The sequence below is a fragment of the Pseudoalteromonas sp. SR44-8 genome (genome assembly GCF_014163635.1).
Taxonomy (GTDB): Bacteria; Pseudomonadota; Gammaproteobacteria; order Enterobacterales; family Alteromonadaceae; genus Pseudoalteromonas; species Pseudoalteromonas rhizosphaerae.
This window is the reverse complement of sequence record NZ_JACJDS010000003.1, coordinates 115343-173013: the sequence shown is the minus strand read 5'-3', so window position 1 is coordinate 173013 and position 57671 is coordinate 115343. Positions and strand designations below refer to the sequence as shown.

Annotated in this window: 48 protein-coding genes (2 of these 48 running past the window's edge); 38 read left to right on the top strand and 10 right to left on the bottom strand. The window is 40.0% G+C overall.

Features of this window, described 5'->3' with window-relative positions:
- The 26 genes from tssM to H5183_RS02280 form a co-directional block, all read left to right on the top strand.
- Positions 1–2570, top strand: the 3' portion of a protein-coding gene (tssM, locus tag H5183_RS02405) for a type VI secretion system membrane subunit TssM (protein ID WP_182730836.1). The gene continues 1147 nt to the left of window position 1, outside the view; 2570 of the gene's 3717 nt are visible here — the last part of the coding sequence; its start codon lies beyond the left edge, outside the window; its stop codon occupies positions 2568–2570.
- Positions 2571–2578: 8 nt separating this feature from the next.
- Positions 2579–3571: a type VI secretion system-associated protein TagF gene (gene tagF, locus H5183_RS02400; RefSeq protein WP_182730835.1), complete on the top strand. Its 993-nt coding sequence runs from the start codon at positions 2579–2581 to the stop codon at positions 3569–3571.
- Positions 3568–5127 carry a TssA family type VI secretion system protein gene (locus tag H5183_RS02395; protein ID WP_182730834.1) on the top strand — a complete coding sequence of 520 codons (1560 nt, stop codon included), beginning with the start codon at positions 3568–3570 and terminating at the stop codon, positions 5125–5127. Before tagF ends, H5183_RS02395 begins: the two co-directional genes overlap by 4 nt.
- Positions 5128–5191: 64 nt before the next feature.
- Positions 5192–5713, top strand: a complete 522-nt coding sequence (gene tssB, locus H5183_RS02390; protein ID WP_145242489.1) for a type VI secretion system contractile sheath small subunit — start codon at positions 5192–5194, stop codon at positions 5711–5713.
- A 10-nt stretch (positions 5714–5723) separates the two neighbouring features.
- Complete coding sequence (gene tssC / locus H5183_RS02385; protein WP_145242487.1) at positions 5724–7250, top strand: type VI secretion system contractile sheath large subunit; 1527 nt, start codon at positions 5724–5726, stop codon at positions 7248–7250.
- A 243-nt stretch (positions 7251–7493) separates the two neighbouring features.
- Positions 7494–7979 (top strand): Hcp family type VI secretion system effector, encoded by a 486-nt coding sequence (locus H5183_RS02380; RefSeq protein WP_007584479.1) that lies wholly within the window; start codon positions 7494–7496, stop codon positions 7977–7979.
- Between the two features lie 54 nt (positions 7980–8033).
- Positions 8034–8441, top strand: coding sequence for a type VI secretion system baseplate subunit TssE (gene tssE, locus H5183_RS02375; protein WP_145242485.1), 408 nt, complete (start codon positions 8034–8036; stop codon positions 8439–8441).
- Positions 8442–8465: 24 nt separating this feature from the next.
- Positions 8466–10184 (top strand): type VI secretion system baseplate subunit TssF, encoded by a 1719-nt coding sequence (tssF, locus tag H5183_RS02370; protein ID WP_182730833.1) that lies wholly within the window; start codon positions 8466–8468, stop codon positions 10182–10184.
- Positions 10181–11164 (top strand): type VI secretion system baseplate subunit TssG, encoded by a 984-nt coding sequence (tssG, locus tag H5183_RS02365; protein WP_220491355.1) that lies wholly within the window; start codon positions 10181–10183, stop codon positions 11162–11164. The genes tssF and tssG overlap by 4 nt, the downstream gene beginning before the upstream one ends.
- Positions 11165–11191: 27 nt before the next feature.
- Positions 11192–13930: a type VI secretion system ATPase TssH gene (tssH, locus tag H5183_RS02360; RefSeq protein WP_182730832.1), complete on the top strand. Its 2739-nt coding sequence runs from the start codon at positions 11192–11194 to the stop codon at positions 13928–13930.
- A gap of 34 nt (positions 13931–13964) precedes the next feature.
- Complete coding sequence (locus tag H5183_RS02355) at positions 13965–15986, top strand: type VI secretion system Vgr family protein (RefSeq protein ID WP_182730844.1); 2022 nt, start codon at positions 13965–13967, stop codon at positions 15984–15986.
- A gap of 17 nt (positions 15987–16003) precedes the next feature.
- Positions 16004–16420 (top strand): hypothetical protein, encoded by a 417-nt coding sequence (locus H5183_RS02350; protein WP_182719402.1) that lies wholly within the window; start codon positions 16004–16006, stop codon positions 16418–16420.
- 4 nt (positions 16421–16424) lie between these two features.
- Positions 16425–17594 (top strand): hypothetical protein, encoded by a 1170-nt coding sequence (locus H5183_RS02345; protein ID WP_145242475.1) that lies wholly within the window; start codon positions 16425–16427, stop codon positions 17592–17594.
- Positions 17584–18618 (top strand): DUF2169 domain-containing protein, encoded by a 1035-nt coding sequence (locus H5183_RS02340; protein WP_182730831.1) that lies wholly within the window; start codon positions 17584–17586, stop codon positions 18616–18618. Before H5183_RS02345 ends, H5183_RS02340 begins: the two co-directional genes overlap by 11 nt.
- A 1-nt stretch (position 18619) precedes the next feature.
- Positions 18620–19525 (top strand): hypothetical protein, encoded by a 906-nt coding sequence (locus H5183_RS02335; protein WP_182730830.1) that lies wholly within the window; start codon positions 18620–18622, stop codon positions 19523–19525.
- Positions 19525–20601 carry a DUF4150 domain-containing protein gene (locus tag H5183_RS02330; RefSeq protein WP_182730829.1) on the top strand — a complete coding sequence of 359 codons (1077 nt, stop codon included), beginning with the start codon at positions 19525–19527 and terminating at the stop codon, positions 20599–20601. Before H5183_RS02335 ends, H5183_RS02330 begins: the two co-directional genes overlap by 1 nt.
- The gene (locus H5183_RS02325; RefSeq protein WP_182730828.1) at positions 20602–23796 is read left to right on the top strand and encodes a hypothetical protein; all 3195 of its coding nucleotides are present in this window, start codon (positions 20602–20604) and stop codon (positions 23794–23796) included.
- A gap of 8 nt (positions 23797–23804) precedes the next feature.
- The gene (locus tag H5183_RS02320; RefSeq protein WP_182730827.1) at positions 23805–24788 is read left to right on the top strand and encodes a hypothetical protein; all 984 of its coding nucleotides are present in this window, start codon (positions 23805–23807) and stop codon (positions 24786–24788) included.
- Positions 24789–24957: 169 nt separating this feature from the next.
- A complete protein-coding gene (locus H5183_RS02315; RefSeq protein WP_182730826.1) occupies positions 24958–25242 on the top strand; it encodes a hypothetical protein in 285 nt (94 codons plus the stop codon).
- A gap of 85 nt (positions 25243–25327) precedes the next feature.
- Complete coding sequence (locus tag H5183_RS02310) at positions 25328–26524, top strand: hypothetical protein (RefSeq protein WP_182730825.1); 1197 nt, start codon at positions 25328–25330, stop codon at positions 26522–26524.
- A 336-nt stretch (positions 26525–26860) separates the two neighbouring features.
- Positions 26861–27013 carry a hypothetical protein gene (locus tag H5183_RS02305; RefSeq protein WP_182730824.1) on the top strand — a complete coding sequence of 51 codons (153 nt, stop codon included), beginning with the start codon at positions 26861–26863 and terminating at the stop codon, positions 27011–27013.
- A gap of 4 nt (positions 27014–27017) precedes the next feature.
- Complete coding sequence (locus H5183_RS02300) at positions 27018–27941, top strand: hypothetical protein (RefSeq protein ID WP_182730823.1); 924 nt, start codon at positions 27018–27020, stop codon at positions 27939–27941.
- A gap of 112 nt (positions 27942–28053) precedes the next feature.
- Positions 28054–29037: a hypothetical protein gene (locus tag H5183_RS02295; protein ID WP_182730822.1), complete on the top strand. Its 984-nt coding sequence runs from the start codon at positions 28054–28056 to the stop codon at positions 29035–29037.
- A 352-nt stretch (positions 29038–29389) separates the two neighbouring features.
- Positions 29390–29806: a hypothetical protein gene (locus tag H5183_RS02290; RefSeq protein ID WP_182730821.1), complete on the top strand. Its 417-nt coding sequence runs from the start codon at positions 29390–29392 to the stop codon at positions 29804–29806.
- Entirely contained in the window at positions 29799–30230 is a 432-nt protein-coding gene (locus H5183_RS02285) for a hypothetical protein (protein ID WP_182730820.1), read from the top strand. The genes H5183_RS02290 and H5183_RS02285 overlap by 8 nt, the downstream gene beginning before the upstream one ends.
- A 236-nt stretch (positions 30231–30466) precedes the next feature.
- On the top strand, positions 30467–30865 hold the full coding sequence (locus tag H5183_RS02280) for a hypothetical protein (RefSeq protein WP_182730819.1): 399 nt from the start codon (positions 30467–30469) through the stop codon (positions 30863–30865).
- 219 nt (positions 30866–31084) lie between these two features.
- On the opposite strand, the gene H5183_RS02275 is transcribed toward H5183_RS02280, so the two are convergent.
- Positions 31085–32479, bottom strand: coding sequence for a PLP-dependent aminotransferase family protein (locus tag H5183_RS02275; protein ID WP_182730818.1), 1395 nt, complete (start codon positions 32477–32479; stop codon positions 31085–31087).
- Between the two features lie 88 nt (positions 32480–32567).
- Here H5183_RS02275 and H5183_RS02270 point away from each other — a divergent pair, with 88 nt between their 5' ends.
- Together H5183_RS02270 and H5183_RS02265 are read left to right on the top strand one after the other, a co-directional pair.
- Positions 32568–33194 (top strand): LysE family translocator, encoded by a 627-nt coding sequence (locus H5183_RS02270; protein ID WP_145234560.1) that lies wholly within the window; start codon positions 32568–32570, stop codon positions 33192–33194.
- A gap of 9 nt (positions 33195–33203) precedes the next feature.
- On the top strand, positions 33204–33638 hold the full coding sequence (locus H5183_RS02265) for a GNAT family N-acetyltransferase (protein ID WP_182730817.1): 435 nt from the start codon (positions 33204–33206) through the stop codon (positions 33636–33638).
- Between the two features lie 341 nt (positions 33639–33979).
- Here H5183_RS02265 and H5183_RS02260 read toward each other — a convergent pair whose 3' ends face one another.
- Positions 33980–35833, bottom strand: a complete 1854-nt coding sequence (locus H5183_RS02260; RefSeq protein WP_145234556.1) for a S8 family serine peptidase — start codon at positions 35831–35833, stop codon at positions 33980–33982.
- Between the two features lie 237 nt (positions 35834–36070).
- The gene (gene soxR / locus H5183_RS02255; protein WP_145234554.1) at positions 36071–36538 is read right to left on the bottom strand and encodes a redox-sensitive transcriptional activator SoxR; all 468 of its coding nucleotides are present in this window, start codon (positions 36536–36538) and stop codon (positions 36071–36073) included.
- Positions 36539–36635: 97 nt separating this feature from the next.
- On the opposite strand from soxR, the gene H5183_RS02250 reads away from it, so the two are divergent.
- From H5183_RS02250 to H5183_RS02240, 3 genes are read left to right on the top strand one after another with little or no spacing between them, the layout of a single operon-like run.
- Complete coding sequence (locus tag H5183_RS02250) at positions 36636–37100, top strand: flavodoxin family protein (protein WP_182730816.1); 465 nt, start codon at positions 36636–36638, stop codon at positions 37098–37100.
- Positions 37101–37132: 32 nt separating this feature from the next.
- Entirely contained in the window at positions 37133–37657 is a 525-nt protein-coding gene (locus H5183_RS02245) for a DsrE family protein (protein ID WP_182730815.1), read from the top strand.
- 1 nt (position 37658) lies between these two features.
- Positions 37659–38279, top strand: coding sequence for a GDSL-type esterase/lipase family protein (locus H5183_RS02240; RefSeq protein WP_145234548.1), 621 nt, complete (start codon positions 37659–37661; stop codon positions 38277–38279).
- On the opposite strand, the gene H5183_RS02235 is transcribed toward H5183_RS02240, so the two are convergent.
- Together H5183_RS02235 and H5183_RS02230 are read right to left on the bottom strand one after the other, a co-directional pair.
- On the bottom strand, positions 38262–38936 hold the full coding sequence (locus H5183_RS02235; protein ID WP_182730814.1) for a LytTR family DNA-binding domain-containing protein: 675 nt from the start codon (positions 38934–38936) through the stop codon (positions 38262–38264). The genes H5183_RS02240 and H5183_RS02235 overlap by 18 nt on opposite strands.
- Positions 38930–40441, bottom strand: coding sequence for a sensor histidine kinase (locus H5183_RS02230; RefSeq protein ID WP_182730813.1), 1512 nt, complete (start codon positions 40439–40441; stop codon positions 38930–38932). Before H5183_RS02230 ends, H5183_RS02235 begins: the two co-directional genes overlap by 7 nt.
- 216 nt (positions 40442–40657) lie before the next feature.
- On the opposite strand from H5183_RS02230, the gene H5183_RS02225 reads away from it, so the two are divergent.
- The 3 genes from H5183_RS02225 (at position 40658) to H5183_RS02215 (ending at position 46061) form a co-directional block, all read left to right on the top strand.
- A complete protein-coding gene (locus tag H5183_RS02225; protein ID WP_182730812.1) occupies positions 40658–41530 on the top strand; it encodes an ABC transporter ATP-binding protein in 873 nt (290 codons plus the stop codon).
- Complete coding sequence (locus H5183_RS02220; RefSeq protein WP_182730811.1) at positions 41521–44679, top strand: M1 family aminopeptidase; 3159 nt, start codon at positions 41521–41523, stop codon at positions 44677–44679. The genes H5183_RS02225 and H5183_RS02220 overlap by 10 nt, the downstream gene beginning before the upstream one ends.
- Before the next feature lie 176 nt (positions 44680–44855).
- On the top strand, positions 44856–46061 hold the full coding sequence (locus H5183_RS02215; protein WP_220493471.1) for a sugar efflux transporter: 1206 nt from the start codon (positions 44856–44858) through the stop codon (positions 46059–46061).
- 57 nt (positions 46062–46118) lie between these two features.
- Here the strand turns inward: H5183_RS02215 and H5183_RS02210 are convergent, their stop codons facing one another.
- Positions 46119–48386 (bottom strand): TonB-dependent receptor, encoded by a 2268-nt coding sequence (locus H5183_RS02210; RefSeq protein ID WP_182730810.1) that lies wholly within the window; start codon positions 48384–48386, stop codon positions 46119–46121.
- A 256-nt stretch (positions 48387–48642) separates the two neighbouring features.
- Here H5183_RS02210 and H5183_RS02205 point away from each other — a divergent pair, with 256 nt between their 5' ends.
- The 3 genes from H5183_RS02205 (at position 48643) to H5183_RS02195 (ending at position 52497) form a co-directional block, all read left to right on the top strand.
- Positions 48643–49650 (top strand): LacI family DNA-binding transcriptional regulator, encoded by a 1008-nt coding sequence (locus tag H5183_RS02205; protein ID WP_182730809.1) that lies wholly within the window; start codon positions 48643–48645, stop codon positions 49648–49650.
- A gap of 103 nt (positions 49651–49753) precedes the next feature.
- Complete coding sequence (locus H5183_RS02200; protein ID WP_182730808.1) at positions 49754–51004, top strand: sugar MFS transporter; 1251 nt, start codon at positions 49754–49756, stop codon at positions 51002–51004.
- On the top strand, positions 51001–52497 hold the full coding sequence (locus tag H5183_RS02195) for a trehalase family glycosidase (protein ID WP_182730807.1): 1497 nt from the start codon (positions 51001–51003) through the stop codon (positions 52495–52497). Before H5183_RS02200 ends, H5183_RS02195 begins: the two co-directional genes overlap by 4 nt.
- A 371-nt stretch (positions 52498–52868) precedes the next feature.
- Here the strand turns inward: H5183_RS02195 and H5183_RS02190 are convergent, their stop codons facing one another.
- Positions 52869–53672, bottom strand: a complete 804-nt coding sequence (locus H5183_RS02190; RefSeq protein WP_145234534.1) for a hypothetical protein — start codon at positions 53670–53672, stop codon at positions 52869–52871.
- Between the two features lie 1134 nt (positions 53673–54806).
- On the opposite strand from H5183_RS02190, the gene H5183_RS02185 reads away from it, so the two are divergent.
- Positions 54807–55499: a response regulator transcription factor gene (locus H5183_RS02185; RefSeq protein WP_145234532.1), complete on the top strand. Its 693-nt coding sequence runs from the start codon at positions 54807–54809 to the stop codon at positions 55497–55499.
- 584 nt (positions 55500–56083) lie between these two features.
- Here H5183_RS02185 and H5183_RS02175 read toward each other — a convergent pair.
- The 3 genes in view from H5183_RS02175 to H5183_RS02165 are tightly spaced (each overlapping or abutting the next) and all read right to left on the bottom strand, a layout consistent with a single transcriptional unit that may run on beyond the window.
- Positions 56084–56857 carry a CsgG/HfaB family protein gene (locus H5183_RS02175; protein ID WP_145234530.1) on the bottom strand — a complete coding sequence of 258 codons (774 nt, stop codon included), beginning with the start codon at positions 56855–56857 and terminating at the stop codon, positions 56084–56086.
- Positions 56858–57298, bottom strand: coding sequence for a curli assembly protein CsgF (locus H5183_RS02170; RefSeq protein WP_145234528.1), 441 nt, complete (start codon positions 57296–57298; stop codon positions 56858–56860).
- Positions 57288–57671 carry the 3' portion of a curli production assembly/transport protein CsgE gene (locus H5183_RS02165; RefSeq protein WP_145234525.1) on the bottom strand. The gene runs 18 nt beyond the window's last position, so the window shows 384 of its 402 coding nt (coding positions 19–402); its start codon lies beyond the right edge, outside the window — the gene reads right to left on this strand; the stop codon is at positions 57288–57290. Before H5183_RS02165 ends, H5183_RS02170 begins: the two co-directional genes overlap by 11 nt.

The window sequence follows — 57671 nt, the reverse complement described above, 5'->3', positions numbered from 1 at the left end:
CAATTGAGCGAATCACCAACGGTGTACGCGATCAATTTGGCGCGGTTGTGGTTGAACAAAAACAAGAAACAATCACCCAAAGCTATTTTATTAATCGCGTTTTTAATGATGTTGTTTTTAAACTACAAGATTTAACTCGGGGTAATCGTAAAAAGCGCCTAGTTGGGCGTTGGTTAAAAGGTTTAACTGTAACCACGGGGCTTGCCTCAATAGCGGCGATTACAGCGTTATTGATTACCTCATACACCAGTAATCAGTTATTGCTTAACCAAGGCGAAGCACGCGTGAAAGCGGTGGTTGAAGTTAATGTAAATAAGGCGAAGGCGGATCAAAAGCTAGCTGCAACACTTGCATTATTTGAGCATTATCAGGAGCTTGTAAGTTATGAAAAAAGCTTACCTTGGTATTTTATTTTTGGTATTTACGAAGGTGACGAAACAACTCAAAGTGTCGCGAATGTATTATTTAACCAGTTAAACCAATTGATCACACTTCCTGCTGAAAAACAGGTGTTAGCACAATTAAAACAGTATGAAAGTCGTTGGAACTCTGATGAGCCGGAGTCACGCGTAGGTATTCGACAACCTTATTACGAAGCACTTAAATTACATTTAATGCTAAGCACACACCCCGAACATAAAAATGATGAATTTGCTAAACAGCAGCTACTTAGTTTTATTAGTAATCACTTTAATATTGATTTAACAGCGCAACAAGATACACCCATTTATAGTCAATTAACTGCGTTGTTAGATGTGTATTTAGCTAATTTAGGTACTGATCTAGAGCATCCTGGGAAGATTAATTTTTGGCAAGCAAATGAAACCGCAATTTATACTGCGCGCGAAAGTTTAAATACTCAACCTGAGGCTGAGCCTCTGTATAAGCAAGTGATAACAAGCTTTGCTGAGCGCAAAAAAGCATTACAGCTTAATCAGTTTATGTCGGCTAATAACCGTGATGTATTAAAAAGTAGCTATGCAATTCCTTATGTATATACCAATGCTGGTTGGCAAGAATATGTCTATCCTGAAATTAAACGTATTTCACGGTTAGTGTTCTCAGGCGATTGGGTTATGGGCACCAGTAATGACGAAGGGCAAAATGCTGTAGATGAAGCACAAGCTGAGTCCTTAGCCAAAGCAATGCGTGCTTATTACTTTAAGGATTACGGTAATACTTGGTTCGAATTCTTAAATAGTATTCAAGTCCCAGCGTTTAGAGACTTAAACGATGCAAGTATTGATTTTGCTCGCCTTTCATCAAACGATGGCCCATTGATAGATTTAATGATGCTGGTGAACAATAACATAATGGTTGCTGACGAACCTTCAGCCGTTACCGCGAATAATGACAAAATTGCGACCTTAGTTGCCGGTGCTGCCGACGTTGCGCAGAAAAAAGCAGCAAAAGGAAAGCTAGCTAAACAAGCTATTAACAGCCCTGATTTTTCACAAATGAGTACGGTTAGAGCGCCAGAGTTAGAATCTCGCTTTGCTGATTTACGCCGTTTTACACAAAACGATGATAATAAGCGCAGTTCTGATTACATGGGCCAGTACATTAGTTCATTAAGCAGCATCCACTCAGACATAAAAGCGATGGCGGCGAGTAATGAAGATGATGGCCAAGCTATGATTTTTGTCCAAGATTTACTCTCAGGTAATAATCAAACCAATGCTTTGCAGTCTTCATGGATCATCATTGAAAGCCAAACACGTGCTTTAGACCCACAAACAAAAGAAACGTTGGATACTCTTTTCAAAGCGCCTTTACAAGCGGGTATAGCCACAATTATGGCCAAAGCACGAAGCCAGTTAAATGAAGAGTGGGAAAACCAAGTTTATACAATGTACAGCAACAGCATCGCAGGAAAGTACCCATTTAATCTAAATGGACCTGATGCCGCGATTGCTGATGTGTCGGAGTTTTTAAACACTGAGTCGGGCATATTATGGAACTTTACTAACACTCAACTGAAACCTTTTATGAAAGTACGTCGTGGCGTATGGGAAGAAAAACAGTGGAATGGTGTTGGTATTGGCTTTAGTAAAGAATTACTCGATGGTTTAACAAAAGCAAATAAAGTAACACGTTCACTATTTACTAGTGGCGCAGATTCTGCGGGCTTTAATTTTCAGATGATGCCAGTACCACAAAGAGGCATTCGTGAAACTTATTTAGGCTTTTCAGAGCAAGGTTATCGCTATCGTAATGAGCCGGAGGAGTGGCGTAACTTTTCTTGGCCTGGTCGTGGTGCTGCAGAAAAAGCGATTCTTTATGGTTTAGATAATAAAGGCAATCGAATTTCGATTGAGCAAGATGGTCCGTGGGCGCTACTTAAAGTGCTTAATAATGCTAATGTAAAATGGATAAAAGGCACTGAGTTCTTAGCTACATGGGAACTAACCGATAAGTCAGAACAGCAATTAACAGTACAGTTTTCCTTAAAATCAGGGCGTAATAGCGGTATTTTCTCAAAATATATGCTGACTTCGTTTGCTTTACCGAACTCGTTGTTTTCGAAATCGCCGCAATATGCGCAGTCGAATAATAATTCGGTACAGTAGGGGCGGTTATGTTTAATTTATTTTCTAAAAAGAAATCGCCGTTACTAGTAAAACAGTTTTCTTACGGTTATATGGGGAAAACACCAGTACGACCCGATTTTGTGAAGTTAAATATTTCATCGCGTGAATCAGTGGCATTTGATCATTGGTTACAAGAAGGATTTGCTCACCTTAATCGTGGTCGAAAGGCGAATAATGTTGCTGTACTTAATGGTGTTAAATCGTTGTTTTTTGTATCTGGGAACAGTGAAGACAGTAGTTTGCTTGGTATTTTACAACCAAGTAAAGATAGTAGTGGCCGTTTTTACCCTTTTAGCTCTTTTATACATAGCGGATTAGACACTTATAAACGCCATCCAGCATTTTTGTTTTTATATGCTAGTCATGTGATTGAGCACTTAATTGGTGTGAATGATCGCATTAAAGAAGCGCCATCAATTGATGCGATGGCGGAACAAGCTCATGCTTATAACAAGGTTGCTGATGCGTTGAAGCAGCAACCAAATTTAAATCAAGAGCTAGATAAACTGCGCATGATACCGATGAGTGTGTTGTGGCAGCATCTCCAGATGAATGATGTGCATAAGCGTGCTGTATTAATTGAAGAACTATCTGCAGTATTGAAGTCGATTGCAAATAGAGGCTGTCTACGCAGTCAATTTGGTATTCGTTTACCAATGCCACAGTTTAGTCATGAGAGCGCCTTGGTCGCTGGGTTTTGGCTGCATTTAATAGCATCTGTGGTTGCTGATCACAACTGGCAACCGTGGTTCTTTTATCAACTAGGGTGTGAAGATCATGCGCCTAGTTTAACGGTGTTTTGTCGTCCTGTATCGGCATCCTATTTTAGCTCGATTTGGTTAAATGAAGACAAATCAACACAAATTATTGATTTGACGAATTTACCACTGAGCAAAGTGCCAAGTGACTACAGTATTAATTTTGCCGATATGGATAACGTAAGTGTATACGATGCACTAAGACGATGGTGTAAAGCATGAGTTTAAAGCAACCACATACTCACAATAGCTGGCAACTATGGCTGGATGAACTTGCTGCACCATTGCAAGGTTTACCGTGTGGCGAAGATTTAAAATACGAAGAAACATTTAAAAGTCTCAAAGCATCTTCATCGGGTGTTGGTGAGGTTGATTTTAAAGTGATGTTTATTCAAGCAACTGACTTATTACAGAATAAGAGTAAAGATTTACGTATTGTTAGTTACTTATGCTTAGCTGCAACCAGTGAATTTGGGGTGCAGGGGTTAATTAGTTCAATCAAATTGTTTAATAAGATATTGGCTGATTTTAGCAACGACGTACACCCACTTAAAGAGCGCATGCGCAGTGCTGTAAATACCTGGTTTTTACAGCAACAAGAACGTCTAAAAGGGATTTCGCAAAGTCATTCGGCAACCGCAGAACAATGGGCCGAACTAGATGCGGTATTAACCGATTACAACCAACACTCAGTACCATTATTAGATAGTGAATCAGGTCCTTTATCTACTTTAAACGAGTGGACTGACGAGCAAATGAAACGCAACCCAGTTGCAAAGGCAGTCGAGCCGTCAGTTGTTAGTAAAGACGATACTGAACAAGCACCAAGCGACGGTACACCGGCAATACATTCAACATCATCAGTGCACAGCTCTGTAAGTCAAGTTGCAAGTATTACGGTTGGTGATCTCAGCAGTGACACGGCTTATTTATCAGCTATTCGTGAATTACTGAATTTTGATAAAGAACAAAATAACATCGAGCGGGTGATTAAATTATCACGTGCTGCACGTTGGTCTGGGTTGAAAATACCGGCTAATGAAAATGGTCAAACACGCTTACCAGCACCAAGAGCTGCGGCTTTTGCACCGATTGAAAATGCACTTGCCAGTGAACAACCAGAGCAGGCACTCATGCTTGCTGAAGGCTTATTTATGGAAGGTGCGATGCAATTTAATCTCAACTTACAAATGTTGGTATTAAGTGCGTTAAAACAATTAAATAAAGGCAAGCTAAGTCACTGGCTTGAGCAGCAATTGATTAATTTAACTAGTCAGTTTCCGCTTTTAACTCATTTACAGTACGACGATGGCACAGGGTTATGCAGCCCAGCCAATAAAGAAACGTTACTTGAAATTAGCAATGCACAAACACCAGCAAGCAATAATTCGCAAGGCAATATTTTTGATGAACATTATAGCTTATTGGCTGATGAAGTAGTGCAAGGACAACTCAGTGCTGCGCTTAGCAAGGTTGAGCAATTAAGTACCCCTACCGGGTTTGACCAATCACAAAGCCAATTATTAAAAGCCAAGTTGTTACTTAAAGCGGAGCATTATGAACACGCTTTGGCAATTTTAACCGAATTACTTGAGCAAATTGAAACTTTTCAATTAGCGAAGTGGCAACAACATTTTTGCATGGAAGTATGGCGTTTTGCCAAGCAATGTTACGCCAATCTGTCGTTGGCAGAAAGTGATGAAATGAGTTTAGCTGCTAAGCAAATTAGTCAGCGAATGATGGTAACCAATCCGGCTCAAGCAATAGCTTGGATTTAGTTACAAGAGCCTGACTAATGGGTCGAGGTTAATTGGAATTGATACAAACTGCAAAGGAAGAAACATGACAGATACATTTCAAAAAGAGATCCCAAGAGCTCGGATCAATATCTCTTTAGAGCTTGATACGGATGGCGCATCGCAAAAAAGCGAATTGCCACTAAAAATGCTGGTAATTGGTGATTACTCTAATGGTTTAAATACCCAAGACCTTGCTGAGCGTGAACGCGTAACAATCAATAAAAATAATATTGAGCAAGTGTTAAAAGATATGGCACCAAAGGCAAACTTTCAAGTTGCTAATAAGATCAAAGGCGATGGCGAGATCAACGTGAATTTACAGTTTGATTCGTTTAAATCGTTTGATCCAGAATCAGTTGCTTCACAGGTACCTGAGTTAAATAAAATGATGGCAATGCGTAACTTACTGCGTGACTTGAAATCGAATCTTTTGGATAACTCATCATTACGTAAAGAACTAGAGCGGGTATTACAAAACCAGCCAGAACTTGATGAGTTAAAAGCTAAGCTGGATGAAATTGCCCCGCTTGCTTCTGAAGACGAAAAACACCCAGTTACTGAATAAGGACGTTACCATGTCAATGCAAGAACAATTAAACGTTGCAGCTCATTCAATTGAGCAAGCTCCGGTATCAACCTACGAAAGCCTTTGTAACTTGGTCGATATTGCCCCAGTTGCAGATGAGATCAAATTAGACACTTTTCGTGATGCCAGCAACCTTGCTGAAACCCGTGCGAATGAGCGTTTAACAGCGGCAATCAATGTATTTTTAGATATGGCTGGCAGCAGCGGCCAAGAAGTTACGCGTATCGATAAGTTGTTGTTAGATGACTATATTGCGAAAGTTGATACGATTATCTCACAGCAGTTAGACCAGATTTTACATAATCCAAACTTCCAAAAAATGGAATCAGCTTGGCGTTCATTGCGTTATTTAATTAATCGCACGCCAAACAATGCCAACATCAAAATCGAAATGCTCGACGTTGATAAAGAAACCCTGCGTGATGACTTTGAAGAAGCACCTGATACCACGCAATCAGCATTGTACAAGCATGTTTATACCTCAGATTACGACACCCCAGGTGGCGAACCGGTATCGACTATGGTATCGAACTTTGAGTTTGATTGTTCAGCGCCAGATGTTTCATTACTACAAGAAATTTCACGCGTATCAGCTGCGGCGCACTGCCCATTTATGGGCAGCGTAGGACCTAAGTTTTTCTTGAAAGACTCACTTGATGAAGTATCTAAAATTCAAGATATTGGTTCGTACATGGAGCGTGCTGAATTTTTACGTTGGAAAAACTTCCGTGAATCAGAAGATTCACGCTATATCGGCCTAGCGTTCCCACGTTTCTTATTGCGCTTACCGTATGGTGAAACTAATCCACTGCGTAACTTTAACTACCAAGAAGATGTAAACAGTGAACACCATGAGCGCTATTTATGGGGTAACGCAACGTTTGCTTTTGCCGCCAATATTATTCGCAGTTTCCATGATAATGGTTGGGCAGTTAACATTCGTGGCCCACAGTCGGGCGGTAAAGTTGAGAATTTACCACTTCATTCATTCGAAGCAGGTAAAGGCTCAGAAACTAAGATCCCAACAGAAGTATTGATCTCAGAGACTAAAGAGCTTGAATTTGCTAACCAAGGGTTTATTCCACTTAGTTATTATAAAAATTCAGACTTTGCGTGTTTTTTCTCAGCTAATAGTGCGCAAAAGCCACAAGTGCTTGAAACGCCAGAAGCAACCTCAAACGCACGTATTAACTCGCGTTTACCGTATATCTTCTTAGTATCGCGCATTGCGCATTACTTAAAAGTGTTGCAGCGTGAAAACATAGGTTCGAGTAAACCTCGCCATGAATTAGAGCAGCAGCTTAACGATTGGTTAGGTGCGTTAGTTACTAAAATGAATAACCCTGATGAGTCGTTAATTGCAACGCATCCATTAAAAGATGCCAAAGTGACTGTTGCTGAAATTCCGGGTAACCCAGGTTATTACCGTGTTAGTACGTACATAGTGCCACATTTCCAAGTGGAAGGTATTGATGTGCGCTTAGCACTAGTAGGGCAGATGCCTGGCGAAAAATGAACTGCCAAGCCGCCGATGAAACGCATTTAACGCAGGCTTTTAAAGTGTAAATACGTCAATTTGGTGAGTAGCTGGTTGGTGTAAAAAACGTTATGAAAAAGATTGCCCCAAGTTGGTTGCATCCAACTTGGGACATGTTCCCCAGTGGCATGAAGCAGAGGGCTTTTTGGGGGGCATAAACATGGTTGTTTATGCCAATGCCAACTAACAGGAAACACTTCATTCTAAAAGGAGAATAATGAAATGGCAATTCCAGCGTATATGTGGTTAAAGGATGACCAAGGTAATGACATCAAAGGTTCTGTAACTGTTGCAGAGCGTGAAGGTTCAATTGAGATCCTACACTTTGATCATGAACTTCGCATTCCTACAGATAACGACACGGGTGAACTTACAGGTACACGTAAGCATGAACCGTTTGTAATTACTAAAGCGGTAGATGCAGCTACACCGTATCTGTATAAAGCGTGCTCGAACGGTCAAACACTTAAGCAACTTGAGCTTAAATGGTACCGTATCGATGACACAGGGACTGAGCGTGAGTATTTCTGCCACAAGTTGGAAGATGTAAAAATTACGTCAATCTCACCAACAATGCACAACGTAAAAGACTTAGACAAGGAGCGTTATCCGCACCTTGAAACAGTATGTTTACGTTATAAGCGCATTACTTGGACATACCTTGATGGCAACATCGAGTTCTCTGACTCTTGGACTGAAGGTCGATAAGTCGGAATTTTTAAAGGATATGCGCAAGCATATCCTTTTATCAGAGGTAAGTTCATGGCGTTATTCGATTTTTTAACTCAACCTGTCATTCGTAATGGACATCAAGGTTTTCAGACTGATGAGCAAAATAGTGTCTGTAACCATCTTAATGAGCTGCTTAATGCTCGCCGTGGGGTGTTAAAGCATTTGGCTGATTATGGTTTGCCAGATGTTGAAGATATTTACGAAGGTTTGCCTTATTCGCAACATACTTTGGCGTTTGAGGTTAAAAAATTGATTGAGAAATATGAGCCAAGAGTGCGTTATGCCAATGTTATTCCAATGGAAATACGTGAAGAAAATTGCGTGATCCGACTGGATATTCAAGCATTTTTAACCAGTGGCCAATGTATTAAGTTAAACACGCGGTTTGAATCAGGCGGTAAGGCTGATGTAATGCAGCACGCTAAAAATGGTGATTAATATTTCAATGAAAAGGATATTTTAATGCAGCAATATTTTGATGCTCAAATGCGTTTATTAACGCAGGCCGGTAAACAGTTTGCACAACATTATCCTGAGCATGCGGGCATGTTAAATATTGATGCCTTAAAAGATCGCGACCCGCATATCGAGCGTTTACTCGAAGGTATGGCGTATTTAACTGCGCACACACAAAAACGCTTGGATGAATCAGTACCAGAAGTGTCAGAGCAAGTGCTGCGTCAATTATGTCCTATTCTGCTTAGTTATTACCCTTCAAGTACGGTAGTGAAATTTAGCCCTAAGCTGGCAATGCAAAAGACTCACATGATTGAAAAGGGTCTCACATTAAAAGCAGATACCGCTGTTGTTGATCATAAAAATATTACTTTTACCACCACGCATAATCTAACAGTAGCACCATTCGATGTTGAGCATGTGCGCTACCAAGAATCACATTTAGGTGCAGAGCTGCGCATTGGTTTACGTTTTGTATGCCAAGGTGAGCGTAAAAATTATGACTTATCAAACTTGCAGTTTTATTTACGCGGCGATACCCCGTTATGTAGCTCTTTATTTAAGCTGCTGCAAACGGCAGAGAAACATGCTGAACTTGATTTTGGCCCTGCGCATTTTGAGCATAATAAAAAGCTTAAAGTAAAAGGTTGCAGTGCCACTTATTTAAATATTGATGGGGCTCTTTTACCGAGTGCTGAGCAAAGCCATCCAGGCTATGCATTATTACTAGATTACTTTAATGCCAAAGACCGTTTTTACTTTTTAACTTTTACAGGTTTGCAAGACGTTGAGTTTGCAGATCATATAGACCGCTTTGAAATAGTTTTTCGTGGCTCAAGTAAATTACCACCCGGACACCAATTATCCCGTGAAAACCTACTGATAAACTGCGTGCCTGCAATTAATTTATTTTCCCAAGCGGCAGAGCCAATCAGAATCGAACCCAATCGTACCGACTATATGATCACTGCAGATCAAAATCGTACCGATCATATTTTCAGTTACACCGTCGATTCGGTAATGGGGCGCAACTCGCTCAGTGGTAAAACCTATGATTATACACCTCGTTATCAAAGTGTATTTGAAGATGAGAAAAAGCTATTTACCGTATTAACTAAGGATGTGGGTGCAGCTGCGCCAACTCATTACTTACAGTTGCCTTTCAATCTAAATGATGAAAAAGAAACACTATCTGTTGATTTAACTGCTTTTAATGCAGGCTGGCCTCGGCAATTACTGCAAGAAGGTGATTTAAATATTGGCGGGCGCGATATGCCAAGTATTGCCGAGGTTGAGAATGTTATTAGGCCTACTAATTATTTACCGTGCCCAGATCAACCAAAACATTGGCAGCTGATCAGCTTACTTAATGTTAAGTTTTCCCAAATAACCCAAGTAACCGAGCTTAAACGTTTATTAGTGCTATTTGATTGGTCGCAAAAAGCTGAGAATCGCTTGCGTATTGAGAGCATTCAAAAAATAACGGCTACTCCGATCAGCCAAATAAAGCGTGGAATTTTTATTAAAGGTGTAGATGTAATAATTGATATCGATGAGAGTAAGTTTGTGTGCGATGCCGATCTTTATCATTTTTGTAATATGTTGCACCAATTCTTTTTAATGTACGCACCAATTAATGAAAGTGTGCAGACTCGCGTTAATGCTATTCCTAGCTATAAAACCTGGTGTTGGGATATTGAGCCGGGCAAGAGTTATCAATTATGAGTGTGCATGAACCAGCCATAAAGCATCCCGTTTGGGCTAAATTGCCCAAACCGATTGAGCAATTAATTGCTAAGCCTTGGCAGTTTAATTTATTTAAAGCGATGAGCTTAATTGAAAAGCATTGGGCAACGCCTCACGAACTTGACAAAGGCATTAGTGAGCGGGTGATGTTTAAGCCCTATAAAGAGCTTGGCTTTCCAGCAACTGATGTACGTGCGTGTAGCTTAGATAACCAAGGACGCGGGCGACTCAGTTTATCAACGTCATTCTTGGGTTTGTATGGTGTTGATGCGCCGATGCCACATTACCTGTTAGAGCAAGCAGCAAGTGATGACGAAAGTGGTGACAGGGTTCGGCAATTTTTAGATATGTTTAATCATATTTTATATTGCCAACTTTTTCAGGCGTGGAAAAAGTCACAAATCAATGTTGCAGGACGTGGTGCAGATCAATTTGATCATTTAATAGAAGCCATTTTATCTACAAAAACAGATCAAAAAGTACAATGCGGCATTGCTAGCTTAAAACAAACCAGTGCAGCAGGCTTAACTCAACTACTTAAACATACACTTGCAGTGAAAGAGCTGCACGTTGACGATACCCGCGCTAATTGGCAAACAATTGATGCCCCAAGTACATTTGGTGATGATGCCCAGATGGTACTCGGTGGTTCTGCGGTATTAGGTAGCAAAGTATTAGTAAGTGGCAGTATTTTAACAATTGCCATCGGCCCTGTAGACAGTGAAACTGCCATTAGTTTGAACCCTTTGCATGAGCAAGGTAAAAAAATGGCGGCGTTATTAAGCACTCACTTACCAAATAATGTGCAGTGGTTATGCCAAATAAAAGTGGCTAACGAAGCTGTAGAGCAACAGGCAATCGGTGTGTCACCGTTAATACTTGGACACAACAGTTATTTAGGTAGTGCTGCGGCAAACACAACCGTACACAGCTATACCCATCTTCAATATCAACATTAGTAAGAAACCAGATTTAAGGACAAAACAATGGATGCAAAAGGCATTAAACAACTTATCGACAAGCTAAATGGCCATACCGCGACCGCGCTTGAGTCTGCTGCAGGGTTTGCTAGCAGTCGTAGTCATTTTGAAGTGCTGCCTGAACACTTACTAATTAAGTTGATGGAAGAGGGCAGTAGTGGCGATTTAGAACAAATATTTCACTTTTTTAATATTAATCAAGATGCGGTATGGCATGAGTTGCTTGACTTTTTAAATCGTCAACCTGCGGGTAACCAAAGTAAGCCGGTGTTTTCTCGTCGTTTATATGAATGGTTAGAACGCGCATGGTTGAGCGCTAATGTGCAGCATAAAAGTGATTGGATCAACGGTGCTGCATTGCTTGATGCACTCACGGAGCTATTACCTTATAGCCCTGTGCTTCAATTACCAGCGTTGCTAGATAAAATTGACTCACGCTTTTTAGCCGAAAACCTCGATAAAATTTGTCAAAACTCAAGCGAGCGTTTAAACCCACAGGCAAAAACAGCTCAGCAAACGCAAAATAATGGCCAAAGTGAAGGTGGCGGCGCGCTTGATGAATATTGTGAAGATTTAACCGAAAAAGCTAAGCAAGGAAAAATTGATCCTGTACTCGGGCGAAACGACGAGATACGCATGATGGTGGATGTGTTATGTCGTCGTCGTAAAAACAACCCGATTTTAGTGGGTGATCCGGGAGTCGGTAAAACCGCCGTAGTAGAAGGTTTTGCACAGCGTATTATTGATGGTCAAGTACCTGATGAATTAAAAGGTGTGCGTTTATTAGTCTTAGACATGGGCTTATTACAAGCTGGCGCAGGTGTTAAAGGCGAGTTTGAGCGCCGTTTAAAAACAGTAATTGACGAAGTTAAAAACTCAACCACGCCGATCATTATGTTTATTGATGAAGCACACACCTTAATTGGTGCGGGTGGCGATGCCGGTATGAGCGATGCGGCTAATTTATTAAAACCCGCTCTTGCCAGAGGTGAATTACGCACAGTGGCAGCAACCACCTGGAGTGAGTATAAAAAGTACTTTGAGCGTGATGCCGCATTAGAGCGTCGTTTTCAACTGATCAAAGTCGATGAGCCAACGGAGCAAGCTGCGCAACTTATGCTAGCGGGTTTAAAAGATAAATATCAGCAACATCATAATATCCAAATTACCGATGATGCCATTGAAGCGGCTGTTGTATTGTCAGCTCGTTATATCACAGGTCGTCAGTTACCAGATAAAGCAATTGACGTACTTGATACAGCAGCAGCTCGCGTCAGAATGTCGTTTGCAACTGATCCAGCTGCAATTGAATCTGAGCGAGAGCATATAAATTATTTACAAACTCGGATTGCCAGTATTGCCAGTGAAAGCGAGCAAGGTTTAGCTGTCGATATGGATAAGTTATTGTACTTACAGCAAGAGTTAAATACTGCACAAGCTAAACTTGCTGCATTAACCAGTGCCCGCGAGTCACAAATTGCTACTTTAAGCCAGATCAACGAATTTAAACAAGCAACCAATGCAAGCGAACAAGACAGTGCTGCACTACTTAGCTTGCGCCAAACTTTAAAAGAGCAAAACAGTCAAGATAATGGCTTATTTAGCGAAGTAGACGCTGATGCAGTGGCACAAATAATTTCTCAGTGGACCGGTGTACCTGTTGGTGCCATGGTTAAAGATCAGATCAGTAACCTCATTAATTTAGAAGCGGCAATTGGTCAAGAAGTGATCGGGCAGCAAGCGGGTATGGCAAAAATTGCGCAAGCATTACGTGTCAGCAAAGCGGGGATCAGTAATGAACAAGGGCCGTTAGGGGTATTTTTACTTGCCGGCCCCTCCGGTGTTGGTAAAACTGAAACAGCCCGCTGTTTAGCTAAGCAATTGTTTGGTGGCGAGAAGTTCTTAACCACTATCAATATGAGTGAATATCAAGAGTCGCATACAGTATCGCAGCTTAAAGGTTCACCTCCTGGTTATGTAGGTTACGGTGAAGGCGGTGTATTAACTGAAGCGGTAAGACAGCGCCCGTACTCAGTAATTTTGCTTGATGAAGTAGAAAAAGCGCATAAAGATGTGCTTAACATGTTTTATCAAGTATTTGAACGCGGCAATATGCGTGATGGTGAAGGCCGTGAAATTGACTTCAAAAACACCGTGATCATCATGACGTCTAACTTAGGTTCAGCAGAGCTAATTGATGCATGCACACCACCAACAGTGATCGATTTGAGTCCAGAGCAAGACGATGATGTAGAACAACCGACTGAGCAGCAGCAAGCCATTAATGACGCACTCAATCCAACGGATGCACCGATTAATGAAGATGGTAGCCCATGGCAAGTGCCGTCAATTGGTGCGTTAAGTGAATTAATTAAGCCACAGTTACTACAATTCTTCGCACCAGCTTTACTTGCACGCATGCAAGTAGTGCCTTATTTAGCGCTTGATCAAGATGCACTGCAAGCAATTGTTAGTTTAAAACTAGAAGCGATTGCTAAGCGTCTTGCTACAAATCATAAAATGCAACTGCGTGTTGATGCAAGTGTATTGAGTAAGTTAACTCAGCAATGCCAGCTTTCAGACAGCGGTGCTCGGATGGTAAATGCAGTCATTGAAAGACAAATTTTACCAGGAATTGCTAAATCTATTTTGGAATATATGGCGCAAGAAGATATGCCAGATATTTTAACGTTAACGGTTGATAAGCAAGACGAAATCACCGCAATATTTGCCGATAACGCCTAATTTAATAGATAAAAAAGGATTGAAAATGGGACTCATGGACATCTTTAGTGAACATAAAGCGAATACCAGTCATTTTAGCGTAAGTATACAAGGCTTACCTGATGGCATGGTGCAGGTAACTGACTTCACATCAATTAATGATAGCTTATGTGAAGACTATGAATTTAATATTCAAGTATTGAGTCAGGAACATTTAACTGCGCAAACGTTGCTAGGTAAAGATGCCAGTTTGAGTTTGGTGTGGTCTATGACAGATCGGACTATCTCAGGTTTACTAAGTCGTTTTGTAGCCCATGGTAAAAGTCACCAAGGTTATCATTACACGTTAGTGTTGAGTTCTTATTTAACTTTACTTAAGCATCAACATTCCAATCGTGTTTTTACGGCGATGGATCCCGCTGCCATTATTAAAAGTGTGTTTAGTAAAGCGGGCTTCCCAATGCAAAAATTTAGTATGCAAGCCAGCGGCCCTAGCCTCGATATGACAGTGCAATATAACGAAACTGATTATGAGTTTGTTACGCGTTTAATGCGTAAACATGGCTTTGTTTATAGTTTTGTTGAGCAAACTTACGCGGATTGCACTTTTAAAGTATGCAATAGCAGCAAAGATATTGCGGCTCTGTTTGATGAAGTAAACTTAAGTTATGTGCCACCATCTGGGCAAGTACGTACTAGCGAAACAATCTTCGCAATTAGTCGCCAAGCCCAACTTCAGCCGCAAAGTATTGCGTTAAACGATTATAACTACCGCGCACCAGGTAATTTACAGGTATCGGCGCAAAATAGCGCTTCGCAACCAGGATTTGGTGAAGACAGTCATTATGGTAATAACTATGCAACTTCTGGCGAGGGCAATACGCTTGCTAAAACGCGTCAGCAAGCGTTTGATTGTCAACGAGAGCAATTGATTATCGACAGTGATTGCAGGGCGCTTAGACCAGGAATGATTTTAACTATTTATGATCATCCAGATCATAATGGCCAATATTTGGTTGTGCGTGTTGATCATAAGGGTAGCCAGCAAGCAGGTGTGGAATATGGCGCTAACGTAAAAGGCTTAACTTATAAAAATCAGGCGTACTTGGTCCCATCGGATCAACAGTTTAAAGCACAGTTACTTCCAGAAAGACGTGTATTTGCAACTTTTAACGCACTAGTAGAGCAAGAAATTGATGATGATGGTAATTACGTAGTAAAACTGCCATTTAATCAAGATGGTGAAGGCCAACAAAGCCGCCCAACACGCTTAATGCAACCTTATGGTGGCAGTGGTCATGGCATGCACTTTCCGCTTACACAAGGTACTGAGGTATTAGTTTGTGGCGAAAATGGCGATTTAGACAGACCCATTATTTTAGGTGCGTTATACAACCAAAATGCACCTAACCCAGTTACCAGCCAAAATCCGACCGAGAATAAGCTCGTTACTAAAGCTGGCCACAGTTTAATAATGGATGATAAAAAAGGCGAAGAAAAAATTAGCCTTGCTAATAAAAATAATAAAAACCAACTATTACTTGATGCCACCAATGGCGCACATCAAGCAACGCTTAAGTCTGTAGATGGCGATGTAAAAATATCAGCGAAAGAAAATCTGCAATTTGTTGCTGAAAACGACGCCACCTTTACGGTTGCCAATGACTTTACTACGCGGGTAGAGAATAACTTGCAAATGCAAACCCGCGAAGGGGATATCACAGTAACATCGGCGGCAGATTTAACCCTCAAAGCCACCTCAAACACACGTATTGAAGCAACCGATGGCAGCTTAGAGCTTAAAGCGGATCAAGAGCTTAAATTACAAGGTGAACAAGATGTTAGCGCATATTCGGTTGACGGCAATTTAGAACTGCAAGCCCCCAATGGCGATATAGAAATTAGTAGTGGCGCAAATATTACCATTAAAGCGGATGGTCAAGGATCACTGCAATTGAGTCAAGGCGGTGCGAGTATTGAAATTGATGCCGGTGGTAACTTAACCATTGATGCGACAAGTATTACTTTATCGGCCAGTAATATCGCCGTGAAAGGCAGTGCAATTAGTAATAACTAGTTGAAAAGGAGTTTATTATGAGCGCTCAGATCCAAAGTATATTCAATCACGATCAACATTTAGCGTGTGTGAGTCGTGTCGACAGTTTTGGCCGTGTAAAAGCGGTATTAATTAATAATGTTGAACATCAAGTTATTGCGCAAGGCGCGCATGTCAGCATCGCAGAAGTAGGGGCTAATGTATTACTTGTACATAGCGCACAAGGCTTTATTGTGACGGCGCTCTTAGCGCAAGCGGATCAAGCACCTGCCGCGCAAATTAATAATTCGCAAGGGCATATCGTTATTGAAGCCCAGCAAAGTGTTAGCCTACAAACGGCCAAGGGTAGTGTTGAGGTATATGCAGACGGTACTATCGTGCTTGAAGGGCAAGATATTACAGCAAACAGCGAGCAAGACCTTACCTTGGCTGGCTGGCCAATTAGGCTTAATTAGCACTATGTTCGCACCTGTATATAAAGTAAAACTTCATAATCAGCGCCTCACCACCTTGTTAAAGCACCGGCAAAAGTTGTTGCAGCAAGGGGCGTTTTCGTTGGCACGTTTTAGCGTGATCGACACGCAAATGCTCAATCATTTATATACCCTAAGTGAGTTGGCAGGCGAAGCGCCAACAGATTATTTTTCAGCGCAAAACTTAACCCAAGTAAGCGAGTTAACATGGCAGGCTTTGTGTGAACTTGCGCAGCAAAATAGCGAACATAGTGAAGTATATCGTTTAATAGCGGCTGATTTATTCATTACTGCTATTGATGACTTTACTGCCTACTTTCATAGCTTAAGAGGCAGTGAGCAATTAGCGCAGTGTGAATTACTTCAACATAATTTAAAGCATTGGCAGCTTAACGATTTAAAAGCGCTACGCACCAGTGTACTTGAAGGCAAAGAAAAACCCCAAAACGTGGTTAAAACCTTATTATTTTCACAACCTCTTACAACCAGTGAATTACTCGCAGCGGTATTACACAAAGATTTTGAGATTGCCTTTGCTGCGTTAGTAAATAGTTATTGTGCAGGGCATGACGATGTAAGCGATAAGCTATTTAAAGTGTTTGCAAAAACCGCAGATGAACAGCAAAAAGCACAATTACTCGCTTTAGCGGGTTTACTTAATGACACGCGTTGGTACGAACCCTGTGCATTATTTTGCAAAGCAAATCCAGAGCACTGCTCGTTTGTATTAAGTCATTTTGTTTATAAACAAGCGCTGCCATTAGTGATGGATTTAATGACCATCGCAGTAACACAACCAAGTGCTTATGCAGCGTGGCTCACATTAACAGATAGGCCGCTTGCCAAAGCTGAAAAAATGTCAGTCGTCAGTGATAACAATGCAGTAAAACCGCAAAGCGGCATTAACCTTGATGATGCCGAGCATGTAAGGCAAGCGTTTGCAATGCAAGCAGGTGAGCAACTTTTAATGGGCATTAGTTTTACCAAAGCCAATAGCGCACAAAAACTCGCTAAATTAGCAGGCTCTTTAGTACAACGTGTTATTGCCCCTCATTTTGATTTAACAAGTGCATGCGGTTTATTTCATGTCCAGCAAAGTGCATCGCAGTGGCAATTACTGTTAAGTGAAAAAGTGGAAAACGTTCATGCTTCATAATCTTTCTCCTTGGCAAGCCAGCACGTTTAGCGGCTGGTTAGAAGACAGTACTGAAGGTCAAGTGGTGGTGGTAAAACAAAGCTTTGAGTTTGATGAGCAAGGCAACGTTACAGCCATTGAACCCGGCCCTGAGATTGTTATTGCTGATGATTACCAAGGCGATCCTAACAGCTCACCGATTTGTGAAGTAAACGAGCAGGTGGCTTTTAAGTATGGCTTTGAAGTATATGGTAATTGCACTGCTTATCCGCCAAAAGGAAAAGACGCGCGCGTTATTGAGGTTGAGCTGGGCCTTGATTCGCCTTCGCAACCTTTGTTTAAAAAGCGTTTACGTGTAACCGGGGCGCGTTATTGGCGACGCTCGTTGCTTGGGCCAGTAGCTACAGATCCAGATATTATTACCCCAGTGGCACTCAATTATATGCAGGCTTTTGGTGGCAAAGAGCTAAATAACGAGAGCAACACGTTCTTAGAAAACCCAATCGGCCGTGGTTTTAAACTTAAAAATAAGCACGCGGTTGGCCAGCAGTTACCCAGTGTTGAATACGCTAACTCATTACTTAGAAAACCTAGCCACAGCACACCGGTCGCAAGCTTTTCGGCCATACCAAGCCATTGGTCGCCACGAGTTGAACGCTTACCAGAAATAGACGAAACAGCACTTATGGCGGGAGAGTACCCGTTTAAAACAACACAGCCAAAAGATTTATACAACACAGCGCCCATTGATCAGCAAGTTGCAGCCGAGTTTGGCAAAGGCTGGGCGTTTCAGTTAACAGGGCTTTATCCATTACAACAATACGGACAACAACAACGTATAGAACTGCCGTACCAAAAACCTATTGTGGAAGTGGTAAATACACTAGCCCGCGAGCGGCTAACCATGCGCTGCGACACCTTAGTAATTGATTCCGACGCCCAGTGTTTTTCTCTGCTTTGGCGCGGTCATATTAGTCTTGAAAAAGTAGGCGCAAATAGTCAAATACTCGTTGCCTCAGAAGAAAATAGCGGTAAAGAAAATTAATATGAAACAACTTACTTTTAACAGTCTTTATCATATTAATGCTGCCGGCTGTACATCAAGCAGCTTGTATACTGCAGTGGCTAATAAAATGCTTTTTTCTAAACCAAGTAAAGCATTAATTCGATGTGATATTAGTTTAGATGCGCCGTATATTTTTGTTGAAATAGACGAACTTGCGCAACTCGATAGAGTCACGCGCTGTTTATTAATGCTCTCGCACCTACTTGAGCAAGTTGATATAGCCACGTTAAGGCAAACAAACCGCATTAGCCAAATTGTATTTATACTGCCTGTTGATGAAATTGAACAGCCACTGATAAGCGATGAAACACTCGCTGAACTACTCCAAGAGTGTATTGCAGAACAAATACCCGCCTATTCACAAATGCCAACCTGTGACTTAACCACCTTAAACAACGACACCTTAGTGATTGCGGTGGATTCATGTAATAGCTATCAATATGTGAGTGAGCAAGCTAAGCGCTGCACCGTGCAAGTATTAAACGGCCCTCCGGGCGTTATATATGGCGAAGGCGGGTATGCACTGTTAATACACCCGCAGGGTAAGCTTACAGCGCAATTATATGACGGCCAAATGACGGCACAATTAGCGCAGGCCAATTGCACCAGCCAAGACAGTTATTTATTTGCGGGCGAACAATCACTCAAGTGGCAAAAAAAATGGTTTGCTTACACGCAAAAATTGTACAAAAAAGGCCAACCGCTTATCGAGCTTGCAGAGTTAGCAACCACCATAGGTCATCAAGGGGTCGCCAATTCAGTCGCAGGATTAACACTGGCACAGAGCTATTTATGCAATCCACTCACACGCTCACTTGATCAAGTGTTTGTTATTTATAATGCGCCCAGCGAGCTGCTAGTCAAAATTTCAAGGAGTGAAAACTAATGCCTTACATTAACGCCACAGCAGGCAAACAAACAGGCAGTGTGCAATATGATATAGACACACTGACTGCCGATGTACGCACGGGTGGCTCGGTCACATGGCGTCACAACAACCCAACATTAATCGGCCTAAATAACAGCGCCCGAAGCAATAACGCATTGGGTAAGGCCAATGGCATTGCTATTTTTGAAGACCAAGCCACCGGCGAAGCCGCTTTTTTAGCCGAAATAGCCAGACCAAAATACCGTGAAAAAACACTCGGTGAAATGGTGAGTATTTTTATACCGGATTACATCATTCCGCCACCAGAATGGGATAGTGAAAAAAATGAACCGGTCCTACCGTGGAATGAGCCGCAATCGAATATGGATGTGAATAAGCCGATTAGCAACGCGCAAGATTTCTTAGATTTGGTATCAACGCATTTAGGCTGGGAAGAGGGAGAGCAAGAGCAGCTAACAAAAGATACTGAAAGTGAAGCCCCCGAGGTGCAAGCAGTATCGGGGCAAAATGTGCTGATAAATGGTCGCACCGCAGTGCACCAAGATAGCCGCGGCAAGCTGATGACGGTTGATGTGTGCTTAACTACTATTGGCACCAGCGTTGTACCAATTCCATACGCAAATAAAGCGCAATCAAGTGACGTTACAGATGTTGCCAGCTCAGTAAAAGTCAATGGCAATGGCGCCGCTAATATAAATAGCACTTTTTCACAAAGCTCAGGTGACTCCCCTGGTGATAAAAAAGGCGTCGCGAGTAAGAAAAACGACGGTGAAGCTGAATTTATCATGGGCTCGTTTAATGTATTAATTGAAGGTAAACCCGCTGTACGCCAAGGTGACCCGATGATCTCCAATTCTAAAAACACCCCGCCTGCACCACTTATGCAATCAGGCGGCCCCGCACCAAGAGGGTTGAGCGTGCAAGTGAGGGATTTAGATACGCAAAGTGAAGACCCAGCAGAGGCTGCTTTTATCGTAGAAACAAACGCAAATAATAATTTAATTGGTCAAGGAAAATTCACCGTTACTCAAGGTGCATTTAATAATAATCAAGTTTTTGATGAGGGAGTTTAAATGACAACACAATATGTATACGCCCCTAGGATTGTTGATGAAGCTAAAGATTGTAGCTTAAACCTGTTTTTGCAGAGTTTCTCTGGCCCAGAGTTATGCATTCCTTTTGGTAAAGCCGCTAAAAAGTTAAAGTCACAAGACTTAGCAGCTGATCAAAAGCCAACATTTGTAACAGTAACGCCACTCGTATTTAAAGACTACACACTAGATAAAAGTAAAGCGGGTGCGCCTGAATTTATCCCGATGGATAAGTTCAGACCTTTACCTGAGGAAAATGCTGCATACGGTTATTACTATATCTATATCAATGGTTTTTTGTGGCGTGAGATTGCAGCGTTAGCCGATAAGCAATTGAGTGATGTTGATTTATCCTTATATCACAGTCAGGATTTTAGGCCACATACTAGTGTATTTAATCAAGATATTTTATTACCACGTAAAATAATAGGGTTATTTGGCTCAGCCGCAGCGGCGCAGGCACCAGATGTTCAAATTGCTTTTTCTCGAGTGCAATGGTCTTGGGAATATATCACCGCATTAGGTGGCATGTATGAAAGTGATTCTCGTCTTAGCAAAAAGCCCTTGCTGGGCAAGTGTGATGATACTCAAACAGCGAGCCGTTACCGCACTAAAAGAATGCAATCATTGGATTTAAGTAACGCTCCAAACTGGGGTTCAATTAGAAATATGGATGTTTTAGGTGGTAAAGTAAACGTCTTCATACATGATGTTTTAGGTATTGCACAGGCACAAAAAGTAACTGCAGATTATTATGTTCAAGTTTTAAAAAATCACCAAACTCAACTTGAATCAAACGGGTTTTATAAATCAGCAATGCTCGCTCACCAGCTGTATTTTAATGATAAATTATGGCAAAAGCAGGCGCTCAGCACACCTAAAACGATGTATAAGCCTTTTGAAAAAGAAGACCCACAAAGCAGAAATACACGAAAAGCTGCTGGAGAAGTGTCTGAGCAGGAATTAGAAAAGTATTTATTAGGATCTGATACATCAACAGTAATTAATGCTGTTGAAGGCTACTTAGATGCGCGAGAAAAACTCTATGATTTATATTATTTAGATTGCCAAGCTCAACAGTTAACGTTACATGAGATCAGTCAACAAATTAATATTGACCCACCAGCAGAATGGGAAGATTTGGTTAAAGATTTCACCACCGCTGGCGTATTAAGTTATGGCCTTGCTGCTGAATTTATTTGTGAGCAATTAATCACACTTATCTTACCCAAAACAACGCTATCAGCTTATTTGCCTGCGCTATGCGATAAAGCTAAAAAGAAAAAACTGATTGACCGTTTAGATCAGCAGTTTGAAGACAATAAAGCGCTGGTGCTTGAGATAACACAAACTAGAGATAACTGGTTTAGTAAGCAGTTTTGTGTACACCCTGACGCCTATGGCGATAACTTAGTAAACGTAGATTATGATGAGGATTTAATAGCCAATACGGTTGAAGGCTTTAATCCTAAAAAGTTTGATCATGACAAAATTAAAGAAGAGCTTGCATTGCCGTTTATACCCGCTTATTTATCAAACAAAAGCGTACTTGATGTTGTCTCAAAAGGACTAAATGAGTGGTTGGGCTTACAAGAACGAGTGTTTTCTACTTTTGTTAAAAAGCTGACAGAAAAGGGAATTGATTACCATCACTTAATTGGTGGCTTTAGCAAGTCACGCAATATTGCACAGTTTAAAAACCTACAAATACACCCAGCAAATGCAGTACCTGAGGGGCGTTTTGCATTAAACATGGATATTGTAAGCCATCCGCTATTAAATGACTTAAAAACTAAAAAGCAACGTAATGCATTTAAAAACATAGTTGATGCAATAGAAAGTAAAGGTAAAATAAGTTCCACCAATACAAACCAAGTTATTACAGTCGCAAAAGCTTTAAAGCAGCCTCTTTTCTTAAATGGTATTAATGCCAGTAATCAACGGTTATTTAAACAAACAATTGCTTTAGTGACACAAATGGCAAAAATGGTATTAGAGCAAAAAACGCTAGCTGCTCTCATGTCTGGCAGTCAATCTTATGTACTAACATTGCCTGAAAATGATATTCCCGCCAAAGTATTATTCGACAGCCCCGCGAGAAGTCTTGGTGAAGAGTTTCATTATCGTGGCTTAGACTCAAATATGCTTAAACGCATAACACTCGCAGCAGGGCGTTTTGTGTCTATCCCTCTACTATTTTTGACCGGCTATAGCAGTTATGTTGCTTATGGTGATTATGAAAAAGAGTTTAAAAAAGGCGATCTTTATGAAGGAGCTAAGCATTTAGCATTAATAGGGGGAACTTTAGCTGCAGTTGGTACTGTTTGGGAAACCTATGGTAAACAGACAAATATAAAAAAAATTATAACAGGGACTAACAATACACGTTTATTAGGGTTTGCAGCTGAATTAAGTATTTTGAGAAGCTTTTCTGGTGCAATGGGTTCTTTAATGGGGTTAATACAATTATACGACGGAATACAATTGATAAGTAAAACTGATACAGATGCAGGTGTTGCTATGTTTGCAGCCGCCGGCTTCAGTATAGGATTAGGGATACACACAATTTACTTTGCCACGTTAGGTCCTTGGGGCTGGGCGTTATTTATAGGTTCAATTGCCTTTTATCTATTATCAGTATGGTTAACGGATAGTAAGCTGGAAATATGGGCAAAGTTTGGTCCGTTTGCCAAAAATAAGCGAGGTCTATTTGCTGGTGAAGAGGGGGCCATTTACAATACTTTCTCAGATCCAAACCAATATTTTAAATATATCCAAAGCGTATTGTTTTCGCCTAAAGTGACTATTAATGAACCTAGCTTCTTTCAATCCACATCATATTATACAGTGAAAGTTGAATTGCCAATGTTCATAGTGGGTAAATCTGAGTTGCTTTTAGATGTAAAATACTCATGGCGGCATCCAACAACGTTGAATGTTTATAAAAAAGCGACTTGGGTTGAAGGCACTAAAGAGTATTTAGCTGAATTTGATGAAAATAGCCTGAGCTTAAATGCAGCCACCTATGAGTTTGAAATTGAATCACCGAACATTAGTGTGTTTGATGTTGAAATAACATCAACACTTATATACAACGAAGATTTAACGTTACCGATAGATTTTGATGCGTTTGAAAAGCCAATTGAAAATGCCTCACTTGAATTAGCAATTGCATAAGGAAAGTAATGCAAAATAATGACTACCTAGCCGTTGATATCATGCCTAAAAAAACGCGATTTAATTGTTTTTTTTACCCTGAGAGATTAAATAGCCTCAAGGACAAATTCAAAGGCTTATGCTATTTGTATAACTGGATAGATACTGACATGCATTTAGTTGAAACCCAACCGCAAAGATATCGGTCTTTTAAGTGTGGCAACGATCCTATAAAAACGCTCTTCTTTGGACCAATGGCAATTGGGTTTACTTTAAGTTTGCTATTTGTCATTTCTTGTGTTGTTGCTACCTACTCGGACGAACCTTATCAATGGTGGGTACCGTTACTTACATTTAGTTGGAATTTATTTTTCTTGAATGTATTACCAGTTACATTTAGGTTTACATCTAAAAAAATAATATATTTTGATAGATTAAAGCAGACAGTGGGTTTTACTTTCAATATACCAGACTGTGAACAGCGTGATGAATTAGGTAATTGCTGCTTTAGTTGGGATGAAATAGTGTGTCGACTTGATATTGCATCTACGCGTCCGGGAGTTGTAAGCTACTTCCCGAGTATTAGCCATATTGATTTAGAAAAGTATCCAAAGACTAAAATGCTAGGTACGGTGGCGGATAATGGAGAAACACCAGCATATTGTTACTTGTATTGGGAAAGTAATGTACGTTTCATGGATTTAACTAAACCTTTACCTGATGTACCTGAATATGAAGAACACCGGCATTTAGACCCACGGACAGCTGAGTTTGATATTCAAAATAATAGACCTGTAGGTTTTTGGCTCGACTTTTCATTTTCGCAACAACAAGAAATTTGGCGAAAATTAAAAGAAGAAGCTTATGACTTTGATTGGCTGAAGGGAAAGCCTAACGAAGAAATAACCAAACCTTGGCTGCATTTTAAAGGTGAGCCTGAGCGTATCGAAAAACTAACATGGAAATACAAAGCAAAGCGCTTAGCATTGCAGTTGTTTATGGGAATACCTTGAACATCTTATAATTAGAATAGGAGTTAAAATGGGTGTCTAGCTTATTTCCAATGACGTCGAAGATGCAAAAAATATGCAGAAATGATACAACTTCAAATGTCACGTTACACAAAGCATAGAGTATTTAAACAACCCCCCCAATTCCCCCATATTAGTAGATGCGATATGGATGCTTCAGCCTGCACGAACAGGGTGGCAAGCAGAAATAAATTACAATGCATTTTTGACTGAATTTGGTTTGCAGCCAGGCGACCAGATAGAACTCAAACTAGAAGCCACGGTGTACCCCAGTGGTAAAGGTCAACCAACAATTCAAGGGTTTAATAGTATTTATGGCTTACCAATCGAATATTACAAAGCAGGTGAAAAGCCAGGGTTCTTTTCTTGGGGCGATGAGCGCAAGTATAGCCACCTCATTGGCCAAGTCATTAGCCAAGCCATCATTCATTTATAAAGGGTAAATTATAAAAAAGCCAAGTTTTAATAAGTTGAGTTGTAAAAACAATACATAATGAAGTACAGCAAATAAAGGAGTAACAATGAGTAGTAATGATAAAAGCTCAGAGAAATCAAGCGAACTTGATGACTTAATTGATAACCTTATTAGTGATGAGGATCTTGAGCGCTATTTTGCTGAACAAAAAGACGGTTTAACTCATGAAGAACGGGAAAAAATAAAAAGAGAAAACCGTGTTAACGCGATTAACCAGTGGTGCGCTGAAAACCCAAATCGAGACCCTACCAGATCAAAAGATAAAACCATCAAACAACTGGCGTTAGATGAAGAAGCAGTGGTGCGATTAGAAGAGTTTAGAAAAAATAACCCCGAAAAAGCTGCAGAAAATAAAAGGAGAGCCGAAAACAGAAGCAAATACTTTGATGATAGACAAACCTACAGAGAGCAACTGTCTAGAGATTATTTGCATAAAGACAGTTATGAGACGCGACTAAGAAAAGCCGAAGCACTCAATGGCTGCGGGTTTAAAACCCGCACATTTAAAAGTAAGCGTTTCACTGATGAATATGCAGCAGAGCTTAAGTCGCCTAATAGTGGCTCAACGCTTGAGGGGCACTGGGTTCGCGGAGATGGGCAACAACTTGCTATTTCATGGTTTGGAGGATGGTCAAACTTATTTACTATTCTTGGCTTTGGTTGTACGAGCCTGGCTTTATTGACTTTCTTATTTCATATTTTTGCGATTTTTATGAACGGGTTTGAATATTTCTGGGTGATGGCTTCAATCTATGTGACGCTCTTTGGTTTGGGTTTTTTCACTTTAAAACACCGCGCCATATTATCGCACCGAGATAATTTTTATTTTAATCGCCATACCGGGCTTGTAAAAACCCCTCATACTTTGTTTAGAAAACCGTTTTATTTACCTTACGAAGACATTGTTTGCTATGGTGCAAATGAGCGTAATGTCGGTTCAGCCCGCGGTGGTTCACGTGTGTTTGTATCTCTTATGGTGCCGTTAAAATACCCTAAACATTATCGCTTTACCAAGCCTACTTTTTATGTAGGTGGTTCAAATCGTCAATGGGATTCACTGGCATACGCCACAGCCATGACCTTTATGGATACATCAATCCCGCTTGGGACACACTTATATCAATCAATAGAGCACTACTTCAAAATAGATAAAGATATAACAGAAAAACACGGATTTCCTGAGGAGTTAAAACCCTATTTAGACCCAACAGATTGCCAAGTTAACCGTCAGGAAGTGTGGTAATTAAAAGCTAAATCGCTCTTTAAAAATTTAAAAAATTGAACCTAAAGTGATGCATTTAATTGCTTTAGGTTTAGTTTGCAGCTTCTGTTAGTAGTGGCGTTGTTATTTTTCCTGATGGAAAATTAAGAAGACAGCCACCTTGAAATCCGCGTACTTTAGAAATGGAATAACAATGACACCCATCTTAATTTTTTAGTGACTGATTTATCAAGTGGGCAGGGTATACGGCTCGATATAAATCAGCATAATTGCGCCGCCATATTTTAAGCGCTCAACACAACCAGAATCACGTTTAGACTACGTGTTAAAACGTATCCAAAAGGTAAAGGGGCGTCAGTGAGCACAGCCTTTGAGGATAATAAATTTATATTACCTGTATCAAAACGCGATGAAAACGGCGAACTTGAAGAGCCAAATAAATGGCTCACAACAGAAGTGAATTTATCACTATTAAATTATGCGCTAAAAGAAGAATTAGGACTTGAGTAACAATATGATAAACACCGAACAAGTATCAGCATTACGGCCCCCTAAAAAACCAACTGACATGGGAAAGCACTACCGAAAAGTAGACGTCGATTATGACAACTTGTTAGGAGTAAACGATATATATTCAACTGATGGTCGTTATTATGGCGTATTATTAATATCAAGTATGAGGGATATCTTCCAAACTGCTACCGTTTTTACGGCATTAGTTTTTTTTGGTGTTTCAATTTTTATGCAAATTACGACTTTATTTAAAGCTGCCAGTATGGAGCAGTTTTTAGGTGCACATTTTTTTCACCCTTTGTTTATCCTAGGACAAGTTTTGTTATTAATAATTGCTTTTATTTACCACCGTAAAGCAAAAATCCCCAGAGCAACCTCCGTCATCTTTGACCGAAAAACCGGCAATGTAAATTTCCCTGCGTTTGGTGGCAACCCTGAACTTGTGATCCCATTTGAAGAAGTTGAGATGTATCGAGGCTCGTTAGGCTTTAGTTTGGGAAGAGGCATGCCTGTAACAAGTTTAATCCCTAAAAAGTACCCTAAACATGGCAAAAGGGATTGCCAATACATCGTCGCGTTTGCTGATAGTTACGATGGAGCTTGTCAATCGTGGACATTATTAACGGAATTTATGGATAAAAATAAACCAATCCCCTTTGGGCTTCTGCAGTCTGTTCAGGATTACCTCGACAAAGGATATAGCACAGTTTGGAAGGGCGATAAAATTGGCCCTTACATGGAAAATTACCCACTGGATCCCGAGATAAAAAATAACTATAAATATGTCTTTCATACGGATATTGATGGCGAAAAAGAATACCCGAGGGATGAGGTTAATTATGTTATTGCTCCCTTTAGTGATGACCCAGTATTGCTAGAGAAAAACATAAAACGTGCGTACGAGCTCAATATTTTACTTTTGTGATTAAAGTTATTTAAAAATAGATTTACAGGCCAAACGCTCTTTAACAATCAGAAAAGGAATTCAAACGAGGCACTTTAAAGTGCCAAGGTTGATTAAACAATAAGGATATTAAATGCAAAATAATGACTACCTAGCCGTTGATATCATGGGTAAAAAAACGCGATTTAATCGCTTTTTTTACCCAGAAAGATTAAATAGCCTCAAGAAAAAATTTAAAGGCTTATGCTATTTGTATGATTTACCGACAAAAAAGCAAAAAGTAATTCAAAAACACCCAGAGCGATATAAAGTAGAAATGTGTGGGAATAGCCCAATTAGAGTTATATTATTTGGCCCAATCATAATCGGCTTTGTTTTAAGTTTGTTACTATTACTATCTTGCATTGTAATGACATATTCGGATGAACCTTATCATTGGTGGGTGCCCGCACTTACTTTTTCTTGGAACCTGTTTTTTCTTAATTTATTACCAATAACAGATAGTTACATCCCTAAAAAGCAAATATATTTTGACAGAAAAAAACAGTTAGTCGGCTTTACCTATAAGATACCCGGTTGTGAAGAGCGTGATGAGCTGGGTAATTGCTGTTTTAAATGGGCTGATATTGTATGCCACCTTGATATAGTGGCAACACGCCCGGGCGTAATGGGGTTTGTGCCTTATATTAGTCATGTTGATGAGGATAAATACCCCGCCACTAAAATTGTTGTTCAAGTGCCTGATAACTCAAATAACCCGATGAACTGCTATTTATATTGGGAACGAGTAGTGCGGTTTATGGATAACAACCAACCACTGCCTGATGTGCCTGAGTATGAAAACTGCCGCCACCTTGATGAACTCACAGCTGAATTTGATAAGCAAAATGACAGACCCAATAATTTTTGGAGCGATTTTTCGCTTGCTCAACAAGTCGAAATTTGGCAAAAATTCAATAAAGAGGCTGCTCATTTTAATTGGCTCAGAGCGACACCGAACGAAGAAATAACCAAACCTTGGCTGCATTTTAAAGGTGAGCCTGAGCGTATCGAAAAACTAACATGGAAATACAAAGCAAAGCGCTTAGCACTGCAGTTGTTTATGGGAATACCTTAAAAGATGATTTTATGTATAGCATGCAACTAGGATTCTGATAAAAATTAAAAATGGAATTCAAGCCTAGGGGTTATGCACCCATCTAGGTTTATTGGCACACTGACGACTAAGGAAGTAAAAAGGAAATTAAGAAGAGAGCCACTTTAAATACGCTCATCTTAGTCATAAGGTAGAAAAAAATCAAACCATGCACGAGGTAAACTGCCGCCTACAGGCGATGTAATATAGCTGTTTAAATTTGCGTAGGCGGGGCTTTACGCCGCGCAAATTGAAGAATAAAAACGATACTCACTCTGAATAGTTAAGATGGGTGTCATCTTAATTTCGTTACGCCGCATTAGTAGGCACATTGATGAACCCAAATATTACGTTAGAGGTCAAGAAGCTAACTAGTTCACATTGCCAAATAACCATTGATATCGACACACCAAATTTTGCATTAGGTCAATCAGAGGTGTTTGTTCAAGTTCAGCAAATAGAAGATGAGGGAGTTTTGCATTTTGAAAATGAGTTTCGTCACGATCATAATAATTGGCAAATAATCCAAAAGGAGAACACTGAATCAGGAGCTATAACCGGGTTTAAATATACTATTCCGATATTATCAATGTGGCCGAAACATTTCGAAGTTGATTGGAAAGTAAAAGTACAGTACCGCCTAGATAAGAATACCACTTTACCTTATGTTGATATTAATGAACGTAATGGTTGGGAAGACAGTGAATTACCTGACAAAGCTTGGACAATAAAGGAAATAGAATATGCTTGAGCAGTATGCTGATACAGTTTACAGAGGTAAGCAAGATGCAAAATTTAGAGATGAAATAGCAACTGATGAACGCGACTCTATGTATTGCCGTTATCAAAGTAAGCAGGCAATATACCCAAGAGGTAAAGTGTTTGGACATTGCTTTGATAGTTTTCAAAATGCTGCTTTTAATTATAATTTATCTGGTAAAGCTGAGCATTACAGGGCTGTACTTGGCAGTGATCCACATATTCTAAGTTTGTCTAGCCTAGGAAGGAAGATTTCGGACGTACTATTAATTTTTTGGGGCGTTTCTCACTTAGTTAATTTACTCTTTTTATTTACAATCCCCCCATTTTTATTTCTTTTTGGTGACTCGGAAGAAGCTATAAAAGCATTATTTTTATTTTTATTAGCTTGGGGGGATCGAAATTATTTAATTTAACGGTGTGGAAATTAGTAAGAAAAAAAATTACACACACACGTGTAAAATTTGAGCGAAAAACAGGGCTTGTTTGGTGTTCTAAAAAAGGCAGTAACAAGCTGACCTTCAAGCTACATTTTGAAGAGTTTAATGCCCATTATAAAGTTCAAAATAACCCGCAAAGTGGTTTTCCTTATAGAGGGTTTACATTGTTACACAATAACAGGGATTTCTTCTATGCGTGGGCTGGAGCGAATTTGATCAGTTCTGCTTTTGTACACTGGGAGTTACTACAAAACTTTATGGATGTTACTCAACCCTTAGCAGATATTCCACAATTTGAATATTACCGAGAATTCGATAAAACCACTGCTGAATTTGATAAAGCGAATGGCCGTCCTAAGTACTTTTGGTATCGCGTTGATAAGTCATTTTTAAAAGAAATGTCCAAAGCAGATGACGAGTTGAGAAAAGAATTTAATGATGAAGAGCAGCTCGATAATCTTTTGATGGGTAAACCTATTAAAAAGCTAACACCGCCAGATATTTTCAAGTTTCCATGGAAATACGCAGATAACATTAAGCCTGAAAGCGAGATCAAGTTTGGTAAAACGTTGTGGCAAAAATTCACTTCGTTTTTGATGGTAGATCTATAGTTAAATAACATAATAAAATTAAAGGAATTTAACCCAAGCAGTAAATAACTGCTTGGGTAGGCAAAAGGATATTCATGTCAATTTCATATAAATTTGCAAAACTAAATGCAAAAGCAATAGAGAACTCTCAGAACTTTAAACACTATATTTCCTCAAAAAAGTATGAGTTCACATCACCCAAAGGAATAATGATTCCCCGATTTTATTGAATAATAAAATTTAAATAACTACCTCAAATGTTTGATTAAACTGCTGTAAAGCGGCTTCAACGCGGGTGATGCCTAAGTCAAACTCAGCCCGGGTTGCTGGGCCGCCTAGGGTGAGGCGAACACCATTTGGATTATCCACTTTTAGGGCTGGAACTTCTGGGATAAAGGAATCTAGCGTCCTTACAATTACCTTATGCGCTTTTAATACGCTGCAAAACTCAAACATATTCTGCGACTGGGATAAGCGAATATATACATTTAAACTGGCAAACTGAGCATCTATCTCATAAGTTTGAAGCAGCTTTTTTATTTGTTCAATACGATAGCGTATCTCATCTGCTAGCTTAGTTTGATTATAAGTAAATTCGTTACTTTTAATGGCGCGCATTATTAACTCAAAATTCATTGAGGAAACCGCCCAACACTCACTATGAATTTGTTTTAAAATTGGTTGCTCCCAAAGTCGTGGAGGTAATAAGTAACCGGCTCGTAGTCCGCCTGCAAAATATTTTGAAAAGCTTGAAATATAAAAAACCCGATCCGGTGCTTGTTGCCACAATGGTAATCGCCAATACTCTGGCAAACAGTAATTTACGTCATCTTCAATAATGAAAAAATTATATCGGCGACTCAGCGCCAGTAGGGCATTTAAATTGTTACTGCTATAGCAAATATTGGTTGGATTTTGACAGTTTGGCGTGATGTAAACCGCTTTGATTGTACGCGACTTACACAATGCTTCAATTTGCGCAAGATCAATCCCGTCGCTATGCACGTTTACTTGTGCTAATGAAAGTTTAAGCGAATGACACGCATGGTAAAAACCGGGGTAACACATTGACTCTGCAATGACAGTATCGCCACTTTCACACAAGGTTGCTAACGTAGTGAATATTCCTTGCTGAGCACCTTGGGTAAATATCAACGGATGGTTTAAGCAATCAAAGCCCTTATCCGCTAGCCATTGTTTGAAAAAATGTTGATGTGAGGTAAGTCCATTGAGTTTATAAATCATCACATCTGTTAATGCACTTTGATCCTTTGACAGCGATTGCAGGGCATTGGTCATAACATGTTGTTGCCCCATCATCGGTTGCATGCTTGAAGCAAAGTCTGTGTCGCCCTCAAAATGACTTAACTCAATAACTTTACTTACAAAGGTACCAGCCCCTAGTTTTGCAGTAACCAACCCTCGTTGCTCAAGTAAAGCATATGCACGAGTTACCGTACCATGTGTAACACTTAGGCTGTCAGCGAGAAGTCGTTGGGCTGGTAATTTTTGCTCAAAACCCAGCATTTTGTTGTCGATAGCATGCTCAATCAAAGCGGCTAATGCGCGATATTTTGGCTGTGTTTTGCACAAACTACTAAATAGAGTGTGATCCGGTTTGTAAATTGTATTCATAACAATAAAAATATTGATGATTTTACATAAGTATGACAATTAATAGTTATTAAACAACTACAATATTGTATCAATACAATTAATTATTATGAATACAGCTACTGTTTTTGAGCTTGCTCCGGCTCTCATTTTATTTTGTTTTGCGGCGTCAATTACGCCTGGGCCTAATAATATTTTGCTTACTCACTCAGGCACACATTTTGGCGTGATCAAAACCCTACCGCACTTATTGGGTATTCGAGTAGGCATGACGATAATGCATTTGGCAATGCTACTAGGATTAGGTAAATTGTTTTTAATACAGCCAAAGCTGCATTTTTTTCTACAGCTTTGTGCCAGTGGTTATATTTTATATTTGGCATACAAGATAGCTAGTAGCTCTCAATTAAAAGGTGATAATGCTCAAGCAAGGCCTTTAAATTTTTTTCAAGGCATGCTTTTTCAGTTGATCAATCCTAAGTCATATGCAGTGTTAATGACACTTTGTACTGCACTTACTTTACCAGGAGGTGCCTATTGGCCTTCTGCAATTTTGGGCGTGATTATTTTTAACCTTGTCGCGGCTTGCTCAGGCTTGTTTTGGGTGAATTTTGGCAAATACATGCGCCAATTTCTAAATAAGCCAAATATCTTTAAACGTTTTAATTGGGTTATGTCACTGTTTCTTGCGGCATCAATTCCTTTAGTTTTTCTTTCCAATGCAAGCATTCAGTAGGGAAATAAAATGAAATTTACTCACCAATTGTCACCACAACAATTTACCCAAGCGTTTGAGTTTTTATCTGAGCGAAGTTATTGGAGTCAAGGCATTAGTCGCGAACGGTTAGAAAAAGCGTTCGCACACTCGCTGTGCTTTGCATTAATTGAAAATAAACAGCTATTGGCATTTGCACGAGTGGTGACTGACCAAGCCACTTTTGCAAATTTACTGGATGTATTTGTGTTAGAGCCATTTAGAGGTCAAGGGCTGGGTAAAAAGCTGATGGATCATGTAATGAGTCACCCTGAATTGCAATCATTACGCCGTTTTACACTGGCAACAAAAGACGCTCATTCACTTTATCAACAATTTGGTTTTCAAAGCCAAGCAAACCCCAATCTCGCAATGGAAAAGTGTTTAGTTGGCGGGTACTCAACATTATTACAGCGGCAAAATTAAGTATGAATTGAACGCTTTAATGCGTGCAGTTAAATACTTTTATTATTTTGCAGCTGAACTATTTATTCTCTATTTATAGCCGTTTTATTAAAAATGTGAGCACTTTAGAGAGTATCAATAAATAATACGGCCTATAAAAATAGGCCATATTATTATACCAATCGACTTAAATATTTAACCATTCTGGCGGGCTAAATAAAACGCTAACTGCGTTAATCATTTTTTATGTAGAGCAACAACATGTCAAAATTTCTGCCTTGTTATCACTGTATTTATCTGTCGTTATAAATGGTCAGCAACTTAACACTATTGGTATTATTGAGTTTTTTAGAGTCAGTTAATTAGTAAGATGCAACAATGCTTACGCCAGAAAATGCATTGTACCCTCTTAGTGTAATGTAATATTTACCGCCTTGTCCTGAGCCTAGGTTACAGCTTTCATTATTACCATTTGCATATGGACGGCAGTCATACACACTAGTTGTAGCTTGTGCGCCTTTACGAACATATAAATCAGCGTCGCCCGTACCTCCAGACATACTAATATTCAACGAAGCATTTGCTGGTACTTCAATGGTGTAGACAAGTTCTTGATTTCGTGCCCCAGAAAGCCCTGTAATTGGCACGCCATTTGTTAAGCAATTGCTGCCACAGCTAGTGCCACCGCCAATTGTGCCAGTTAAACTTACACCACTGTATTGGCTGTAGCCATTGAGCATTACCCACCAATCGCCAGCTTGTGGGTTAGTGAACGTGCAGTTTTCTGTGTTGCCATTTTTATATGGTCTACAGTTGTAGCTACTAGTTGAAGGTTTTTGCCCTACCTGTACATACATATCAACATCGCCTGAACCACCATTGGTATCAAATGATAGCGATTCAGAACCCGCAGGAACAACGAGCTTATAAAAAGTGTTTGTACCTTGAGCGCCTGATACGTTAACGCTTTGTCCATTGGTCAGTTCATTTTCTTCTGGGGGGACAATAATGCCACCTTCTAATGTATAAAGTAACTCATTCGGTGAGCCAGATTTCGCATCAGACACTTTGTTTTTAGTACTTCGTTGGCTGAGCATAGTATCGATTTGTGATGGGCTCAAAGAGGGCGTTTCATCAAGGTATAGTGCAACGGCACCAGCAACATGAGGCGAGGCCATTGAGGTGCCACTGATAGTATTTGTTGATGTATTTGAGTTATACCATGCTGATTTAATACTTGAACCAGGTGCGTAGATATCTAAACAGTTACCATAGTTTGAAAAACTTGAACGACTATCGCTGCTAGTCGTTGAGCCAACAGTTATGGCGTTCGCTGCACGAGCTGGTGAATAATTGCAGGCATTACTGTTGTCATTACCCGCAGCTACTACAAAACTTATTCCTGCTGCTACGGCATTGTTTACTGCGTCATCAGTTGCTTGTGAGGCGCCACCGCCTAAACTCATATTTGCAACTGAAGGTCCCGTCGCGTTATTTTTAACCCAGTTAATACCTGCAATAACCCCTGAGTTTGAGCCTGAACCATTACAACCTAGTACGCGCACACCTACGATGTTGACATTTTTAGCAACCCCGTAAGTACCACCACCAATCGTGCCGGCAACATGCGTACCATGTCCATTACAGTCTGTTGCATCTGAGTCGTTATCTATAAAGTCATAACCGTGAGATGCGCGATTGCCGAATTCATTGTGGCTTATACGTACACCTGTATCAATGACATACGCAGTTACGCCAGACCCATCAAAATCATAATAGTAATTTGAATTGAGAGGGAGGTCTTGTTGATCTATGCGGTCTAAGCCCCAGATTGCATTTGGTTGATTTGCGTTTGTTTGTGCCAAAGGGTTAATCGACATCATTTGATCTTGTTCAATGTAGTCAATATTCGGATTGCTAAGCATTTGTTGAATTGTTTTATCTGACGCATTGACAACAACACCGTTTAAAATGCCGCCAAATTCCTGAGCCACATCGATGTTATATAGGTTACTTAAACTCGCTGATTGTGAACTGGCAAAGTCAGCTATTGCATCACTACTTTGAACATTTAAAACGGAGGGAGTTTTAAATACAACGATATATTTACCTTCAATCGCGCGGCTTGTGTCGACGGACATAAGTTCTGCCGCATGAGTTTGCACCGCTGATAAACTGACTAAAACAGCAAAACTTAGAGTACTTAATTTACGCATTGTTTAATCCTTTTTGGATAGTTATTGTTTGAAACGCACTCCAAAAGATAGCTTTAATTAGCAATAAGTAAACATTCTGTTAACTTTAATTTAACTTAAATGTAAAAGCATGTAAACAAGTGTAACTGTTTTGGTTTTTTGTAGCCTTATTATGAATCTAACACTTGCTTGCTTTTTAGTGCAATTATTTGAATTTAAGTGTTTTTAATATTGAGCGTATTGTTATTTTTGGCAGGATTATTTTTGAGGATTATTCAAAAGTACTGCGCCACTTTGGGTATCGCCTAAGTAATCGTCTTTATTGTAAATCGGGCACTTTGTCATTGACAGGCAACCGCAGCCGATGCAGCCGTCGACTCTGTCGCGTAGGCGCTGCATAAAAGCAATACGTTCATCAAGTTGTGCTTGCCAGTTTTTTGATAATGCTGACCAATCTTCTTTAGTAGGGGTACGTTTATCAGGTAAAGTGGCGAGGGTTTGTTTGATTTCTTCAAGAGTAATGCCCATTGCTTGCGCTGCTTTGATGACCGCCACACGGCGCAGTACATCAGGCTTATAACGGCGTTGGTTGCCGTTGTTCCGCCAGCTGCGGATCAAGCCTTTGGTTTCGTAAAAGTGTAGTGCGGAGACTTTTACGCCGCTGCGTTTAGCTACAAAGCCCACAGTTAAATTAGCTTCAACAAGCTTTTTTTGTTGATCGGTCATAGTTTTCTTCTTTTTTATTAAAAATCAATTTTTAAGGTTGACCTCAATCTTACTTGAGGTTTTACGCTCTTTGCAACCATAAAAAAGGAGAAATAAAATGCAAGAAAAACCAATGCATAACACCGCTACTATTTATTCAAGTGGCCGTAAAAACGGTAATACTACGGCGCAAGTTAATGCCTATAGTAAGCAACAAAGCGGCATTGTTTTTTGCTTAGATGATTATGTTATTTCACCTTATCGCTACGATAAGCAGTATCACAATGATGATTTTTATAATTTGTTTGAAGTGTTACTTCGCTACGAACATTGGGTGTTCGCATCGCCTGTGTACTGGTATAACACCACGCCACAAATGAAAGCATTTATGGATAGGATCACAGATTACATGGATGACGAGGCGTTAAAACCGAAGCTTAGAACTTTACGTCAAAAACAGTTTTCACTATTGTCTAATGCCTCATCTCCCTCTGCGCCAGACGCCTTTATAGACATGTTTAAACAAACCTTTAATTATTTAGGAATGACTTTTAAAGCTCATTCACATGTACAGGCTGGTTAAATACGGGTAGGCTAAACAAAAAAGGATGATTTATGAAAACTTCACTTTTAGGCTTTGGCCTTCTTGCAACTAGCTTAACAACGATCGCTGCTGAGCCAACTCCTGTTATCAATGACTTTGGTTATTTTTACAATGTACCAGCTCAAGTATCAGACTTAAGCCAAGCGCAGTTTAAAATTGCCTTTGATGTGGGGGATGGTGCAAAACATGGCGAGCAAAATAACCCTATTAATTCGTTAGCGCGCTTTATTAATATGCATGTTGCCCATGGGGTAAAGCCGGAAAACATCCAACTGGCCTTAGTCGTACACGGTAGCGCGAGTGTTGATGTGCTGGAAAACAGCGTTTACAAAAGCCGCTTTGATGTTGATAATAAAAACCAGTCTTTGATCACCCAGCTACTTGCTAATAATACGGTTGTGTATGTGTGCGGGCAGTCGGCAATGCATATGAAGGTAGCAGCAGAGCAGCTTATTCCAGGGGTGGAAATGGCGCTTTCTGCAATGACCGCTCATGCGCAGTTACAGCAACAAGGCTACACGCTGAATCCATTTTAAAATGAATATTTTGTGTTTTGGTGATTCGAATACCTTTGGTATTTCTCCTGTTGATGGGAAACGGCTGAGCGAAACTGAACGCTGGCCTACTTTATTAAAGCAGCAGTTGGGCACAGGCTTTGAAGTGATTGAAGCAGGGGAACCTAATCGTACTTTAGTCAATAATCCCCCGTTTATGGGGGATAAATCGGGCATTAAGTATTTAAAACCGTATTTGGAAGCGCATACTGTTGATGTTGTTATTATTCAACTCGGTACTAATGATTTAAAAGCGCGCTTTGACTTAACACCAGAGCAAATTGCAGGTGGGTTAGACTCTTTTATAACTGCTATTAAGCTGTTTTATCAACAATCAATGATACCTGTACCAAGCATTGTGGTTATCTCTGTTGCAAACGTAATTGCGAACGGCGCTTATAAAAAAATCTATGCGGGGGCAGAGCATAAAGTGATGCATCTTGCTGCTTGGTGTAAAAAAGTGACCAACAAGCATAACTGCATATTGGTTGATGCCTTCTTGTTTATTAAGCCTTGTCAGTATGAGGGGGTGCACTGGCCATCTTGTGAACATAAAAAGCTCGCAGATAATTTATATCAGTATATTTTAGAGCAAAGAACGTGATACTTCTTTATATGACTTGCCAACTTTTACAATCGTACCTGAGATTAGCTCAATATAGTCATTACTAACTGCAACAACCTTATTTTTATTGATTAAAAATGATTTATGAGTTTGCAAGAATGAGCCATCAAGTTGTACTGAGAGCCGCTTAAGTGTGCTTGTTGCAAGTATCACTTGGTCAGCGAGGTGAACTTTTACATAATTACCATACGCCTCAATGTATTCAATACTATCTAAGTTGATCTTACGTTTTTCACGGTCAACTTTAAGAATGATGCTTGATTGCGGCTGTGTTGAAAACTGATTCTCACGAATTATAACTTTGTTGAGTGCTCGCTCAAGCCTCTCTGCCGATACGGGCTTTAGCAAATAATCAGTTACATTGAGTTCAAAGCCTTCAAAGGCATACTCTTGATAAGCACTGACTATAATTACTTGCGGTGGTTTAGCGAGCGCTTTGAGTAACTCTAACCCCGATAACTCTGGCATATTGATGTCTAAAAAGACTAAATCGACGTCTAACTTTGCCAAGTCATATAAAGCATCTTTTGCGCTATAGTATTGGCCAACAATATTAATTGTAGGGTGAGCAGCTAAGTGGTGCTGAATTACGAGGTGTGCAAGTGGCTCATCATCGATTATTAATGCGTTTAACATGATGAAAGCTCCAAAGTGAGTGTAGTGTGCCAAATATTATGTTGACTATTTGTAACCAGAGAATAGCTATTTGGGTACAGAAGTTCCAGTCTTCGCTTTAAATTGTTCAGTCCCATGCCAGAATCATTTTGTTGTTTTTGTTGGTGAATGGTGTTTGCGCAATACAGCGTTAGTGTATTGCTACTGACTGAGAGTTCAAAGGTTATTTCTGTTTGCTGTGATGTTGGCTCTACACCATGTTTAATGGCATTTTCTAATATGATAATGAGTAGCAGAGGGGCTATTTTTAATTTACCAGGGTTGCTTGGCCAAACAAGGTTAATTTGGCACTTGTCACCACTTCTGATCTGCTGTAATTCGATAAAGTCTTTAAGATAATTAATTTCTTGGGTTAAGAAAACCTGTTGTTTTTGACCTTCGTAGACCGTGTATCGAAGTAAATTGGCAAGTTGCATCACCAACTGCGGTGCATTATCTGATTTAGTGAGTGTTAATGCATATAAGTTATTTAGTGTGTTGAATAAAAAGTGCGGGTTAATTTGTTGTTGTAGTAACGTCAGTTCTGTTTCAGTTTGCTGCTTGGCAATCACATTTAATTTATTATGCTGCTGTTGGCGTTCAAAGGCTAAAATAATTGGCGTGCTAACGCTAAGAAAGAAAAACATAAACTGGTAGTTATACTTACTAAAAAGGCTTCGAGTTCCACTTGGTGTTAAATTTGCAACCTCTGTAGGCAGATCATTGATGGGCAGTAAAAGCACACCCGCAGTGAGGGTGGGTGTAAGCAAAGCAATAAAAATTAAACATGCAGCGAGAAAAGTAAACACACCATGGTTTGTTAATATTTGGCGGATCAATATGTATCGGTTAAATAAGTACAAACAAAAAATGATAGCTGTGTATACGCTTAGCTGCCAAAAGTAAGTTAGGAATTGATTAAATTGGGTAAATACTTTACTTATATCAAGGATCAGGTCTAAAGGTTGATTTAGCATCGGGTTTGTATGCGTATTAAGTACGCCAGCCATAATTAAAGACCACGATACTAATACTAAAATAACCATATTATCGAGAGATGTTAATGAGTTAAACCACTTTGAAGTTAATGAGTTTTGTGCGCTACTAACTCGCTTTAACATTAGCCAAATAAGACTCGCGAATGCAGAGAGTATCCAGCATTGTGCGTCGAGGTATTGCCAATTAGCAAACGCAGAAGACATTATATTTAACAGGTAGACAAGAGAAGGATACGCAACAAAGCCTAATAGCCACACTACAACTGAGCGTTTAAGTGGCAATTTAAATGCTAAAGCGTGAGCAGCTAAAAAAGGCAAGCACTCTAAAAATAGTTGCCCATTAATTAGCGTGTAGAGCTCGGCTGAGTCTTGCTTTAATGATAGATAGCGAATGTGTGCTTCTAGCATTATTGCAGCAATAACGGGTAGTAAAACAACCACATAATGTAAGTTTAATCGTTGCCACCGCGCTGAAATAGCTGCCTGCATACTACACTCCATGTTCATCGTGCTTAATGATATATGTTATTAAGTTTAAATGAATTACTTCACTTAGTTCAGCAAAATAATGATCAAAGGTCGTTTTTTAATGACAACTGCAAAATATTTGCTTTCATCCTTTAATTCAATGTGTTGATCATTGCTATGTAGCTTATTGTGCGGTGCTTTCTTAATGTGATTATTAATCAATTAAGGAACATAACGATGCTAACACTTACAAATATTAATAAAAAATACGCAGATGGTACCCAAGCATTAAGTGATATATCTATTACTTTACCAACCGGTATGGTGGGATTACTTGGGCCAAATGGGGCGGGTAAATCAAGCTTAATGCGCACGCTTGCGTGTTTGCAAAGCGTTGATACTGGTCAGGTGAACTTTGACGGTTTAGATGTGTTGCAACACCCTGATGAGATGCGCAAGCAGCTTGGCTATTTACCGCAACAGTTTGGTGTTTATCCAAATATGAGTTGTATTGCTTTGCTAGAGCATATCGCAATTTTAAAGGGCCTTGATAGAAAAGACCGACAGCAGCAAATAAGTGAGCTCTTGGCGCTATTAAATTTATCTCAGTTTGCAAACAAAAAGGTGAGCCACTTTTCTGGTGGGATGAAACAACGCTTTGGTATTGCTCAAGCGTTGCTAGGCTCCCCTAAGCTGATTATTCTAGATGAACCAACCGCAGGGCTTGACCCTGCAGAGCGTGAAAGTCTCAACAATTTACTCGTAACTATTAGTAAGCAGCGCTTGGTGTTGTTATCTACCCATATTGTTGAAGATATAGAAAATCAGTGTCATTTTGTCGCGATGATCAATCAAGGTCGGTTAATTCAAAGTGGTGAAGTGGCAGCACTCATTAAGCCATTGCATGGTTGTGTATGGCTACTGGAGAGCCTTCCTAGTGTGTTACCGCAAGAGAGCTTTGTATTAAGCCAAAGTTATCGATACGGCAAGCCTTCATTTCGAGTTTATGCCACTACTGCTCCCGCTGAGCGTGCAAGACCTGGCGAAGTGACGCTGCAAGATAGCTATTTTTATGAGTTGAAATTGCGAGGTAGTAACACATGCTACTGATCAACGAACTACGTTATGTACTTCGCCAGCCTTTGCTTTGGCTTTGCTTTGTAACTGCCCCTTTATTTGCGTTTACATTGTCATCAGGTTTAGCCGTCGAAGGCAGCGACGCTATAAATCAATTTAAATTACATCTAGTTGCACTGCAAATGATACAACTAGCTTTACTTACAGGTGCGCTTGCACCGCCACTTTTTTTACGTGATCAAATACACAATATGCAAGAGCTGGTGGCAGTGACACCTATCACGTTTAAACAAAGCGCATTGCTACGTGTGGGGACGTTGGTGTTGTGTGTGTTTGTGATTGTGCTTATCAGTATGCTAGTAATGATGGTTATGCAAGTACACAGCAAAGGGTTTGACTGGCAAATCATTAATCAACTGGCTGTTAATAGTCTTTTTGTGCTGCTTCCTAATAGTTGTTTGCTTGGTGTAATTGCATTCTGGTTTTGTCAAAAATTCAGCAGCCCTCTGGTGAACTATGTTGTATTTGCAGTTTTATGGATTGGCTACTTACTGCTTGCAAGTGTCACGGGTAATCCCATATTGGCGGGAAGTAGTATTATCAGTGAAACTAGTTATCAACTGTTTATATGGTTAGATCCTTTCGCATACACTGCAATTATAGGTAGCTTTGTTGAGCCTCAGGGCTGGGTTATAGCCATTAATCGGGTGCTGATACTGTTACTCACAACCGCTATCTACTTTAGTACGGCGGCTGCGAGTAATGTGTTTAACTCGTTCAATAAGCGGGTAAAAAATGCAGTGAGTAATCTACAACCCGTTATAGTAGCAAGTGCTTCGTACCAACCTGTGGCTGCAAAAAACCATGAACTGCCGATATTTATCGCATGCTATAAAGTAGCGCTTTTCAATGTTTTAAAGCATCCAATAACACTGTTAATTTTATTAGCTTGGCCAGCCATGGTGTTTAATAATGTAGCCTCTTCTTCTGCTTATGCTGAGCCGCTAAGTGTAATAAATGCAACCAGTATCGATGCAATTAGTCACTATGCTTTTGATATGCAAATATTGTGTGGATGTTTATTGATGGTGCTTTGGAGCTGGCAAATCAGTTGCTATGCACGGCGCTTTAACATGGCTGAGCTAATTGCTGCTACGCCGATCAAAACGGCCACTATTTTATATAGTCAATTATTGGTATTGGCTACCCTGGTTATTATTTTTTCAACGATGAGCTTTGTTGGTGCTTCTTTGTCACAATGGTTTATTCATAGCCAATATGACGCGTACGATCATGTATATGTTCTGTGTTTAACGGCACTGCCCCTGATGCTAATTGGCTGGGTAACGGTGTGTGTATTTAATATTTGTCGCTCAACACTGGTTGCAGGAGGCGTTATTTTTGTGATGCTGTTGCTAAAATTTACACCAGTTATGACTTATTTAGGATTCACACACACATTTTGGAGCCTAGCTTGGACGCCATTGCAGCCACCGAGTGAATTTTGGGATTATCGGGCCAGTATTAGCAGTTATTGGCCTTATATACAGGTGTGGTTGTTTGCCTGTGTAAGTTTTATATTGCTAACGTGTGTATTTAGTCACCGCGGTGCAGGGCTTGATAGGCGTGCGGTTGTACGAAAAGATGCATGGCTAATAATGCCTGTGTTGCTCTGTGTTGGTTTATTTGTGCAATTACACCTACGGTTAGTTGATGAAAAGCCCCTTACCAATTCACATAAACGTGAGGCCTTTAAAGCGGATTATGAAAAAACCTTTGCAGGCTGGCAGCATAAGTTGCAACCTCAGGTTAGTCATATTGATGCAAAAATTGATTTTTACCCGCATCAACAGTTAGCAAAGTTTGATCTGGCTTACACCTTAAAAAACTCTCATCCAATGGCCATTAAGCAAATTTTAGTCGGCAGAGCTGGGTTTTATAAGTGGGCGAAGGTGAAGATTAAAGGTGCGACCCAAATCGCTTTTTATCCTGACTTAAATCATGCTGTATATGAGTTTGACGTTGCAATAAAACCACATGAAACACGACAATTAACAACACAATTTGAAGTACATCAAGCGAAATTGTGGCCTGCTGGTGGACATCAAATAATTACGCCTGAATTTAGTTATATTCGAGCAGTTCCGGTGCTGCCAACCATTGGCTATCAAATCAACTATGAGTTAACAGATACAAGCTTACGAGCTCAATATGGTTTGCAACAAAAGCCTCGCCCTTTAGCTTCAGCGTTACTTACTAAAGGGCAAAATAGACCAGCACACTATGAGCGTATAACGATGTCGAGCACAGTATCAACGGCAACGGGGTACCAAGTTGTGACACAGGGCAAGCAAATTACGCATCAACGTGAACAGGGTCGTGAAATATTTAAGTTTAAAACAGTGTCTGCAATTAATAACTTACCAGCTTGGCTTTCAGTGCCTTTTAATGCTGAAACTAAAAAACATGATGGTGTTACTTTACAAGTATTTGCAAAAAAACAAGAGCCGATTGAGCGTTCAGATGCAATTGCCGTTAACTTTCAAGCAATGATGGACACACTTGATTGGTTTAAAAATAATATTGTTGCGTATAAAGCCAAGCAATTAAGCTTAATTGCAGCTCCCCCATTTGGTGGCACTGGGTATGCTTTACCACAAATTATATTAATTGAGGATAAAGTTGGGTTTAGGGCTCGTCCAAGCGTTGGTGCTGGCTTTGATCAGCGTTATCGCCGTGCAGTGCATGAAACCGCGCATCAGTGGTTTGGCCATGATATAGGTAATAGTGTGCCTGCAGATAGTGCCTTTTTAATGGAATCGATGGCTAAATATATCGAATTAGTCGTGTTAGAAAAACGCTACGGTAAAACCGCTATGAACGCATTAGTTGATTATGAAACAAAGCGTTATGAGCAGGCGTCGCGCATTGATATTACCGCTAAAATGGTGTTGATTGATTCAACAAAAAATTATGATCAATACTCAAAAGCCACCATCGTATTTGCAAAACTAAGGGCTAAAGTAGGCGATAAAGCGATAACTAGTGCACTTAAGTCAGTATGGCAAGAGTATGCTTATCCAAATCGGCCTGCGACAGCAATGGATTTTATTCGGGCATTGAAACAGCAGGTTGAGGAGCAGCATATTGCATTTATCAATTCGCTGTTTTTAGACGTTTAAGTGAACTAAACGCCACAATTTATAAACCGTGGCTTGATTTTTATGCTTTGTTTAGTAGCTGGTAAAATGTGCGTAGTTTAAATAGTCGTGATTATTAAACAACCCGCTTTGTATTTTAATATTACTTAAAGCCACGTATAATATGCGGCTTATTTTTAGTGTCTGTATGGTGTTTTTTGAAGTCGATATTCAAACAATATGGTGTGGTATTTATCTTGTTAAGCTTATTAACGGGCTTAATAGGCGCATTTGTTAATCCACTAATGAGTTTGTTTATTGTTGAAGGCTTACAAAGCCCACCTATATATTTGGGTGTGTACACTACAGGTGTCACTTTGATGGGCATTCTCTTTAGCCAATGGTTAGGTGGATTGGCCGATAAGGGCGTGAGTGCTAAAAAGATGTTTATGATTGCGGTCTCTGGCATGGGGATGGCGTTAATCATATTCGCTAACGCAACGTCTTTTTGGCAGGTATTTGCTGCCGGAGTACTCTTGCTTTCAATGGGCAATGCCGCGATACCGCAAGTTATGACTATTGCTCGCCAGTGGGCGGATGAGCAAGATCATATTGATATCACCCAGTTTAATACTCGCCTTAGAGCGGCTATTTCATTTGCATGGGTCGCAGGCCCGCCGCTTGGCTATTTACTTGCATCAGGAGTTGCCTTTAGTCGCTCATTTTATACCGCAGCTACGTTTGCGTTGTTGGCATTAATTTTTGCAATGAAGTTTTTGCCCAGTGTTAATGCTAACGACAGAGCTAAGAAAGCTGAGCCAAATCAGCCGATCAATCAATCGTTTTGGGCTTTAGGTGCTGCTATAACCTTTGGCTCAATTGGCAATATTATGTACGCCAGTGCCTTACCGCTTTATACAATTAATGAACTGGGCTTTGCCAATAATATGCCTGGAATATTTATGGGCATGGTGGCATTAATCGAGATCCCTGTGATGTTGTATAGCGCAAAGCTCAGTAAACGCATCACTAAAACAGGCTTGTTAGGTTTTGCTTTTAGTTGCGCTATTTTGTTCTATATTGGCGTATTTTTTTCCGATCAAGTATGGCAATTCTTTGTACTGCAAGGTGTAAATGCTATTTTTTATGGGATCTTTGCGGGTATCGGCTTGACTATTTTGCAAGAGCAACTGCCATCACGAATTGGTTTTACCTCTGCTTTTTATGGCAATGCCATTAAAGTAGGGGTCATGCTTGGCACTGCCAGTACCGGTTTAATTGCGCAGTGGTTTAGTTTTCGTTTTGCCACGCTAGGCTCGCTTATTGCGGCAAGCATTGCTATGACTTTTTTAATAATATTTAGTTATTTAAAGCGCCAAGAGAGCGAGTCGCAAGAGCCGATTTTTGCTCAAAACGTGATTTAAAAAAGCCGCAGTGTATTAACCACCTCGGCTTTGGGTATTGATCCAGGGAGATGGGGGTTAGAATTCGTAGCTTACGCTTAAGCGTGTTGTACGAGGCATAATGTAACGGCCATTGGGCGCGTCAGCATTACGTGGGTCGCCTTCGGTAATACCTTGCTCGTTGGTTAAGTTATCAATTGCTAATTGCAGTTTGATCCCTTCCATTGGCTCAAGGATAAAACCTAAGTCAACTTTTTCGTAGCCATCAAGTGTCACGGTGTTTTCATTATTACCAAAGCGGTCATCTACTGCTGACAAAGTACCATAGAGTGTGGCGTACATGTCGTCTACTTCAAAGTCATAGCTTGGTGTTACACGTACTTGCCATTTAGGCTGGCGCTGTGCTTCATTGCCTTTATTTTCTGGACTTTCAGTGATTTCGGTTTGTTGTAATGTGGTATTTAAATTAACAGAAAAGCCAGATTCATGATTAAAGTTGTAATCAAGTTCAACACCATACGCTTCGTTGGTTAAAATTTCAGCTGGCACACCCGGGCGACTTACAAAGGTATCGCCTTTGACTTCGTTGGTAAATAAAGTGGCAAAAAAGTCAGTGCTTTGAGTGATCAGTTTATAGCCAAGTTCAGCTTGAGTGACTTCTTTAATTAGTTTTTCACCCCCTTGGTATGCGCCAAAATTATCTCTAAAGTCATCAAAATATGGCATTTTATAACCACGGTTAACGCGAGCAAATACGCCCATGTCATCATTAATTGAATAGTTTAAACCGGTTGTCCATGAGGTTTTACTTTCATCGTAATCAACGGTTTTATTGATAATACCGTCAAGGCCTTCATCAACACTGTACTGTACATCATGGCTTTCATAACGTAGTCCACCGTCAAGAGTGAGATCTTGGCTTAGCTTGTACTGTGCCGTGGTATAAAAAGCATTAGTGCGTGCATCACCTGATGAATTAATGTCGTAGTTAAAGTCACAGCCTTCGGCGCTTTTATTACAAGTAATATCATTGAGCATTTCACCACCCGCTTCAAGAACATGATAGGCCGTATTGCCTAAACTCCACCAGTCATTGGCAGAGGTGCTTGCAGTGTAATAGCCGACAGCAACAGAGAGGTCTTCAAATTGCTTTGAAAATGCTAAATCATTAGTAAATGAACTAATTTCTTTGAGTACCACCCAACGACCCACTTGTTGTACGGGTGTATCACTGTCATAAGTTGTGCCTGTCGCGGCGCCTGTTGCAGACTGACCATTATCAGCCACTTCACCTAGTGTTGTTGCGGAGCCTGCGGGCACTAAACCAAGTGTATTGGCATCGCCTTTGGTGATATTAAAGCGGTCTGAAAAACTCCAGCCATTGTCAAATTCAAGTTTAATACTACCGCCAGATACATGGCCATTCCAACCGCGGCCATCGCCAATATCAACTTGGTGCGCGTCATTATTTGGCTCGGTATAAATGGTCGCTTGGCGGTTTAGTGTGCCAAGTTGGGTATATTCAGCATCAATGCCATTAACATTGAGTGGTGTTGGTAAGTACCATGCGCCATGATCGTCTGTTTGGCGAGTGTAGAAATTCATTTCACCGTTATCGAGTTCTTTGGTGATATTAACCGTAAACTGGCTGCCTTTCTCAGAGGTAAAGCCTGCATCACGAATACCTGGTGAGCTTTTTACATAGCCGCCTACCATAAAATATAAGTCGTCGCTGATTTCGCCACTTAAAACAGCATCAACACGTTGCAAATCGTAATCAGAGGTGGTGTATTTAAATAAGCCTTGAGTATCTTCACTGCCACGTTTTAATCTAAAGTTGGTTGTTAAGCCCGGTTGGCCGTTAGAAACCACTGGGTTTGGACCACCACGTAATGCTTCCATGGTTTCAATGGTTTCGTCGATTCTAAATAATGATGAGTTTTCTAAAAACGATAATGTTGGTGCTGGGTAAATAGGAGAACCTTCAAGGCTTAGGGTTAAAAATGGCGCATCACCACCACCAGGAAAACCACGCACAAATACATTAGCGCCAGATTCACCACCCGAGCTTTCAACCCACACACCGGGAACTGCTTTAAATAAGTCCGCAGTACTTTTTGGTGATAGTTTAATTATTTGCTCAGCATCAATATTTGTCACAGCATAGCTGGCATCAATTTTACGAACGCCCATACCTGCAGGTGTACCAGAAACCACAATGCGTTCAACTTTTTTATCTGTGGTTGTTTGCGCGCTTGTTGCTGGTTGATCTGCAAGCACGGTTTGACTGGATAGCGCTAAAATAATAGCGCAAGCAAGTTTGCTTGGTGTGTGTGTTGTTGTCATGTTGGTATTCCCATTTTTTGTTCGTTATTTAAAAAACTATAAATAACAAAGCACTAACTAATTTAATGAAATGTTAATGCTGTGTTCTTTTAAACCTTAGAACTTTATGCAAACGTTTGCAATTATTTTTTTAACTTTCTGTATTATTTTTATACACGGTTATGTTTATGACTAAATTTAGGCCTTGGCGCAGCCTAATTTGAATAATGATGGTATATTGCAACTTCACGATTTAAGGAAGGCTTCGTACTTAGCAATGAATAACAAACAACTAAAGTTAGCGGATCTAGCCAAGCTTGCTGGAGTATCAACCTCGACTGTTTCTCGTGCGTTAAATGATAACCCATTGATAAAAAAAGAAACTAGAGATAAATTAAAGCAGTTAGCTAAGCAACATAACTTCAGTTTAAATACGGCTGCGAGCCGCCTTCGCTCACAAAAAACCAATGTTGTAGCAGTGATCATAAATTTCGACAGTGGCACTGAGCAATCAATTAACGACCCTTTTTTGCTTAAGGTAGTCGGAGAGATAAACCTCGCATTGAATAAACAAGGGCTAGAACTTCTACTCTCAAACTCATTTATGGCCGGTGATGACTGGGCTAATTACTTTATCAATAGCCGTCGGGCTGATGGCATTATTGTGGTTGGGCAAGGCAAAGATCCGGCAAACATTGAAGCCGCCGCTAATGCAGGCGTGCCCTTAGTTGTTTGGGGTGACCCAAAAACTCCCAGTAATTATCCCATTGTAGGCAGTGATAACTTTGTTGGGGGTCGTCTTGCGACTGAACACTTATTAGCAGGTGGCGCTAAAAATATTGTATTTTTGGGAGACCCAGGACATGCTGAAATTGGCGAACGTTACCGTGGTTATTTAGCTGCTCTAAATACGGCTAACGCTATAGCAAACGTAGTGTCTATCGATATTACTAGTAGCGCAGCATACCATGGGATCAACCAATTACTAGTCGCGAAAGGTTTATGTTTCGACGGCATTATGGCGTGCAGCGATATGGTGGCACTAGGCGCTATGAAAGCGTTAAAAGAGCGCTATATCAGTATTCCTAACGATGTTGCGTTAGTTGGTTTTGATGATATTGCCATGGCAGATGTGAGTCACCCATCACTTTCGAGCATTAAACAAAACACTCAGCGAGCCTCAGTATTACTGGTTGAAAAATTATTAGCGCAGTTACAAGGCCAGTCAGCTGAATCGCAAGTTGTTGAAATAGAATTAATTAATCGTCAATCTAGCAAAGGATAATCTGTAGGGTGAGTTAACTCAATTTTGAAATTTAAAATGCAAACGTTTGCATTTTATTTTGCGCTACACTATGCTAAAAGAAATCAACATCAGGTTAACGTGCATGAACCCAATAAGAATAACCATAGCGTTGGCGTGTAGCTATTTCGTGTTCGCTATTTTACTCAATAGTGTTGGCACCGTAATTTTACAAGCCATCAATAGTTTTGACATAACAAAAACGCAAGCTTCTGTTTTAGAAGGCTATAAAGACCTTACCATAGCAATAGTTTCTTTTATTGTTGCATCATTTATTCCACGACTTGGCTATAAACTGGCCATGCTTGTAGCGTTGGGGTTGGTTGCCTTAATGTGCTTGTTAATGCCCTCAATTGCACAGTTTTATGCGTTCAAAGTATTGTTTGCTGTGATCGGTTGCAGTTTTGCGATTATGAAAGTATCCGTTTACTCGGTTATTGGCCAAGTCACTGATAACGCCAATCAGCACTCAGCATTGCTTAACACCATTGAAGGTATTTTTATGCTTGGGGTGTTATCTGGCTATTGGGTGTTCTCATGGTTTATTGATAGTAGTAATGCGCAAAATACAGCATGGTTGAACGTGTATTATTTGCTGGCTTTGTTAGCGGGTATGGCTTTTATTACAGTGCTTATAGCGCCAATAAAAGTTCCGCAAAAAGCAACATTACGTACCAGTCAATTAGCTGCTTTTATTGACATGCTAACACTCACTTATAAACCTCTAGTGGTTATATTTATTATCAGTGCATTTTTGTATGTGTTGATTGAGCAAGGGGTAGGGACTTGGTTACCTACTTTTAATAATCAAGTACTTAAGCTGCCAGTTGATATTAGTATTCAACTGGCCAGTGTGTTTGCCGCAGCACTGGCGCTAGGTAGACTAGTGGCGGGGCAGATATTACGCGTTATTGGCTGGTATAGTTTGTTGTTAAGTTGCTTGGTTGCTATGGCCGTGCTGGTGCTACTAGTTTTACCGCTGACTCATGAAATTGATGGCAGCCAAGTAACGAGTGTATTTGATGTGCCTTTTGCAGCATACATGCTGCCGCTCATTGGCTTTTTTATGGCTCCTCTTTACCCATTACTTAACTCTGTGATGCTCAGTGCGTTAGCCGCTCACCAGCAGGCAGCTATGACCGGACTTATCGTGGTTTTTTCAGCATTAGGCGGCACCACTGGTTCAGTAATTACCGGCTTCATCTTTGATAAATTTAGTGGCCAACATGCCTTTTATCTTACCTTGATCCCAATTAGCTTGTTGTTGATCAGTGTAACTTTATTTAAAAAAATGACAGTAAACTTAGGCGCAGTGCCAGAAAAAGGAACGATATGAACTTTGTAAATAGCCAATTATTTTTAGATGTGCAACTGGCGGCTATATTTAGTGACAGTAAAACTTTTGCTGATGCGATTGCTAATGATAGTTGGCAGTTAGCATGCGACCTTTACTTACGCGTTAAACCACTTACTACACCACAGTTAACAGAATTTGTAGCACAGCATTTTACGTTTGAATCAACGGAGCTCCCAACTCAGCAAAGCAACAGCGATAGTGTGCAAAGCTATATTGCCAATTTATGGCCGTATTTGCATCGCAATGCAGACACAGCTAAAGCCAGCTCTTTATTACCACTTAAACACAGCTACATAGTACCGGGTGGGCGCTTTCAAGAAATATATTATTGGGATAGTTATTTTACTGCGTTAGGTTTGCAAGATATTGGCGATATAGACAGTATCGAAGCCATGCTTGCTAATTTTATTGATCTGCAAAATCGTAATGGTTGTATTCCCAATGGCAACCGCAGTTACTATAGTTCTCGCTCGCAGCCTCCTATTCTAGCGCTGATAGTTGATTTAATTTGGCAAGCAAAATACTGTAAAAATAGTGACTTTGCATGGTTAACTGATTGCGTTGTTGCCCTTGAGCAAGAATATACATTTTGGATGCAGGGGGCAGAGCTACTGAGTGAGCAAATATCAAGCCATAAGCGTGTAGTAAAAATGGCAAATGGTGCATTACTTAACCGTTACTGGGATGATCAAGCAACACCACGGCCAGAATCACTGCGTGAAGATTTGCATGATGCCTCATTACTTCCTGAACAGCAAAGAGCTAATTACTATAGAAATATTAGAGCTGCGTGCGAGTCTGGTTGGGATTTTAGTAGTCGCTGGCTGGGTAATAATAAGCTTACCAGTATTCAAACCACGGATATTATTCCTGTGGACCTCAATAGTTTACTTTATTACCTTGAAAAACAGCTGGGTCATTACTTTGCGGTATTAAACAATACAAATAAGCAACAGTATTTTGAGCAACAAGCAGCTCAAAGACGTGCGGCAATTAATCAGTATTTATTCAGTACTGATATGGGGTTTTTTGTTGATTTTAATTATCAAATCCAGCAACAATCTACAGTGCTGTCGCTTGCCGCCACCGTCCCATTATTTGTCAATTGTGCTAGCGAAGAGCAGGCGGTGTTGGTTAAAAATAAGCTTATGAGTGACTTTTTAAAACCAGGCGGATTAGTAACAACCCTCAATGAGACTTCCCAGCAATGGGATAGCCCTAATGGCTGGGCACCACTGCAGTGGTTTGCTGTACACGGATTTCACCAGTATGGCTTTGTTGCAGATGCAAACACCATCATGAGCAATTGGTTACAGATGATAGAAAACAGTTTTAAAACCGACCACTGTCTACTCGAAAAATACAATGTTTATGAGCCTGAAAATAGAGCTGGAGGTGGCGAGTACAAAGTGCAGCAAGGCTTTGGCTGGACCAATGGAGTTACTTCTCGATTTTATCACTTAATAAAATAACGTAATAGCCAAGGATTGGCTTTAAAATTGTTTAGTCGTTATGCATCAGACATCTAAATTTTCATTCTTTTGATAAATCAGATGCAATATAACCCCCATCTTTGTTATTAGCATTGAAGATAGGTGTCATTATAAGTTTGTTCCTTATACTGAACATGGAATAGCGGTTTAAAGGAGAGAGTAATCGTCTGCTAATACACTCCTACAAAACAGCTAAGAGTGATTGTTATCAGCCAATTAAGCAAAGATATTTAGCGATGTTGCTGCTCTCTTTTTAGCGTGAAATAAAAGCTTTTCATGAGTATATACATGGTTACGGCCAGCTATATTCATACTTTTAAATAGTATAAAAGCATGATGTAGCTAAGGTTTTAAAAATTACAGGGGATATTGTCAATAATCGCTTGTGATGCTACCTGGCCAAATAATGCTTGTGTTATTGCATCTCCTGGTAAGGTATCGCTAAACGTTAATAAATCGGCTGACTTCCCTGTTATGGTTTCATACAACACCAATGAGGAAAGCAACTTACCTAACATTGTTGCATGATTCCCGTCAGCCTGATGAATGGTTAACTCAGGCGATATTTCGAAGGCTTGATTCCATGCTAACCCTACAGGGGCCACACAACTATGTTGCTCTTTAGCAATATCTACATGAATACCGTGTACGTAAATTGCATCTTGTGGCTTTCCTGCCAGTGGATGTTCAGGAAAAAGAATTGGCGTGGCACCTATCGCTTTTGCTCGTTGTATCCAAGTTACAGTGGCATCGATAGGATAAAATTCCGACTGGCTTTGAGAGTATTTTTGCCCTTGTAAAATAACATGGGTCCATTGTTTATTTTGTATTGTTTCAATAATGCTTTCGTTATTAACGATCGTGTCGAGAAATGCTCCATTGCGAGTGTCAATATTTACCGTTTTATTGGCGTCACCATGAGAAAATATTTCTGTTAGTAAAGATTCAATACCGGCTACATGGCTATTACCAATAATTAGAATATTATAATTACTTAATTCTCTGTTATTGGGGATTGGTAAATTATCCGTTGATTTTATTGGCTCACTAGTGCCATTTCCAGCAGGGATGGCTGCTTCTGATGTGGAAGTCGACCCCCCACACGCACACAGCATAAGTATTGCAGAATAAATAATTAGGTTTTTTCTCATCATTCCCTCGATAGTTAATAGTTATTTTTTTAGTGTGAAATTTGGCTTGATGTATCCTATTTTTTTGCCACTTTATTTAAATTTATTATAAAACTCGTCAGTTATGGTTGTCATTTTGCAATTCAATGTGGTGTTTTTTCGCTTCATTATAAACAATGCATAAATTTGTACTCATCAAATCAACAGCAAAGATAAAATTATATCGCTGTTAAAATCATTTGATACGGTGTTCCAATTACCTGCAGTGCCTTTAGAAATAGTTTAAAACAATGCGTTAAAGTCTAAATCTTTTTGTTGAACATTTTCATCATTAGCAACACCGTAAAAACGATGGTGCACTGCATATAGTCACATTCCATTTACATTACCACCAAGTTTGAAGCAAATAAAGTAAATATCTACTCCTTGGCTACCGACATTTAATAAACAGATACTGAAACGTCTTGTTGTAGGGCCGTTGGCATGTGGCTCTTACTTTCGCGTTAAACTACTCACAAGAGCGAAATTAACAGAATTAGTAACGTAGCATTTTTACATTCGTATCAACGAAGCTTCCAGCTAAGCAAAGGATCACCGAGGCCAGAATCATTGCGTGAAGATTTAAAGTATGCCTAATTACATCCTGAGCACCAACGAGCTAGTTACTATAGAAATATTAGAACCGCGTGTGATTATGGTTGAGATTTTAGTCGTCGCTGGCTTTGTAATAATAAGCTTATGAGTGACTTTTTAAAACTAGGAAGATTACTTCCCTCAATGAGACTTCCCTGCAATGGGATAGCCACAAATGCTCACTGGTGCTAGAAAGTACTTTTAATACTGACCACTGTCTACTCTAAAAAAGTACAGTTTTTATTGGGCTTTAAATAGGCTAGAGCTGGCGAGTACAAAGTGCAGCAAGGCTTTGGTTTATAACCTCACGATTTTATTATTTAATCAAACTACAAGTTAATAATAAAGTATTGATTTAAATCATTTTTATAACTAAAATGGATTAGTTGAAAGGTGCTTGATAGTCAAGCATCTAGACGTCTAAATTTTTTATTCTCTTTATAAATCAATAGATTTGAGTGAAATAGGTTGAACATTGGAGTTGTTTTAGGTATTGTAAACAAAATGTTTCAAGGACGAGATGCAATGATTCAACCAACCTCAGTATTTATCAAAACCGTTTTTAAAATGCCTGTCCGTTCGCAGTGTTATCCATACTTAATTAAAACGTTAGATGCATTTTTTAGTAAAGTAAAAATGGACGACAGTCTACCCCATAATGACAACCGCAATGAGTTTGATCTTTTCTTAATTGATAGCAGCGGCTGCAATTGGCAAAACTTAATACCAGCAGACTTATTAGCCTTAGCCAAAGTGAAACCTGTGATTGTGTTTAATGCGCATTCTGACGCTATTTGTGAAAAAAACTTGTTACTTAATAATTTTAAGGGAGTCTTTTATAACAATGACCTTCCTGAGGACGTATTTACCGGATTAATGCGGATCATTAATGATGAGCTCTGGTTCAGTCGCAAGATTATTTCTTCTACATTTAATGAAGTGCTCGCGATGGTAAGTCATTATGATCATCAACCTAGCAGTGATGCTGGTAGTGAACATCAAGTGTTAAAAAGCCTGACTAAACGAGAAAAATCAGTGGTTTATTTACTTGCGCAAGGTGCGAATAACCATAGTATCGCAGAGCGGTTAAATATCAGTGATCACACCGTAAAAACACACCTTTATAGCGCATTTAAAAAAACAAATTCACGAAATCGTATTGAGCTATCTAATTGGGCACAGCGATATATGGCGGTACGATTACCGTTGCATGACTAACAGATCAACCATAATATGCACCCAATTATAACCAGTAGGATGGAGCATCAGTAACTGCATATTTTGTGATATTGTTTCAGGTAAAGCACCTTGTGACCCTGTTTGGGAGGATGAAAGCATTTAGTATTTCTGACTATCTATCCAAATACAAAAGGAGCAACTGTGGTTATTCCTAAGCAGCACCTTAGTCGTTATGCTTTTGCGCAATCTGATGAAGTACTTGCAAAGCTGATTGTAGCCACTAAAAAGTTGCTCTTATTTTAGACTCTGCGCTAGAGGGAGGGGAGAACAGGTATGTTTTTGAAATTTATATTCTCACGATTGTGAAAGAGCCGACGACAGTGAGCTCGCTGCTTTTGCCAAACAGATCAGAGAGTACGCATAACCTTTGTTTATATAATACTCAATCGGTAATTGCAGCCCTAATACTCTTCATACATTACGTTGGTTTTTGATTGGTGCTATATCGGTGCTGGTACACAGATATAACACCTGTTATTGCTATTTTTGTATCTCATGGTTAGCTATAGAATAAGCTAACCAGAAATCAGAATCGTTATGCCAGCGTTGATAGACGTTAATTATCAACTACGCTTTGTTGCCCATATGCCTTTATCAATGCCTTTGATGACTAGATCACTGAGGGCTTTTTCAATTGCTTGGGTTACGCAAATACTCATCGGTTCGTTATCACTAAAACCCGCTTCGGCTTCGGCTAAACGTTTATAACTAACATAACGGAAAAACCCTGCGCGCATTTCTTGGCTGAGCACTTTTTTGCTGGTGGCTACGGACAATAATACTTGCCCAGTACGCACGTCTACGGCACGTAAGTAAATAGAGATAGCATCTTCGCGGTAGAGTTCTGACGCGCCGATGCCAAAATATTCCATGCCAAAACCACCGGTTTTTACATTGGTGTCGTAGCTAATTATACCGCCTTCTAAAATGATTTTAGCGGTGGTCAGTGGTGGTAATTCAACAGCATTTGGCTGTTCGGCTTGGGCGGCACGAATAATTTTTCTTTCAGTCAGAATATTTTGCAAACCTTCACGTTCAACCGGAATAAACCAATCAGATTCGTGTAGCGCTTGTATTAAGATGGAATTAGCCCCTTGAGTGACGGCGGTTGAAAATGAACTAACATTGCCTTGCGGTTTATATTGGCCCGTTTGATCACGAAAAGAATATACCGATACGGCGATACTGCCAGCAGGTGTTGGTAACTGTTGAAGTGCTTTAAAGGTTTCAGTGGGGGTTAAACTTGCGGCCAACTGTTGCGAAGGTGGGATCAAATTGCCCATGCTACTGCATGCGGATAATGCCAGGGTAAGTACTGCAATAAATAGCGCTTTCATTTAGCTAAACCTCGGTACTTCAATGACCACGACACTGTTGTCAGTGGTGTTGGTTATTCGCACTGTAATTGAATCTACGGTACTGGTGATCACTTGAATTTCGTAATCACCACTTAAAAAAATTGAATCTTGGTTAAAAATACTTTCATCTATATCTTCACCAAAGGCAATATCAGTGATCTCTCTTACCATGCGGTTTAAGTAGGTACGTTCTAGAGAATCTTGAAATTTCTCAGCGTAGCTTTGTTCAATTATTGGTGCTTTATGTTTATTTTGCGCTTGCGCTTTATTTAATAGCATACTGGCATTGAGTGGACTACCTCCGAAACTTGGATTAATGGGGGTATACACAAGCTCTGTTGCAGATACCGATAAGGGGAGTAATATCATTATAGTTGTTGTTATATATTTTCTTGAGTCGGGGGCCATTTTACCATCCATTTTTTGCCATATCGGGCGAAGCTTTATGTAAATTAGAGCGCGCCATCGCATCCATAACACTGTATAAAGCGTGTTCTACACGCTCATCAATAGGCTCCAAGCGACGCCCTAAATAGGTTACATATACAATTTGATTATTCATTACTAAGGTCAGTTTTGTGCCAGCCCGAGGAAGTACGGTCTCTTTTATTTCTATATTAAAACCAGCGGTTGAGGGTAGGTCGCGCCAAAGGTTTGAAAATTCAAAATAAAACTGGTGACCAAAGCGACTAATGCTGCGATCGAGCACTAGGCCATCTATTTCTAATTCGTCAGCGCCTTGAGATAAGTGGCTAAAGGTAGTTAAAAAAAGCAGGCTTAGCGCGGTAATAAG

Bases quoted from the DNA above. Each gene is read 5' to 3' on its own strand.
- tagF (WP_182730835.1), top strand. From the start codon at position 2,579: ATGTTTAATTTATTTTCTAAAAAGAAATCGCCGTTACTAGTAAAACAG.
- H5183_RS02395 (WP_182730834.1), top strand. From the start codon at position 3,568: ATGAGTTTAAAGCAACCACATACTCACAATAGCTGGCAACTATGGCTG.
- tssB (WP_145242489.1), top strand. From the start codon at position 5,192: ATGACAGATACATTTCAAAAAGAGATCCCAAGAGCTCGGATCAATATC.
- tssC (WP_145242487.1), top strand. From the start codon at position 5,724: ATGTCAATGCAAGAACAATTAAACGTTGCAGCTCATTCAATTGAGCAA.
- H5183_RS02380 (WP_007584479.1), top strand. From the start codon at position 7,494: ATGGCAATTCCAGCGTATATGTGGTTAAAGGATGACCAAGGTAATGAC.
- tssE (WP_145242485.1), top strand. From the start codon at position 8,034: ATGGCGTTATTCGATTTTTTAACTCAACCTGTCATTCGTAATGGACAT.
- tssF (WP_182730833.1), top strand. From the start codon at position 8,466: ATGCAGCAATATTTTGATGCTCAAATGCGTTTATTAACGCAGGCCGGT.
- tssG (WP_220491355.1), top strand. From the start codon at position 10,181: ATGAGTGTGCATGAACCAGCCATAAAGCATCCCGTTTGGGCTAAATTG.
- tssH (WP_182730832.1), top strand. From the start codon at position 11,192: ATGGATGCAAAAGGCATTAAACAACTTATCGACAAGCTAAATGGCCAT.
- H5183_RS02355 (WP_182730844.1), top strand. From the start codon at position 13,965: ATGGACATCTTTAGTGAACATAAAGCGAATACCAGTCATTTTAGCGTA.
- H5183_RS02350 (WP_182719402.1), top strand. From the start codon at position 16,004: ATGAGCGCTCAGATCCAAAGTATATTCAATCACGATCAACATTTAGCG.
- H5183_RS02345 (WP_145242475.1), top strand. From the start codon at position 16,425: ATGTTCGCACCTGTATATAAAGTAAAACTTCATAATCAGCGCCTCACC.
- H5183_RS02340 (WP_182730831.1), top strand. From the start codon at position 17,584: ATGCTTCATAATCTTTCTCCTTGGCAAGCCAGCACGTTTAGCGGCTGG.
- H5183_RS02335 (WP_182730830.1), top strand. From the start codon at position 18,620: ATGAAACAACTTACTTTTAACAGTCTTTATCATATTAATGCTGCCGGC.
- H5183_RS02330 (WP_182730829.1), top strand. From the start codon at position 19,525: ATGCCTTACATTAACGCCACAGCAGGCAAACAAACAGGCAGTGTGCAA.
- H5183_RS02325 (WP_182730828.1), top strand. From the start codon at position 20,602: ATGACAACACAATATGTATACGCCCCTAGGATTGTTGATGAAGCTAAA.
- H5183_RS02320 (WP_182730827.1), top strand. From the start codon at position 23,805: ATGCAAAATAATGACTACCTAGCCGTTGATATCATGCCTAAAAAAACG.
- H5183_RS02315 (WP_182730826.1), top strand. From the start codon at position 24,958: ATGCTTCAGCCTGCACGAACAGGGTGGCAAGCAGAAATAAATTACAAT.
- H5183_RS02310 (WP_182730825.1), top strand. From the start codon at position 25,328: ATGAGTAGTAATGATAAAAGCTCAGAGAAATCAAGCGAACTTGATGAC.
- H5183_RS02300 (WP_182730823.1), top strand. From the start codon at position 27,018: ATGATAAACACCGAACAAGTATCAGCATTACGGCCCCCTAAAAAACCA.
- H5183_RS02295 (WP_182730822.1), top strand. From the start codon at position 28,054: ATGCAAAATAATGACTACCTAGCCGTTGATATCATGGGTAAAAAAACG.
- H5183_RS02290 (WP_182730821.1), top strand. From the start codon at position 29,390: ATGAACCCAAATATTACGTTAGAGGTCAAGAAGCTAACTAGTTCACAT.
- H5183_RS02285 (WP_182730820.1), top strand. From the start codon at position 29,799: ATGCTTGAGCAGTATGCTGATACAGTTTACAGAGGTAAGCAAGATGCA.
- H5183_RS02275 (WP_182730818.1), bottom strand. From the start codon at position 32,479: ATGAATACAATTTACAAACCGGATCACACTCTATTTAGTAGTTTGTGC.
- H5183_RS02270 (WP_145234560.1), top strand. From the start codon at position 32,568: ATGAATACAGCTACTGTTTTTGAGCTTGCTCCGGCTCTCATTTTATTT.
- H5183_RS02265 (WP_182730817.1), top strand. From the start codon at position 33,204: ATGAAATTTACTCACCAATTGTCACCACAACAATTTACCCAAGCGTTT.
- H5183_RS02260 (WP_145234556.1), bottom strand. From the start codon at position 35,833: ATGCGTAAATTAAGTACTCTAAGTTTTGCTGTTTTAGTCAGTTTATCA.
- soxR (WP_145234554.1), bottom strand. From the start codon at position 36,538: ATGACCGATCAACAAAAAAAGCTTGTTGAAGCTAATTTAACTGTGGGC.
- H5183_RS02250 (WP_182730816.1), top strand. From the start codon at position 36,636: ATGCAAGAAAAACCAATGCATAACACCGCTACTATTTATTCAAGTGGC.
- H5183_RS02245 (WP_182730815.1), top strand. From the start codon at position 37,133: ATGAAAACTTCACTTTTAGGCTTTGGCCTTCTTGCAACTAGCTTAACA.
- H5183_RS02240 (WP_145234548.1), top strand. From the start codon at position 37,659: ATGAATATTTTGTGTTTTGGTGATTCGAATACCTTTGGTATTTCTCCT.
- H5183_RS02235 (WP_182730814.1), bottom strand. From the start codon at position 38,936: ATGTTAAACGCATTAATAATCGATGATGAGCCACTTGCACACCTCGTA.
- H5183_RS02230 (WP_182730813.1), bottom strand. From the start codon at position 40,441: ATGCAGGCAGCTATTTCAGCGCGGTGGCAACGATTAAACTTACATTAT.
- H5183_RS02225 (WP_182730812.1), top strand. From the start codon at position 40,658: ATGCTAACACTTACAAATATTAATAAAAAATACGCAGATGGTACCCAA.
- H5183_RS02220 (WP_182730811.1), top strand. From the start codon at position 41,521: ATGCTACTGATCAACGAACTACGTTATGTACTTCGCCAGCCTTTGCTT.
- H5183_RS02210 (WP_182730810.1), bottom strand. From the start codon at position 48,386: ATGACAACAACACACACACCAAGCAAACTTGCTTGCGCTATTATTTTA.
- H5183_RS02205 (WP_182730809.1), top strand. From the start codon at position 48,643: ATGAATAACAAACAACTAAAGTTAGCGGATCTAGCCAAGCTTGCTGGA.
- H5183_RS02200 (WP_182730808.1), top strand. From the start codon at position 49,754: ATGAACCCAATAAGAATAACCATAGCGTTGGCGTGTAGCTATTTCGTG.
- H5183_RS02195 (WP_182730807.1), top strand. From the start codon at position 51,001: ATGAACTTTGTAAATAGCCAATTATTTTTAGATGTGCAACTGGCGGCT.
- H5183_RS02190 (WP_145234534.1), bottom strand. From the start codon at position 53,672: ATGATGAGAAAAAACCTAATTATTTATTCTGCAATACTTATGCTGTGT.
- H5183_RS02185 (WP_145234532.1), top strand. From the start codon at position 54,807: ATGATTCAACCAACCTCAGTATTTATCAAAACCGTTTTTAAAATGCCT.
- H5183_RS02175 (WP_145234530.1), bottom strand. From the start codon at position 56,857: ATGAAAGCGCTATTTATTGCAGTACTTACCCTGGCATTATCCGCATGC.
- H5183_RS02170 (WP_145234528.1), bottom strand. From the start codon at position 57,298: ATGGATGGTAAAATGGCCCCCGACTCAAGAAAATATATAACAACAACT.